This window comes from Streptomyces sp. NPDC057616, assembly GCF_042800575.1.
Lineage (GTDB): Bacteria > Actinomycetota > Actinomycetes > Streptomycetales > Streptomycetaceae > Streptomyces.
Genome location: NZ_JBHVGU010000009.1, coordinates 203,537 through 258,746 on the forward strand (window position 1 = coordinate 203,537; position 55,210 = coordinate 258,746).

The 55,210-nt window shown below is 72.3% G+C and carries 53 protein-coding genes (1 of these 53 only partly in view); 20 read left to right on the forward strand and 33 right to left on the reverse strand.

What is annotated here, in order from left to right:
- Nucleotides 1-156: 156 nt before the first annotated feature.
- The 7 genes from ACFU97_RS13865 to ACFU97_RS13895 form a co-directional block, all read right to left on the reverse strand.
- Nucleotides 157-945, reverse strand: coding sequence for an ABC transporter ATP-binding protein (locus ACFU97_RS13865; RefSeq protein ID WP_384255199.1), 789 nt, complete (start codon nucleotides 943-945; stop codon nucleotides 157-159).
- Entirely contained in the window at nucleotides 938-1,867 is a 930-nt protein-coding gene (locus ACFU97_RS13870; RefSeq protein ID WP_384255201.1) for an ABC transporter permease, read from the reverse strand. The genes ACFU97_RS13865 and ACFU97_RS13870 overlap by 8 nt, the downstream gene beginning before the upstream one ends.
- Before the next feature lie 98 nt (nucleotides 1,868-1,965).
- Entirely contained in the window at nucleotides 1,966-2,838 is an 873-nt protein-coding gene (locus ACFU97_RS13875) for a glycosyltransferase family 2 protein (protein ID WP_384255356.1), read from the reverse strand.
- Nucleotides 2,839-2,843: 5 nt separating this feature from the next.
- On the reverse strand, nucleotides 2,844-3,623 hold the full coding sequence (locus tag ACFU97_RS13880) for a CDP-alcohol phosphatidyltransferase family protein (protein ID WP_384255203.1): 780 nt from the start codon (nucleotides 3,621-3,623) through the stop codon (nucleotides 2,844-2,846).
- The gene (locus ACFU97_RS13885; RefSeq protein WP_384255205.1) at nucleotides 3,601-4,662 is read right to left on the reverse strand and encodes an iron-containing alcohol dehydrogenase family protein; all 1,062 of its coding nucleotides are present in this window, start codon (nucleotides 4,660-4,662) and stop codon (nucleotides 3,601-3,603) included. The genes ACFU97_RS13880 and ACFU97_RS13885 overlap by 23 nt, the downstream gene beginning before the upstream one ends.
- A complete protein-coding gene (locus ACFU97_RS13890; RefSeq protein ID WP_384255207.1) occupies nucleotides 4,650-5,402 on the reverse strand; it encodes a sugar phosphate nucleotidyltransferase in 753 nt (250 codons plus the stop codon). The genes ACFU97_RS13885 and ACFU97_RS13890 overlap by 13 nt, the downstream gene beginning before the upstream one ends.
- The gene (locus ACFU97_RS13895) at nucleotides 5,399-7,183 is read right to left on the reverse strand and encodes a DUF5941 domain-containing protein (protein ID WP_384255210.1); all 1,785 of its coding nucleotides are present in this window, start codon (nucleotides 7,181-7,183) and stop codon (nucleotides 5,399-5,401) included. The genes ACFU97_RS13890 and ACFU97_RS13895 overlap by 4 nt, the downstream gene beginning before the upstream one ends.
- Before the next feature lie 280 nt (nucleotides 7,184-7,463).
- Between ACFU97_RS13895 and galE the strand changes: the two genes are divergently transcribed.
- Both galE and idi read left to right on the forward strand, forming a co-directional pair.
- Entirely contained in the window at nucleotides 7,464-8,432 is a 969-nt protein-coding gene (gene galE, locus ACFU97_RS13900) for a UDP-glucose 4-epimerase GalE (protein ID WP_384255212.1), read from the forward strand.
- Between the two features lie 341 nt (nucleotides 8,433-8,773).
- A complete protein-coding gene (gene idi, locus ACFU97_RS13905) occupies nucleotides 8,774-9,367 on the forward strand; it encodes an isopentenyl-diphosphate Delta-isomerase (protein ID WP_384255214.1) in 594 nt (197 codons plus the stop codon).
- A 3-nt stretch (nucleotides 9,368-9,370) separates the two neighbouring features.
- On the opposite strand, the gene ACFU97_RS13910 is transcribed toward idi, so the two are convergent.
- Nucleotides 9,371-9,880, reverse strand: coding sequence for an ATP-binding protein (locus tag ACFU97_RS13910; RefSeq protein WP_384255358.1), 510 nt, complete (start codon nucleotides 9,878-9,880; stop codon nucleotides 9,371-9,373).
- A gap of 266 nt (nucleotides 9,881-10,146) precedes the next feature.
- Here ACFU97_RS13910 and ACFU97_RS13915 point away from each other — a divergent pair, with 266 nt between their 5' ends.
- Nucleotides 10,147-10,902, forward strand: coding sequence for an enoyl-CoA hydratase/isomerase family protein (locus tag ACFU97_RS13915; RefSeq protein ID WP_384255217.1), 756 nt, complete (start codon nucleotides 10,147-10,149; stop codon nucleotides 10,900-10,902).
- On the opposite strand, the gene ACFU97_RS13920 is transcribed toward ACFU97_RS13915, so the two are convergent.
- Complete coding sequence (locus ACFU97_RS13920; protein WP_384255219.1) at nucleotides 10,874-11,524, reverse strand: DJ-1/PfpI family protein; 651 nt, start codon at nucleotides 11,522-11,524, stop codon at nucleotides 10,874-10,876. The genes ACFU97_RS13915 and ACFU97_RS13920 overlap by 29 nt on opposite strands.
- Before the next feature lie 26 nt (nucleotides 11,525-11,550).
- Nucleotides 11,551-12,504: a GlxA family transcriptional regulator gene (locus ACFU97_RS13925; RefSeq protein ID WP_384255221.1), complete on the reverse strand. Its 954-nt coding sequence runs from the start codon at nucleotides 12,502-12,504 to the stop codon at nucleotides 11,551-11,553.
- Between the two features lie 113 nt (nucleotides 12,505-12,617).
- Here ACFU97_RS13925 and ACFU97_RS13930 point away from each other — a divergent pair, with 113 nt between their 5' ends.
- The 3 genes from ACFU97_RS13930 (at nucleotide 12,618) to ACFU97_RS13940 (ending at nucleotide 16,188) form a co-directional block, all read left to right on the forward strand.
- Nucleotides 12,618-13,487: a hypothetical protein gene (locus tag ACFU97_RS13930; protein ID WP_384255224.1), complete on the forward strand. Its 870-nt coding sequence runs from the start codon at nucleotides 12,618-12,620 to the stop codon at nucleotides 13,485-13,487.
- A gap of 61 nt (nucleotides 13,488-13,548) precedes the next feature.
- On the forward strand, nucleotides 13,549-13,680 hold the full coding sequence (locus ACFU97_RS13935) for an LPFR motif small protein (protein ID WP_384255226.1): 132 nt from the start codon (nucleotides 13,549-13,551) through the stop codon (nucleotides 13,678-13,680).
- Nucleotides 13,681-13,782: 102 nt separating this feature from the next.
- A complete protein-coding gene (locus ACFU97_RS13940; protein ID WP_384255229.1) occupies nucleotides 13,783-16,188 on the forward strand; it encodes a Tex family protein in 2,406 nt (801 codons plus the stop codon).
- A gap of 5 nt (nucleotides 16,189-16,193) precedes the next feature.
- Here ACFU97_RS13940 and ACFU97_RS13945 read toward each other — a convergent pair whose 3' ends face one another.
- The 6 genes from ACFU97_RS13945 to ACFU97_RS13970 form a co-directional block, all read right to left on the reverse strand.
- The gene (locus tag ACFU97_RS13945; protein ID WP_384255232.1) at nucleotides 16,194-16,436 is read right to left on the reverse strand and encodes a hypothetical protein; all 243 of its coding nucleotides are present in this window, start codon (nucleotides 16,434-16,436) and stop codon (nucleotides 16,194-16,196) included.
- Between the two features lie 95 nt (nucleotides 16,437-16,531).
- Nucleotides 16,532-16,975 carry a DUF3618 domain-containing protein gene (locus tag ACFU97_RS13950; protein ID WP_384255234.1) on the reverse strand — a complete coding sequence of 148 codons (444 nt, stop codon included), beginning with the start codon at nucleotides 16,973-16,975 and terminating at the stop codon, nucleotides 16,532-16,534.
- Nucleotides 16,976-17,075: 100 nt separating this feature from the next.
- A complete protein-coding gene (locus tag ACFU97_RS13955) occupies nucleotides 17,076-17,453 on the reverse strand; it encodes an ArsR/SmtB family transcription factor (RefSeq protein ID WP_384255236.1) in 378 nt (125 codons plus the stop codon).
- Between the two features lie 222 nt (nucleotides 17,454-17,675).
- Nucleotides 17,676-18,050 carry a hypothetical protein gene (locus ACFU97_RS13960; protein WP_384255239.1) on the reverse strand — a complete coding sequence of 125 codons (375 nt, stop codon included), beginning with the start codon at nucleotides 18,048-18,050 and terminating at the stop codon, nucleotides 17,676-17,678.
- A gap of 194 nt (nucleotides 18,051-18,244) precedes the next feature.
- On the reverse strand, nucleotides 18,245-19,885 hold the full coding sequence (locus tag ACFU97_RS13965) for an ABC-F family ATP-binding cassette domain-containing protein (protein ID WP_384255241.1): 1,641 nt from the start codon (nucleotides 19,883-19,885) through the stop codon (nucleotides 18,245-18,247).
- A 49-nt stretch (nucleotides 19,886-19,934) separates the two neighbouring features.
- Nucleotides 19,935-20,957 (reverse strand): oxidoreductase, encoded by a 1,023-nt coding sequence (locus ACFU97_RS13970; RefSeq protein ID WP_384255243.1) that lies wholly within the window; start codon nucleotides 20,955-20,957, stop codon nucleotides 19,935-19,937.
- 78 nt (nucleotides 20,958-21,035) lie between these two features.
- Here ACFU97_RS13970 and ACFU97_RS13975 point away from each other — a divergent pair, with 78 nt between their 5' ends.
- Nucleotides 21,036-21,980, forward strand: a complete 945-nt coding sequence (locus tag ACFU97_RS13975) for an FAD-dependent oxidoreductase (protein WP_384255246.1) — start codon at nucleotides 21,036-21,038, stop codon at nucleotides 21,978-21,980.
- Between the two features lie 126 nt (nucleotides 21,981-22,106).
- Here the strand turns inward: ACFU97_RS13975 and ACFU97_RS13980 are convergent, their stop codons facing one another.
- Entirely contained in the window at nucleotides 22,107-24,062 is a 1,956-nt protein-coding gene (locus ACFU97_RS13980; protein ID WP_384255248.1) for a Xaa-Pro dipeptidyl-peptidase, read from the reverse strand.
- 210 nt (nucleotides 24,063-24,272) lie between these two features.
- On the opposite strand from ACFU97_RS13980, the gene ACFU97_RS13985 reads away from it, so the two are divergent.
- Complete coding sequence (locus tag ACFU97_RS13985; protein ID WP_384255250.1) at nucleotides 24,273-25,754, forward strand: M1 family metallopeptidase; 1,482 nt, start codon at nucleotides 24,273-24,275, stop codon at nucleotides 25,752-25,754.
- Nucleotides 25,755-25,823: 69 nt separating this feature from the next.
- Here the strand turns inward: ACFU97_RS13985 and ACFU97_RS13990 are convergent, their stop codons facing one another.
- Complete coding sequence (locus ACFU97_RS13990) at nucleotides 25,824-26,726, reverse strand: PfkB family carbohydrate kinase (protein WP_384255253.1); 903 nt, start codon at nucleotides 26,724-26,726, stop codon at nucleotides 25,824-25,826.
- A 211-nt stretch (nucleotides 26,727-26,937) separates the two neighbouring features.
- On the reverse strand, nucleotides 26,938-28,404 hold the full coding sequence (locus ACFU97_RS13995; protein ID WP_384255255.1) for an amino acid permease: 1,467 nt from the start codon (nucleotides 28,402-28,404) through the stop codon (nucleotides 26,938-26,940).
- A gap of 243 nt (nucleotides 28,405-28,647) precedes the next feature.
- Here ACFU97_RS13995 and ACFU97_RS14000 point away from each other — a divergent pair, with 243 nt between their 5' ends.
- On the forward strand, nucleotides 28,648-29,421 hold the full coding sequence (locus ACFU97_RS14000; protein ID WP_384255257.1) for a MerR family transcriptional regulator: 774 nt from the start codon (nucleotides 28,648-28,650) through the stop codon (nucleotides 29,419-29,421).
- On the opposite strand, the gene ACFU97_RS14005 is transcribed toward ACFU97_RS14000, so the two are convergent.
- A complete protein-coding gene (locus ACFU97_RS14005; RefSeq protein WP_384255260.1) occupies nucleotides 29,398-30,123 on the reverse strand; it encodes an SDR family NAD(P)-dependent oxidoreductase in 726 nt (241 codons plus the stop codon). The two genes, ACFU97_RS14000 and ACFU97_RS14005, sit on opposite strands and share 24 nt — an antisense overlap.
- Nucleotides 30,124-30,263: 140 nt before the next feature.
- On the opposite strand from ACFU97_RS14005, the gene ACFU97_RS14010 reads away from it, so the two are divergent.
- The 3 genes from ACFU97_RS14010 to ACFU97_RS14020 are packed head-to-tail and all read left to right on the forward strand — an operon-like array spanning nucleotide 30,264 to nucleotide 33,862.
- Nucleotides 30,264-31,292, forward strand: coding sequence for an ABC transporter permease (locus ACFU97_RS14010; RefSeq protein ID WP_384255262.1), 1,029 nt, complete (start codon nucleotides 30,264-30,266; stop codon nucleotides 31,290-31,292).
- A gap of 34 nt (nucleotides 31,293-31,326) precedes the next feature.
- Nucleotides 31,327-32,391 carry a sugar ABC transporter substrate-binding protein gene (locus ACFU97_RS14015; RefSeq protein ID WP_384255265.1) on the forward strand — a complete coding sequence of 355 codons (1,065 nt, stop codon included), beginning with the start codon at nucleotides 31,327-31,329 and terminating at the stop codon, nucleotides 32,389-32,391.
- Between the two features lies 1 nt (nucleotide 32,392).
- Entirely contained in the window at nucleotides 32,393-33,862 is a 1,470-nt protein-coding gene (locus ACFU97_RS14020; RefSeq protein ID WP_384255267.1) for a sugar ABC transporter ATP-binding protein, read from the forward strand.
- Nucleotides 33,863-33,884: 22 nt separating this feature from the next.
- Here the strand turns inward: ACFU97_RS14020 and ACFU97_RS14025 are convergent, their stop codons facing one another.
- The 7 genes from ACFU97_RS14025 to ACFU97_RS14055 all read right to left on the reverse strand — a co-directional run bounded on the left by ACFU97_RS14025 (nucleotide 33,885) and on the right by ACFU97_RS14055 (nucleotide 43,712).
- The gene (locus ACFU97_RS14025) at nucleotides 33,885-34,625 is read right to left on the reverse strand and encodes an IclR family transcriptional regulator (RefSeq protein ID WP_384255270.1); all 741 of its coding nucleotides are present in this window, start codon (nucleotides 34,623-34,625) and stop codon (nucleotides 33,885-33,887) included.
- Nucleotides 34,626-34,682: 57 nt separating this feature from the next.
- Nucleotides 34,683-36,017, reverse strand: coding sequence for a glycoside hydrolase domain-containing protein (locus ACFU97_RS14030; protein WP_384255272.1), 1,335 nt, complete (start codon nucleotides 36,015-36,017; stop codon nucleotides 34,683-34,685).
- 103 nt (nucleotides 36,018-36,120) lie between these two features.
- On the reverse strand, nucleotides 36,121-37,749 hold the full coding sequence (locus tag ACFU97_RS14035; RefSeq protein WP_384255274.1) for a thiamine pyrophosphate-binding protein: 1,629 nt from the start codon (nucleotides 37,747-37,749) through the stop codon (nucleotides 36,121-36,123).
- 164 nt (nucleotides 37,750-37,913) lie between these two features.
- Complete coding sequence (locus ACFU97_RS14040) at nucleotides 37,914-40,088, reverse strand: 3-hydroxyacyl-CoA dehydrogenase NAD-binding domain-containing protein (protein WP_384255276.1); 2,175 nt, start codon at nucleotides 40,086-40,088, stop codon at nucleotides 37,914-37,916.
- Nucleotides 40,089-40,129: 41 nt separating this feature from the next.
- Nucleotides 40,130-41,344, reverse strand: coding sequence for an acetyl-CoA C-acetyltransferase (locus ACFU97_RS14045; RefSeq protein WP_384255278.1), 1,215 nt, complete (start codon nucleotides 41,342-41,344; stop codon nucleotides 40,130-40,132).
- Between the two features lie 62 nt (nucleotides 41,345-41,406).
- Nucleotides 41,407-42,558 (reverse strand): acyl-CoA dehydrogenase family protein, encoded by a 1,152-nt coding sequence (locus tag ACFU97_RS14050; RefSeq protein WP_384255281.1) that lies wholly within the window; start codon nucleotides 42,556-42,558, stop codon nucleotides 41,407-41,409.
- Nucleotides 42,555-43,712, reverse strand: a complete 1,158-nt coding sequence (locus tag ACFU97_RS14055) for a CaiB/BaiF CoA transferase family protein (RefSeq protein WP_384255283.1) — start codon at nucleotides 43,710-43,712, stop codon at nucleotides 42,555-42,557. The genes ACFU97_RS14050 and ACFU97_RS14055 overlap by 4 nt, the downstream gene beginning before the upstream one ends.
- Nucleotides 43,713-43,894: 182 nt before the next feature.
- On the opposite strand from ACFU97_RS14055, the gene ACFU97_RS14060 reads away from it, so the two are divergent.
- Nucleotides 43,895-45,073, forward strand: coding sequence for a saccharopine dehydrogenase family protein (locus ACFU97_RS14060; protein WP_384255286.1), 1,179 nt, complete (start codon nucleotides 43,895-43,897; stop codon nucleotides 45,071-45,073).
- A gap of 36 nt (nucleotides 45,074-45,109) precedes the next feature.
- Here the strand turns inward: ACFU97_RS14060 and mmpA are convergent, their stop codons facing one another.
- Nucleotides 45,110-45,256: a morphogenic membrane protein MmpA gene (gene mmpA / locus ACFU97_RS14065; RefSeq protein ID WP_330281581.1), complete on the reverse strand. Its 147-nt coding sequence runs from the start codon at nucleotides 45,254-45,256 to the stop codon at nucleotides 45,110-45,112.
- Between the two features lie 190 nt (nucleotides 45,257-45,446).
- Between mmpA and ACFU97_RS14070 the strand changes: the two genes are divergently transcribed.
- The gene (locus tag ACFU97_RS14070) at nucleotides 45,447-45,635 is read left to right on the forward strand and encodes a hypothetical protein (RefSeq protein ID WP_384255289.1); all 189 of its coding nucleotides are present in this window, start codon (nucleotides 45,447-45,449) and stop codon (nucleotides 45,633-45,635) included.
- On the opposite strand, the gene ACFU97_RS14075 is transcribed toward ACFU97_RS14070, so the two are convergent.
- Nucleotides 45,611-46,306, reverse strand: a complete 696-nt coding sequence (locus ACFU97_RS14075; protein ID WP_384255291.1) for an endonuclease V — start codon at nucleotides 46,304-46,306, stop codon at nucleotides 45,611-45,613. The two genes, ACFU97_RS14070 and ACFU97_RS14075, sit on opposite strands and share 25 nt — an antisense overlap.
- A 49-nt stretch (nucleotides 46,307-46,355) precedes the next feature.
- Between ACFU97_RS14075 and ACFU97_RS14080 the strand changes: the two genes are divergently transcribed.
- Nucleotides 46,356-46,652, forward strand: a complete 297-nt coding sequence (locus ACFU97_RS14080) for a YciI family protein (protein WP_384255294.1) — start codon at nucleotides 46,356-46,358, stop codon at nucleotides 46,650-46,652.
- A gap of 10 nt (nucleotides 46,653-46,662) precedes the next feature.
- On the opposite strand, the gene ACFU97_RS14085 is transcribed toward ACFU97_RS14080, so the two are convergent.
- Together ACFU97_RS14085 and ACFU97_RS14090 are read right to left on the reverse strand one after the other, a co-directional pair.
- Nucleotides 46,663-46,995 carry a plasmid stabilization protein gene (locus ACFU97_RS14085; RefSeq protein ID WP_384255296.1) on the reverse strand — a complete coding sequence of 111 codons (333 nt, stop codon included), beginning with the start codon at nucleotides 46,993-46,995 and terminating at the stop codon, nucleotides 46,663-46,665.
- A 111-nt stretch (nucleotides 46,996-47,106) separates the two neighbouring features.
- The gene (locus tag ACFU97_RS14090) at nucleotides 47,107-48,243 is read right to left on the reverse strand and encodes a WD40/YVTN/BNR-like repeat-containing protein (RefSeq protein ID WP_384255299.1); all 1,137 of its coding nucleotides are present in this window, start codon (nucleotides 48,241-48,243) and stop codon (nucleotides 47,107-47,109) included.
- Between the two features lie 310 nt (nucleotides 48,244-48,553).
- Here ACFU97_RS14090 and ACFU97_RS14095 point away from each other — a divergent pair, with 310 nt between their 5' ends.
- On the forward strand, nucleotides 48,554-48,970 hold the full coding sequence (locus tag ACFU97_RS14095; protein WP_384255301.1) for an SsgA family sporulation/cell division regulator: 417 nt from the start codon (nucleotides 48,554-48,556) through the stop codon (nucleotides 48,968-48,970).
- Here ACFU97_RS14095 and ACFU97_RS14100 read toward each other — a convergent pair.
- Both ACFU97_RS14100 and ACFU97_RS14105 read right to left on the reverse strand, forming a co-directional pair.
- Nucleotides 48,967-49,803: an isocitrate lyase/phosphoenolpyruvate mutase family protein gene (locus tag ACFU97_RS14100; protein WP_384255303.1), complete on the reverse strand. Its 837-nt coding sequence runs from the start codon at nucleotides 49,801-49,803 to the stop codon at nucleotides 48,967-48,969. The genes ACFU97_RS14095 and ACFU97_RS14100 overlap by 4 nt on opposite strands.
- Before the next feature lie 65 nt (nucleotides 49,804-49,868).
- Entirely contained in the window at nucleotides 49,869-50,477 is a 609-nt protein-coding gene (locus ACFU97_RS14105) for a GPP34 family phosphoprotein (RefSeq protein ID WP_384255306.1), read from the reverse strand.
- A 340-nt stretch (nucleotides 50,478-50,817) separates the two neighbouring features.
- Here ACFU97_RS14105 and ACFU97_RS14110 point away from each other — a divergent pair, with 340 nt between their 5' ends.
- From ACFU97_RS14110 to ACFU97_RS14125, 4 genes are all read left to right on the forward strand, one after another.
- A complete protein-coding gene (locus ACFU97_RS14110; protein ID WP_384255308.1) occupies nucleotides 50,818-52,431 on the forward strand; it encodes an ABC-F family ATP-binding cassette domain-containing protein in 1,614 nt (537 codons plus the stop codon).
- A gap of 139 nt (nucleotides 52,432-52,570) precedes the next feature.
- Nucleotides 52,571-53,347, forward strand: a complete 777-nt coding sequence (gene ddaH / locus ACFU97_RS14115) for a dimethylargininase (protein WP_384255310.1) — start codon at nucleotides 52,571-52,573, stop codon at nucleotides 53,345-53,347.
- 213 nt (nucleotides 53,348-53,560) lie between these two features.
- Entirely contained in the window at nucleotides 53,561-54,535 is a 975-nt protein-coding gene (locus ACFU97_RS14120; protein WP_384255312.1) for an acyl-ACP desaturase, read from the forward strand.
- Between the two features lie 55 nt (nucleotides 54,536-54,590).
- Nucleotides 54,591-55,210, forward strand: partial view of a hypothetical protein gene (locus ACFU97_RS14125; RefSeq protein WP_384255315.1) — the 5' portion only. The gene runs 226 nt beyond the window's last position; the window shows 620 of its 846 coding nt (coding positions 1-620); the start codon lies at nucleotides 54,591-54,593; its stop codon lies beyond the right edge, outside the window.

Consider the following 55,210-nt stretch of genomic DNA (forward strand, 5'->3'; position numbering starts at 1 on the left):
GGGTGCTGAAAAAACAAAAAAAAAACACCGCTTGGCGCAAAGTTCCTTGGGAGGAACCGGGTTGGCTTTTTCTTGGGAGGAGGGGGGCCCCCCCGGGGGGGGTTCTGGGGGGCCCCCGCGAAGCCTGCTGGGCCGGTCGGCCCATACGTGGGTGGACTACTTGCCCGTGAACTTCTCGTACTCCTTGAGGACCTCGTCCGTAGGCCCGTCCATCCGGAGCTCGCCGCGTTCCAGCCACAGGACGCGGTCGCAGGTGTCGCGGATCGACTTGTTGTTGTGGCTGACCAGGAAGACCGTGCCGGCCTCCTTGCGCAGCTCGCGGATGCGCTCCTCGGAACGCTTCTGGAACTTGCGGTCGCCGGTGGCCAGCGCCTCGTCGATCATCAGGACGTCGTGGTCCTTCGCCGCGGCGATGGAGAAACGCAGACGGGCCGCCATGCCGGAGGAGTAGGTGCGCATCGGCAGGGTGATGAAGTCGCCCTTCTCGTTGATGCCCGAGAAGTCGACGATGCCCTGGTAGCGCTCCCTGATCTGCTCGCGGGACATTCCCATGGCGAGCCCGCCCAATATGACGTTGCGCTCGCCGGTCAGGTCGTTCATCAGCGCCGCGTTCACGCCCAGCAGCGACGGCTGGCCGTTGGTGTAGACGCGGCCCTTCTCCGCCGGGAGCAGGCCGGCGATGGCGCGCAGCAGCGTCGACTTGCCGGAGCCGTTGGAGCCGATGAGGCCGATGGCCTCGCCGCGGTAGGCGACGAAGGAGACGCCCTTGACGGCGTGCACCTTGCGCACCCCGCGCTCCTCGCCGCGCTTGAGGATGCGGCTGAGGGCGGCGGTGGCGCTGCCCTTGCCGCTCTTCGCGCCGTGCACGCGGTAGACGATGTGCAGTTCGTCGGCGATGACGGTGGGAATCCGCTCGCCGGTCCGGTCCTCGGGCTGCTCAGCCACGGCCGTACCTCTCCTCCGCCTTCCAGAAGTACAGGAACCCGCCCAGGGCGGCCAGCAGGGCCCAGCCGGCCGCGGCCGCCCAGACGTGGTCGGGGAGGTTCTCGGCGCCGTAGCCGTCGATGAGCGAGAAGCGCATCAGGTCCATGTAGATGGAGGCCGGGTTCCACTGCAGGACGGTCGCCGTCCACTGCGGCTTGTCGGCCAGCATGATCGGGATGGAGAACATCACGCCCGACGCGTACATCCACGTCCGCATGATGAACGGCATCAGCTGCGCCAGGTCCGGGGTCTTGGCGCCCGCCCGGGCCATGATCAGCGCCAGTCCGCCGTTGAAGAGGAACTGCAGCGCGAGCACCGGGACGATCAGCAGCCAGGACAGGTCCGGCATGCTGCCGAAGCCGATGGCCACGGCGAACAGGACGACCATCGAGAACAGCAGCTGCTGGAGCTGCTGGAGCGCGAAGGAGATCGGCAGGGAGGCGCGCGGGAAGTGCAGCGCGCGGACCAGGCCGAGGTTGCCGGAGATCGCGCGCACACCCGCCATCACGGAGCTCTGCGTGAAGGTGAACACGAAGACGCCCGTCACCAGGAACGGGATGTAGACGTCCTTCGACATGCCCCGGCTGGCGTTCAGGATGACGCCGAAGATGAAGAAGTACACGGCCGCGTTCAGCAGCGGCGTCGCCACCTGCCAGATCTGGCCGAGCTTGGCCTGGCTGTACTGGGCGGTCAGCTTCGCCCGCGAGAAGGCGAGGATGAAGTGACGCCGGTCCCAGAGCTGGCGGACGTACTCGACGAGGGAGGGCCGGGCGCCGCTCACGGTCAGGCCGTACTTGGCGGCGAGCTGGCCCGCCGCGAGGCCCTCGTCGGTCGGTACGGCCGCGCTCAGGGCGACCGTGCCTTCGTGCGTTGACTCACTCACTGGTGGAAACTTTCGTCTTCGGGATGCGCGGCCACTGCGGACACGGGCAGGAGCACGGGACCCGGGCCGGGCCCGCGTCGCTCTCAGGAAAGAGCTTGTCAGATCACAGGAGGCCGGCCCAGTCGGGTCAGCCGCCACACCGTACGCCATTTCATGGGCCTGCGCGGCCCGCACGGGGTGGTCCAGCCCTCCCGGAACCCGCCGAACCAGGCCCGCAGGGCGGACCGGGAGGGGCGGCGGACGAGGGTGAGCAGCAGCCACACGCCGAGGTACACCGGGACCAGGGGCGCCGGGAGGTTGCGGCGGGCCAGCCAGACCCGGTTGCGGGCGACCATGCGGTGGTAGACCGCGTGCCGCGAGGGCGCGGTCGTGGGGTGGTACAGCACCATGTCGGACCGGTAGTCGATCATCCAGCCCGCGTCGAGGGCCCGCCACGCCAGGTCGGTCTCCTCGTGCGCGTAGAAGAAGTCGTCCGGCAGGCCGCCGACCTCGGCGAAGACCTGGGTACGGACGGCGTTGGCGCCGCCGAGGAAGGTGGTGACCCGGGAGGAGCGCATCGGGTCGGCGGCGCGCAGCCGCGGCACGTGCCGGCGCTGGGTGACACCGGTGTCGGGGTCGGCGATGCGGAAGCTGATGATGCCGAGCTTCGGGTCGGCGGTGAAGGCCTGCCGGCACAGCTCGGCGGTGTCGTGGCCGGCGAGCAGGCCGTCGTCGTCGAGGAAGAGCAGGATGTCGACGTCGCGGCCGCTGGGGCCGAAGGCCTCGATGCCGACGTTGCGGCCACCGGGAATACCGAGGTTCTCGGGCAGCTCGATGGTGCGTACGCCGCCGGGGACGTCCGGCACGGGCGAGCCGTTGCCGACCACGACGACCTCGACCGCCTCACCGTCCTGCTTGGCGACCGACTCCAGCAGGGCGCGCAGCTCCTCGGGCCGGTTGCCCATCGTGATGATGACGGCGCCGACCTTCATGGCGCTCACTTCAGCCTGCTCGAGGCCAGGATGGACACCAGGTGCAGCAGGGTCTGCAGCAGCGCGATGCCGGCCATCACCGCGACACCGAGCCGGGAGAAGAACAGGTCCCCGCGCGCCTGGTCGGCGAAGGCCAGGACCAGGATCACCAGGGACGCCTCGATGCCGAGGATCAGCCGGTGGAACTTGAACGCGGCGGCGGCCCGGCGGGCCAGCGCCATTCCGGAGGAGCGCATCTCGGCGGCCGCCTCCTTGACCGGGGGCATCCCGGCCTGGTGGCGGGCGACGCCGACCAGATCGGTCTCGGCCTTGATCAGGATCGCGCCGAGCGCGGCCAGCGTGCCGAGGAACGCCCACAGCCAGTCGATACGGCCGCTGCCGAACAGGTCGGCGGCGCGCAGCCCGAAGCCGACCAGCACGGCGGCGTCGGTGAGGTAGGCGCCGACCCGGTCCAGGTAGACGCCGTTCATCGAGTACTGCTTCTTCCAGCGCGCGATCTCGCCGTCGACGCAGTCCAGCAGCAGATACATCTGGACGCAGACCACGCCGAGCACCGCGCCCCAGATCCCCGGCACCAGCAGTGCCGGGGCGGCGAGCACGCCGAAGACGGTCATCAGGTACGTGAGCTGGTTGGGCGTGACCCTGGTGTTCACCAGGTAGCGGTCGACCCGCAGGGACACCTCTCGCATGTAGAGGCGCCCCATCCAGTGCTCACCGCTGCGCCGGTCCTTGACCCCTGCGGGGTGGACGACCGGACGGAGTTCAGCTACCGATGGCCTTGACATAGTCGGCGTATGTGTCCTTGATCTGGTCGGTTGTCAGGTCGAGGTGTTCGAGGATGGTGTAGCGGCCGGGCCGGGTCTCCGGCGCGAACTCCACGGCGCGGACGAACTCGTCCACCGTGAAGCCGATCTCCTCCGGCAGCACCGGAAGCCCGTGCCGGCGCAGCACCTCGGCCATGTACGCCGACTCCTCGTGCGCACCGCGCAGGTGCATCGCGAAGGCCGCGCCGAGGCCGCACTGCTCGCCGTGGCTGGCGGCACGCTTGGGGTAGAGCAGGTCGAAGGCGTGGTTGATCTCGTGACAGGAGCCCGAGGCGGGCCGCGAGTCGCCGGAGATCGACATGGCGACCCCGGTGAGGACCAGGGCCTCGGCGAGGACCTGAAGGAAGCCGTTGTCGCCGACGCCGCCCGGGTGCCTGAGCACCGCCTCGCCGGCCTGGCGGGCCATGGCCGCCGCAAGGCCGTCGATCTTCTCGCCCTTGACGCGGTTGGCGAGCTCCCAGTCGGCGATCGCGTTGATGTTGGAGATCGCGTCGCCGATACCCGCGCGCACGAAGCGCACCGGTGCCTCGCGGATGACGTCCAGGTCGATGACGGCCGCTATCGGGTTGGGCACCCCGTACGAGCCGCGCCCCGCGTCGTTGTCGAGCGTGGCGACGGGCGAGCACAGGCCGTCGTGCGCGAGGTTCGTCGGTACGGCGACCAGGGGCAGGCCGATGCGGGCCGCGGCGAACTTGGCGCAGTCGATGATCTTACCGCCGCCGAGGCCGACGACCGCGTCGTAGTGGCCGGCCTTCATGTCGCCGGCCAAGCGGATCGCGTCGTCCAGGGTGCCGCCGCCCACCTCGTACCAGGTGGCGCCCGGCAGCGAGGGCTCCAGCCGCTCGCGCAGCCGCGCCCCCGAGCCGCCGCTGACCGCGACGGCGAGTCTGCCGGAGTGTGAGATCCGCTCGTCGGCGAGCACGCACGCCAGGTCGTCGAGGGCACCCGCTCGGATGTCCACGACGACCGGTGAGGGAATGAGCCTCGTCAGTACAGGCACGCGATCTCCCGTCCGCGGGCGAGATCGTCGTGGTTGTCGATCTCGACCCACTTGACGTCGCCGATCGGCGCCACGTCGATCCGGAAGCCGCGGTTCACCAGCTCCTGGTACCCGTGCTCGTAGAACTGCTGCGGGTCGGTCTCCCAGACCGCCTTCAGCGCGTCGGCCAGCTCGGGGGCCGCGTCGCCCTCGATGAGCGTGACGCCGATGTACTCACCGGTGGCCTCGGCGGGGTCCATCAGCTTGGTGATCTTCGTCATGCCCTTGTCGGCGTCGACGACGACCTTCATCTCCTCGTCCGCGAGGTCCTTCACGGTGTCCAGCGCGAGGATGATCTTCTTGCCGTCGCCGCGCGCGGCGAGCAGCGTCTCCTCGACGGAGACCGGGTGGACGGTGTCGCCGTTGGCGAGGATCACGCCGTCCTTGAGGGCGTCACGGCCGCACCACAGGGAGTAGGCGTTGTTCCACTCCTCGGCCTTGTCGTTGTCGATGAGCGTGATCTTCAGGCCGTACTTCTGCTCCAGGGCGGCCTTGCGCTCGTACACGGCCTCCTTGCGGTAGCCGACGATGACCGCGACCTCGCTCAGGCCGATCTCGGCGAAGTTGCCGAGGGTCAGGTCGAGCACCGTGATCGAGTCCTCTATGCCCGCGGGCCCCACCGGCACCAGCGCCTTGGGCAGGGTGTCGGTGTAGGGGCGAAGACGCCGTCCGGCGCCGGCCGCCAGCACGAGGCCGATCATGCGGGTTCTCCTTCGTCGTGTACGGCGGGCGCCCCAGCGGACACCCAGAAGCGGATGCTCTCGACGAGCACCACCAGGGCGACGGCCACGGCGAGGACCGTGAGCGCGACCTTGAACTGCGAAGCGGTGAGCAGCGCGGCGAGGACGGTGACCAGCAGCGTCCGGCCCTCGTGCCCCCCGATGGCGCGCACCAGCCAGGCCGGGGACGCTCCGGCGTTGCCGCGGATGCGGTAGACCGTGTCGTAGTGATGGTAGGCGACGGCCGCCACCAGGCCGAAAGCCGCGGGCAGCACGCCGTTCACCCCTGATTTGGCCGCCAGCAGCAGGACGGTGCCGTACTCGGCGGCCCGGAAGAACGGCGGGACGAGCCAGTCCAGGGCGCCCTTCAGCGGCCGGGAGACGGCGGCGCCGGAGAGCAGCACGTAGGCCACGGCACCGAGCACGGTCGGCCAGCCGGCGCCCCAGACCGCGGCGGAGATCACCACGAGGAGCCCGCCGGCCGCGGCGCTCACCGGTGCCGGGACCCGGGGGGCGACGCGCGCCACCGCCTGGGCGAGCGGCCCGCTGTCGGCGAGGTCCGCCAGCGCCTGCGCGGCCCGGTCGGTGCGCGTGGCCTTGCGGGTCAGCGACCTGAGCACGCGGCCCGCGGTGGTGTACGTCGCGGCGAAGGCGCAGCCCACGAGCAGGACGTAGAAGGTGATGCGCGGGGTGGTGACGGCGGTGAGGACGGCGATCATCGCCCAGCGCTCGCCGATCGGCAGCACGATCATGCGCCGCACCCAGACCGTCCAGCCGACGCTGTCCAGCCGGCCCGAAAGGGCCGCCGTGGGGCTGGTGTTGGCGGTGGCGTCGTGGTTGGCCTCGTTGAAGGAGAAGTCCACGACGTGCCGGCAGGTCTGAAGGACCATCGCGCCGAGCGCGAGGGCCCATACGTCGTCGCCGCCGCGGGCGGCGCCGAGCGCGAGACCGGCGTAGTAGGCGTACTCCTTGGCCCGGTCGAAGGTGGCGTCCAGCCAGGCGCCGAGCGTGGAGTACTGCAGGGAGTAGCGGGCGAGCTGGCCGTCGGTGCAGTCCAGCACGAAGGAGCAGATCAGCAGGATGCCCGCGGCGACGTAGCCGGGACGGGTGCCGGTGGCCGCGCAGCCCGCCGCGATCAGCGCGGTGAGCAGCGAGGCGGTGGTGACCTGGTTCGGGGTCAGGCCGCGGCGGGCGCACCAGCGGGCGATGTAGCGCGAGTACGGGCTGATGAAGAACGTGGTGAAGAAGCCGTCGCGGGCCTTCACGGCGGACTTCAGGCGTACGGCCTCGTCGTCGACGGCGGCGACGGCCTGCCGGGCCTCGTTGCGGGCCTGCGGGTCGGCCGGTACCTCGGCGACCAGGCTGCCCAGCTCGGGGCGGTGGACGTCGGCGCCGTCGGCGTCGAGGGCGGTGACTATCCGGTCGGCGAGGTTGTCCACGGCGACGGCCGCGCCGCCTCCCGCGGAGTTCTCGCGGGCCATGGCCCGGGTCAGTGCCTGGCGGCCTGCCGCCTGCGCGGTGACGGCGCCGGAGACTGCGGCGAGCGGGAAGCGGGGGTCGGTCAGGCCCAGGCGCAGGGCGTGCAGGTGGCCGACGAAGCGGGTGTCCACCACGGCGACCCGCTGGTCACCGGGGACCTGGGCCAGGAGCGTCTCGGCGTCGGTGACGTCGCCGGCGACCCGGACGTCGAATCCGAGGGACCGCAGGTCGTCCTCGATCGACGATCCGGGGACCGGCTGACCGGTGAGGATGGCGGTCGACAACCGAACTCACTCCCTGGGTGCCGGCGCGTGGGCGCCGGTCATGTGCACAGTGGGGACGCCCCTTGGCTGCACCAGGCGGGCGGCATGTCGGCAGAGGCTATCGGATGCCCGGAGAGCACCGTTCACCGCCCGTTAACGGGCCGATCAACGCCGCCTCCACCGGCCTTTGCCGCGATCATCATCGGTGATCCGGGGTCCCGCCGACAAACCGCGCCGGCCGGAACAGGGGCATCCGGGACATTGGGGATGGCCGTCGGACGTCGGCATAGGGTGGACGACCATGACATGGCTGATCACAGGCGGAGCGGGATACATCGGGGCCCATGTGGCGCGGGCCATGAGCGGCGCCGGGGAGCGCGTCGTCGCGCTCGACGACCTCTCGGCCGGCAACCCCGCACGGCTGCCCGCAGACGTGCCGCTCCTCGAGGGTTCCTCGCTCGAGGGCGCCCTGCTGAAGCGGGTCTTCGCCGAGCACGAGGTGACCGGCGTCGTCCACCTCGCCGCGCGCAAGCAGGTCGCCGAGTCCGTGGCGCAGCCCACCCGCTACTACCGGGAGAACGTCGGCGGTCTCGCGACGCTCCTGGAGGCGGTCGCGGAGGCCGGCGTCACGCGCTTCGTGTTCTCCTCCTCGGCGGCCGTCTACGGCAACCCGGACGTGGACCTGATCACCGAGGACACCCCGTGCGCGCCGGTGAACCCCTACGGCGAGACGAAGCTCACCGGCGAGTGGCTGGTGCGGGCGGCGGGGCAGGCGCACGGCATCGCGACGGTGTGTCTGCGCTACTTCAACGTGGCGGGCGCGGCCGCGCCCGAGCTGGCCGACACCGGTGTCTTCAACATCGTGCCCATGGTCTTCGACCGGCTCACCCGTGACGACGCCCCGCGGATCTTCGGCGACGACTACCCGACGCCGGACGGCACCGCCGTGCGCGACTACATCCACGTCGCCGACCTGGCCGAGGCGCACCTGGCGGCGGCGCGCAGGCTGGACGGCGGCGCGAGCGGCGACCTGACGGTCAACATCGGCCGCGGCGAGGGCGTCTCCGTGCGCGAGATGGTCACCGTCATCGGCGAGGTCACCGGCGATCGCCGTGCGCCTCTCGTCGAGGCCCGCCGCCCCGGCGACGCGCCGCGCGCGGTCGCCTCGGCCGCCCGGGCCGCCGAGGAGCTGGGCTGGACCGCACGGCGCGGGGTCCGCGAGATGATCGAGTCCGCGTGGCAGGGCTGGCGGCTGCACCACGGCATGTGACGGGCGGCCGCACCACGGCATGTGAGGCATCCCGCTTCCGGGAACCGGGCGGGTGCGCGGCGCACGGGGCGGGAGACCGCCGGTGAGCCGGGTGGTGCGCCCCCGGGGCGGAATGCAGCCGTCCGGCGCGGGGGCGCGTCCTGAGCCTCACAGCCCCGCCCGGACGGTTCCCCGCCGATCGCACCGGGCACGATCAACTACCGGGCCCCTCTTCCGGTCTCCTACCGGTGACGGCCGTCACCCGCGCCGTGCGCGGGACATGCGGGCGCGACCGTGAAGTGCCGGGAGTGCCGGATTCGTGCGGCACACTTGGGGCGCGAAGACCGATGCGAAGGATGGGTATGCCGATCACACCTGCCACCGCGACGCACAGTCCGTCGAACGGCACCGCTGACGCGATTCTGCTGGAGCTGGTCGACGAGAACGGCGTCACGATCGGCACCGCGGAGAAGCTCTCCGCCCACCAGCCACCGGGCCGGCTGCACCGCGCCTTCTCCGTCTTCCTCTTCGACGAGCACGGCCGGCTGCTGCTGCAGCAGCGGGCGCTGGGCAAGTACCACTCCCCCGGTGTGTGGTCCAACACCTGCTGCGGCCACCCCTACCCCGGCGAGGCCCCCTTCGCGGCCGCGGCCCGGCGCACGTACGAGGAGCTGGGGGTCTCCCCCTCGCTGCTCGCCGAGGCGGGCACGGTGCGCTACAACCACCCGGACCCGGCCTCGGGCCTGGTCGAGCAGGAGTACAACCACCTGTTCGTCGGGATGGTGCAGGCCGCGCCGCGGCCCGACCCGGAGGAGGTTGGCGGGACCGCGTTCGTGAGCCCCGCCCAGCTGGCGGAGCGGCATGCCAAGGACACCTTCTCGGCCTGGTTCATGACGGTGCTGGACGCCGCGCGTCCGGCGATCAGGGAGCTGACCGGCCCGTCGGCCGGCTGGTGAGCCTCACAGCACCCGCACGGGTTTGAGCGGCAGGGCGGCCCAGATCACCTTGCCGCCGCTCGCGGTGTGCTCGACGTCGCAGACGCCGCCCGCCTCCCGGGCGACCTCGCTCACCAGCAGCAGCCCCCGGCCGCCGGTGCGGGCGTGGTCGGCCTCCAGGGCGGTCGGGCGGTAGGGGTGGTTGTCCTCGACCGACACCCGCACCCACTCGGCGCCGACGGCGACCTCCACGGCGAGCATCGGGGACAGCAGCGCCGCGTGTTTGACGGCGTTCGTGGCCAGCTCGGAGACGATGAGCAGCAGGCCGTGGACGAGGTCGTCGGAGATGGGCACCCCTTGGCGGTACAGCAGGTCGCGTACGGCGTGCCGCGCCTGCGGGACCGAGGCGTCGACGGCGGGTGCGGTGAACCGCCAGACGCCCTCGTACGGCAACGGGCCCGCCGGCTCCGGGTCGCCGGGCCCCTCGGCCCCGCCTTGTGGGCGTGGGCCGGTCCCCCGCCCGTGGTCGTCCATCGTCAGGTCGCCACCCTTGCGCTCGATTGTCACCACACGTCGAGTGTTGGTAACGACCCGCTCGGTTCCGGATGACTGAACAGAAGTCAGCGCCAATCGAGCGTTTATGACCGTTGGCGTATGACACGGTCAGTTGTGGGACTACTCCTGTCACCCCGTAGCCGACTTCGCGAACTTTTCGGGTTGTACGGGTTTGGCGGCGGACTCGCCCCCATTCGTCCGCCCTTCGTGATCACGCGTCCGGAGCGGCGGCTAGCATCCGGCCCATGGAGCCCCAGCTGCTGCACGACGTCGCCGACTCGGTCGCCACCGTCGTCATCCACCACCCGGCCAAGCGCAACGCCATGACGGCCGCGATGTGGGCCGCGCTGCCGCCGCTGCTCGACACCCTCGCCGCCGATCCGGGCGTACGGACGCTGGTGCTGACCGGCGAGGGCGGCACGTTCTGCGCGGGCGCCGACATCTCCACGCTGCGGGGCTCGCCCGAGGAGGCGCAGACGCTCGCGGTGCGCGCCGAGGAGGCCCTGGCCGCCTTTCCCAAGCCGACCCTGGCCGCGGTGCGCGGGCACTGCGTCGGCGGCGGCTCGCAGCTCGCGGCCGCCTGCGATCTGCGCTTCGCCGAGGAGGGCGCGCTGTTCGGGGTGACGCCCGCGAAGCTCGGCATCGTCTATCCGGCGTCCTCCACCCGGCGGCTGGTGTCGCTGGTGGGCCCGGCGGCGGCGAAGCACCTGCTGTTCTCCGGCGAGCTGATCGGCACGGCGCGCGCGCTGCGCACCGGCCTGGTCGACGAGGTGCTGCCCGAGGGCGAACTCGCCAAGCGGGTCGCGGAGTTCACCCGCGTCCTGGCCTCCCGCTCGCAGCTGACCCAGGCCGCGGCGAAGGAGTTCGCGGACGGGCGCACCGACCGGGACGCCCACTGGAGCGCGCAGGCGCGCGGCAGCGGCGACACCGCGGAGGGTGTCGCCGCCTTCCTGGAGCGCCGTCAGCCGCGCTTCACGTGGTCGGTTCCTTTCCCAGGATGAACCGGCTCATCGACCGGAGCAGCTCGACGACGTCCGCGGGCGCCTTGTCGGGGGACCCGGCGTCGTAGGGCGGCTGCGGGTCGTACTCGATGCCCAGCTGCACGGCCTGGGCGACGACGTCGCCCGACATCCGGCCGAGCAGCGCGAGCCCCATGTCGATGCCGGAGGAGACCCCGGCGGCGGTGACGTACTTGCCGTCGACGACCACCCGCTCCCCGGTGGGCTCGGCGCCGAACCGCTTCAGCTCCTCCAGGGCCAGCCAGTGCGAGGTGGCGCGGCGGCCGTCCAGCAGCCCGGCGGCGGCGAGCAGCAGGGAGCCGGTGCACACGGACGTCGTCCAGGTGCTCGTACGGTCGGCGCCGCGGATCCAGTCCAGCAGCGCGGCGTTCTCCATCTGCGCGCTCTGCCCCGGGCCGCCCGGCACGACGACGACATCGGGACGGGGCACCTCGTCCAGGGTCCGGTCGGCGGTGAGCGCGAGGCTCCCGCTGTCGGTGCGGACGGGGCCGGTCCGCTCGGCCACGAATACGGTCTCGGAGTCGGGCAGCCGGCCGAGCGTCTCGTACGGGCCGACCGCGTCGAGGGCGGTGAAGCGGTCGTAGAGCAGGATCGCGAACTGCATGGCTTCCCCCTGTGTGGTGTGGGTGCTCAGTGGGCCGGTGCCGGGCGGAACCGGCGCCGGTACTCGGCGGGCGCCGCGCCGAGGGTGCGCACGAAGGCGCGGCGCATCGCCTCGGGTGTGCCGTAGCCGCAGGCGCGGGAGATCTCCTCGACGCCGTCGGGGGTGTCCTCCAGCAGGCGGCGGGCGTGTTCGAGGCGGACGCGGTCGACGTAGCGGCCCGGGGTCATGCCGGTCTCGGCCTGGAAGGCGCGGGCGAAGTGGCGCGGCGAGAGCCGGACGCGGGCGGCGAGCCGGTCGACCGACAGGTCCTCGCCGGGGTGCTCGGTGATCCACTGCTGGACCTCGCGCAGCGGCTCCCGCCGCGCCGTCTGCGCGGACAGCTGGGCGCTGAACTGGGCCTGGTTGCCCGGCCGACGCAGGAAGACGACCAGGTGACGGGCGATGGACAGGGCGATATCGCGGCCGGCGTCCTCCTCGACGAGCGCGAGGGCGAGGTCGATGCCGGAGGTGACACCGGCCGAGGTGGCCAGGTCGCCGTCGCGGACGAAGATCGGATCCGGGTCGACCTCCACGGACGGGTGCTCGCGGGCGAGCTTTTCGCACACCGACCAGTGGCTGGTCACCCGGCGGCCCTCCAGCAGGCCCGCCTCGGCCAGCAGCAGCGCCCCGGTGCACACGGAGACCAGGCGCTCGGCCCGCGGGGCCCGCTCGCGCAGCCACGCGATCAGCTGCGGTTCGGGGCGGCGGGTGCCCGCCCCGCCCGGGACCAGCAGGGTGTGCGCGGCCGGGGCGTCGGCGAAGGAGTGGTCCGGGACCAGGGTCAGGCCGCTGGAGGTGCGCACGGCCCGGCCGTCCCGGGAGACGGTGCGGATCCGGTACGTCCCCGGGCAGTGCAGCTCGGCGCCGTTGAACACCTCGACCGGGCCCGACACGTCGAGGCTCTGCACGTCGTCGAAGAGGACGACCAGGACGGTTCGCATGCCGTCGATTCTTGGCGGCCCGCGCGATGGCCGCAAGGACGAGGACCCCACCTTTCCTGCCATTGCGCGACCGCCTCTGGAGTGCGTACCGACCAGTCGGTAACCTGCCGGTCATGACTACTGCCGCCCTCGACGCACGCGCCGGCCGCCGCTGCCACAACGTGCTCAACTCCCTGCACGCGACGCACTACTTCTCGCCCGACCTGGGCGAGGAACTCGACGCGCTCGGCGTCAGCCACCCCAAGGCCCGCAACTTCGCCGTGCGCGCGGCCGCCCTGGGACCGGTCGGTCCGGGCACGGTGGCGGCGGCCTTCTACAACTACAAGTACGAGCTGGTGGCGCGGCACGTGCCCGCGGTGTGGGAGGCCGCCACGCCCGCCCAGGCGCTCGCCGCACGCGCGCGTGCCGCCGACTCCACCCTGCGCCGCCTGCTGGGCGAGGACACCCTGGCGTCCGCGGAGATGGCCGAAGCCGCGCAGCTGGCGCTGCGCGCCACCGAGGCCTGTACGCGCCCGGCCCGGCCGCTGTACTCCGCCCACGCCGACCTGCCCGTCCCCGAGCAGCCGCACATGGCGCTCTTCCACGCCGCCACACTGCTGCGCGAGCACCGGGGCGACGGCCATGTCGCCGTCCTGATGTCCGCCGAGCTGGACGGCCTGGAGGCCGTGGTCACCCACACCGCGACCGGCAAGGGCATGAGGCCCAAGTGGGTGTTCGGCACGCGCGGGTGGAGCCAGGAGGAGTGGGACGCGGCCTGCGGCCGGCTGCGCGAGCGCGGACTGGTCGACGCGGCGGGCGAGTTGACCGAGCAGGGCGTCAGGCTGCGCGCCGAGATCGAGGCGGAGACGGACCGGCTGGACCGGGCCCCCTACGAGCACCTGGGCGCGGCGGGCGTCGAGCGGCTGACGGAGCTGGGCAAGGCCTTCGCCGGAGCCGCGCTGGTCGCCGGTGCCTTCCCGGCGGATCTGATCGGCAAGGGCTGACCGAAACCGGGTACCCGGTCCTCTCCCGGCCACCGTGGCCGGGAGAGAAAGGGGAGAACTCGTGTTCCGAGCCATAGCCGACGTGCTGCGACAGATCGGCGGCGCCGTCGCCACCGTCGTGACCCTGCCCTTCCGGGCCCTGGCCCGGCTGTTCGGCGGCGCATCCTCCACCGCGCGGGGCCGCGGCGCCTGATTTGCGCCGCCCCGGCCCGCCGGGGCGGCGCCCTGATCCCCGGCTGTCGGCGTCACCTGCCACAATTGCCGCGCAACCTCAGTGAGAAGGCGGTACGGGATCGTGACGACACCCGGGTCCAGCACAGTCGGGACCATCGAAGGCAGGATCGCCGAGGAACTCGGCGTACGGGAGCGGCAGGTACGGGCTGCCGTGGAACTGCTCGACGGCGGTTCGACGGTGCCCTTCATCGCCCGTTACCGCAAGGAAGCCACCGAGATGCTCGACGACGCGCAGCTGCGCACGCTCGAGGAACGGCTGCGCTATCTGCGGGAGCTGGAGGAGCGGCGGGCCGCGATCCTCGACTCGGTGCGCGAGCAGGGCAAGCTCACCGAGGAGCTGGAGGCGCAGATCCGCGCGGCCGAGACCAAGGCCCGGCTCGAGGACATCTACCTGCCCTACAAGCCCAAGCGGCGCACCAAGGCGCAGATCGCCCGCGAGGCCGGTCTGGAGCCGCTGGCCGAGGGGCTGCTGGGCGATCCGAGCGTCGAACCCCTCGCGGCCGCCGCCGCGTTCGTCGACGCCGACAAGGGCGTCGCCGACGCGCAGGCCGCGCTGGACGGGGCCCGCGCGATCCTCACCGAGCGCTTCTCGGAGGACGCCGACCTCATCGGCGAGCTGCGCGAGCGCATGTGGGTGCGCGGGCGCCTGGCAGCCAAGGTCAAGGAGGGCAAGGAGGAGGCGGGCGCCAAGTTCGCCGACTACTTCGACTTCGCCGAGCCGTTCACCGAGCTCCCCTCGCACCGCGTCCTCGCGATGCTGCGCGGCGAGAAGGAGGACGTCCTCGACCTCGTCCTGGAGCCGGAGGAGCCGACCGACGGACCGTCCTCGTACGAGGGCATCGTCGCCCACAAGTTCGAGATCGCCGAGCGCGGGCGCGCCGCCGACAAGTGGCTGCTGGACACGGTCCGCTGGGCCTGGCGCACCCGCATCCTGGTGCACCTGGGCATCGACCTGCGCCTCAGGCTGCGGACGGCCGCGGAGGACGAGGCCGTGCAGGTGTTCGCGGCCAACCTGCGCGACCTGCTGCTCGCCGCCCCGGCCGGCACCCGCGCGACGCTGGGCCTGGACCCCGGCTTCCGTACGGGCGTCAAGGTCGCCGTCATCGACGCGACCGGCAAGGTGGTGGCCACCGACGTCATCCACCCGCACGTCCCGGCCAACAAGTGGGACGAGGCGATCGCCAAGCTGGCCCGTCTGGCCAAGGAGCACGCGGTCGAGCTGATCGCGATCGGCAACGGCACGGCGTCGCGCGAGACCGACAAGCTCGCCGGTGAACTCATCACCAAGCACCCGGAGTTGAAGCTCACCAAGGTGATGGTGTCGGAGGCCGGCGCGTCGGTGTACTCGGCGTCCGCGTTCGCCTCCCAGGAACTGCCCGAGATGGACGTGTCGCTGCGCGGCGCCGTCTCCATCGCGCGCCGGCTGCAGGACCCGCTGGCCGAGCTGGTGAAGATCGACCCCAAGTCGATCGGCGTCGGCCAGTACCAGCACGACCTGTCCGAGGTGAAGCTGTCGCGCTCGCTGGACGCGGTGGTCGAGGACTGCGTCAACGGCGTGGGTGTGGACGTCAACACGGCCTCGGCCCCGCTGCTGGCCCGCGTCTCCGGCATCACCTCCGGCCTCGCGGAGAACATCGTGGCGCACCGCGACGCCAACGGCCCCTTCACCTCCCGTACGGAGCTCAAGGGCGTGGCGCGGCTCGGCCCGAAGGCGTACGAGCAGTGCGCGGGCTTCCTGCGCATCCGCGGCGGCGACCCACTGGACGCCTCCAGCGTGCACCCCGAGTCGTACCCGGTCGTGCGCCGCATGGTGAAGTCCTCGGGCCAGGAGGTCGCGGCCCTGATCGGCAACACCTCGGTGCTGCGCTCGCTCAGGCCGGACGACTTCGTGGACGAGACGTTCGGTCTGCCGACCGTCTCCGACATCCTCAAGGAGCTGGAGAAGCCGGGCCGCGACCCGCGTCCGGCGTTCAAGACGGCCACCTTCAAGGAGGGCGTCGAGAAGATCTCCGACCTGTCCTCCGGGATGGTCCTGGAGGGCGTCGTCACGAACGTCGCGGCCTTCGGCGCCTTCGTCGACGTCGGCGTCCACCAGGACGGCCTGGTGCACGTCTCCGCGATGTCCAAGACCTTCGTCAAGGACCCGCGGGACGTCGTCAAGCCCGGCGACATCGTCAAGGTGAAGGTCCTCGACGTCGACATCCCCCGCAAGCGGATCTCGCTCACGCTGCGGCTGGACGACGAGGCCGCCGCGCAGGGGCAGCAGGGCGGCGGCGGTGACCGCCGCCAGCGCGGCGGACGCCCGCCCCAGCAGCGCCAGCAGCAGCGCCAGGGCGGCGGCGCTCGGCAGGGCGGAGGGTCCCGCCAGGGCGGCGGCTCCCGGCAGGCACCCCCGCCGGCCAACAGCGCGATGGCCGACGCCCTGCGACGGGCCGGCCTGCTGGACCCGAAGAACGGCAAGCGCTGACCTCGTCAGTCAGGTGGGTCGCTGTACAAGCGCAGGCGTTGCCAGTGCTGGTGGACGTGCTGTTCGGCCTCGCGTACGGCAGTGGGCGCGGGGTCGTACTGCGGTGCGGCGGTCTCGTTCCGGCGGGGCCGGGGCGTGCGGGCGGTGCGGCCCTGGCCGTCGTGGCGCCGGGCCGCCGCCCCGGCCATGAGGATCGCGGCGATGACTGCGGCGGCCGTCAGCGTGGTGGCCGCGTGCTGGTCCGACATCTGTGCGGGCTTTCGTGACTGCAGGACGGGAGGGGCCGGTACGGCGACGTACCGGCCCCCTGTCCTTGGGGCGGGTCAGGTGGTGAGCACGGGGCTCATCCCTTCCTGCGGAACATCAGCCAGGCGGCCACCACCGCGCCCGCGGCCAGCAGCAGGCCGCGGTTGTCGCGGGCGGCGCTCGCGCCCTGGGCCGCCCTGACCCGGACGGGCTCGGGCGCCTTGTCCTGCCACACCTGGGCTGCCCGGGCCGCCCTGGCGCGGGCCTGCGAGGCGGTCCGGGCGGCCGTGTCCTTCACCGGGTCGGGCAGCTTCTCCTGCAGCCGCGACGCCGCTTCCGCGGCCTTGGCCCTGACCTCCCCGGCCTTGAGGGCGGCCTGCTCCCTCAGCTCGGCGGCCTTCTCCTGGGCGCGGGCCGGGACGCCGGCCCCGGCCGCGAGCGCCTCCGCGGTGCCGCCCAGTTCGTGACGGGTGTGCTCGACCTGCTCGCGCAGTTCCTCCGTGCTCCGGGCGGTGGGCTCGTCGTGCGGCGGCTGGGTCATCGGTGCGCACTCTCCTTCTCTCGTCCGTCAGGCCCGACGGCGCCATGGGGCGCCGGTGACCGCGCGAGTACCCCGGAAGGCACGGTTCAGGACCGCGAATTCAGCGGACGCGTGCCGCCGTCACCTCGTGCGGTGCGGGGGGAGCCGGAGCGTCGGCCTGCTGGAGCTCGGTGAGGAGCTGGTTCTGGCCGGCCAGGAGCTCGGTGAGGATCCGGCGGGCGGCGCGCAGGAGTTCGGCGACGTCTCCGCCGGCGAGCGCGTAGCGGACGGTGGAGCCCTCCCGCATGGACACGACGATGCCGGAGCGCCGCAGGACGGCCAGCTGCTGCGACAGGCTGGACGGCTCGATGTCGATGTCGGCGAGCAGATCCCGCACGGACACCGGCCCGTGCTGGAGGAGTTCCAGCACCCGGATGCGCACGGGGTGGCCGAGCATGCGGAAGAACTCTGCCTTGACCTGGTAGAGGGGGGCCTGCATGGGCTCGCTCCTGGTCGGGTGGGTGGGGACTGCGGCCGCCGCGGCGCGGCGTCGTCCCAGGACACCGACGTTCCCAGGACACCGCCGCACCGCGGACCGCCTTCGAAGCCGATCCTTCACGCCTCGGACCCGGCGGGAACGCACATTGGCACCATGCTGATGTGGTGACTTGAAGAAGTCTTCACATCATGGGCAGACGTGTCCGCCGGATGTCCGGGCGCGCTAGATCTCGATCGCCTCCTCCACGCGCTTGAGTTGATGGCGTGCCATCGCCAGGTTCGAGTTGGACTTGTCGAGGACGAGGTAGAGGAACAGCCCGTTGCCCGAACGGCCCTTCACCAGGCGGATCACGTGGTACTGGCGGTCCAGCGTGATCAGGATGTCCTCGATCAGGCCCTTGAGACCGAGCTGTTCCATGGTGCGGACCTTGGCCCGGATGACATCCGTGTTGCCGGCCGCGGCGACGGTCAGGTCCAGCTCCTTGCTTCCGCCGAGCGTGCCCAGCGCCATTCCGCTGGTGTAGTCGACGACGGCCGCTCCGAGGGCTCCCTCGATCCCGGCCATCATCTCCTTCAGCGACACTTCCACACTCGCCACAGCGCCTCCCATTGCGTGCCGTTGACTGCGCGGGCCGGTGCGCGGCCCGCCTCGGTCTCCGGACCGTACGCATGCCACCGGCATGCCACGGGCAACTCTTTGGGACTGACCTCCGACGACCGGACATGCGCGCGACCGGATCGTTCGGGGCACCGCAAGTGCCTTGTAAGGGGGCGAAGTTGACGGCGCCGCCGCTAGCGTTCCGTCACCTTCCCGTCCGCCACCTCCAGGCGGCGGGTGACGTGGATCGCGTCCAGCATGCGGCGGTCGTGGGTGACCAGCAGGAGCGTGCCCCGGTAGGCGTCGAGGGCGGACTCCAGCTGCTCGATGGCGGGCAGGTCCAGATGGTTGGTGGGCTCGTCCAGGACCAGCAGGTTGACGCCCCGGCCCTGCAGCAGCGCCAGCGCCGCGCGGGTGCGTTCGCCCGGGGACAGGGTGGCCGCCGGGCGCAGGACGTGATCGCTCTTGAGGCCGAACTTGGCCAGCAGGGTGCGGACTTCGACCGGCTCGGTGTCGGGTACGGCGGCGCCGAACGCGTCGAGCAGGGACTCGGTGCCGTGGAACAGCTTGCGGGCCTGGTCGACCTCGCCGACCAGGACGCCGGAACCGAGGGCGGCGGCACCGGAGTCGAGCGGGACGCGGCCCAGCAGGGCGGCGAGCAGGGTCGACTTGCCGGCGCCGTTCGCCCCGGTCACCGCCACCCGGTCCGCCCAGTCGATCTGCAGGGAGACCGGTCCGAAGGTGAAGTCGCCGCGCCGCACCTCGGCGTCGCGCAGGGTGGCCACGACGGCGCCCGACCGCGGGGCCGAGGCGATCTCCATGCGCAGTTCCCACTCCTTGCGGGGCTCCTCGACGACGTCCAGCCGTTCGATCATGCGCTGGGTCTGGCGGGCCTTCGCCGCCTGCTTCTCGCTGGCCTCGCTGCGGAACTTGCGGCCGATCTTGTCGTTGTCGTTGCCCGCCTTGCGCCGGGCGTTCTTCACGCCCTTGTCCATCCAGGAGCGCTGCGTCTGCGCCCTGTCCTGGAGGGCCGCCCTCTTGTCGGCGTACTCCTCGTAGTCGTCCCGGGCGTGCCGGCGGGCGACCTCGCGTTCCTCCAGGTAGGCCGCGTAGCCGCCGCCGTAGAGGTTGATCTCCCCCTGTGCGAGGTCGAGTTCGAGGACCTTGGTGACCGTGCGGGTGAGGAACTCGCGGTCGTGGCTGACGACGACGGTGCCGGCGCGCAGGCCGGAGACGAACCGTTCGAGGCGTTCCAGGCCGTCCAGGTCGAGGTCGTTGGTGGGCTCGTCGAGCAGGAAGACGTCGTAGCGGGACAGGAGGAGGGAGGCGAGTCCGGCGCGGGCCGCCTGGCCGCCGGACAGGGACGTCATCGGCTGGTCGAGGTCCACCGCGAGACCGAGGGAGTCGGCGACCTCCTCCGCCCGCTCCTCCAGGTCCGCGCCGCCGAGGTCGAGCCAGCGCTCCAGGCTCGTCGCGTAGGCGTCGTCGGCGCCCGGCGCGCCGTCGACCAGCGCCTGGGTGGCCTCGTCCATCACACGCTGGGCCTCGGCGACGCCGGTGCGGCGGGCCAGGAACTCCCGGACGGTCTCGCCGGGGCGGCGCTCCGGCTCCTGCGGGAGGTGGCCGACGGTCGCCGTCGGCGGGGAGAGCCTGAGCTCCCCCTGCTCCGGCGCGAGGAGCCCCGCGAGCATCCTGAGCAGGGTGGACTTGCCCGCGCCGTTGGCACCGACCAGCCCGATCACGTCACCGGGCGCGACGACGAGGTCGAGTCCGGCGAACAGGGAGCGGTCGCCGTGCCCGGCGGCGAGGTTCTTGGCGACGAGTGTGGCAGTCATCAGGCCGCCGATCCTAGCCGCCGGCGGGCCGGCACCGCCTCGCCGTTTCCTACCGGGCCATCGCCTCCACCAGCACACTCCCCGCTGTCCGCGCCACCACGAACGACTCGCCCCGGACCGCCCTGGCGTCCAGCGCGATGCGGTGCCGGCCCGCCTCCAGCACCCCGTCGAAGACGTCGTGCGCGTGGCTGCGGTAGAGCCGGTCCAGACGGTAGGCGGTCAGCCGGACCCGGCAGGACGAGGTGACCTCGACGCCCGCCTCGCCGTCGGCCGCCACCAGCCGGGTCAGCCGGCGCTGCTCCACCGGGCTGCGGTCCAGGGCGTGCTCGATCTGCGCGACGAGCAGCGGCACGATCGGGGCGAGGCCCTCGACGTACGCCACCTCGACGCCGGCCTGCTGGAAGGAGCGGCGCACCTCGGCCCGCCGCTCCTGGCCTACGGCTCGGCCGAAGGCGACCGCGCCGTAGGAGCGCAGTTCGTCGGCGGGGACACCGTGCGCGTCATGCGCGATGTCGGCGCCGATGCCGATGGCGCGCAGCGCGGCGGCGAGCTTGGCGAGCAGGGCGACCCGCGCGCCGATGAGCAGGACCCGGCGCCGCGCGCCCGGCGCACGGCCGTCCAGCAGCGAGGCCAGCGCCTCGCGGTACCGGCCGCCGTGGAAGCGGAACGGCCCTATCCCGTGGTAGCCGTTGCGTTCCAGATCGGCGTGTTCGTCGGTCTGCCAGGCGAAGTCCCGCCAGATGAAGTCCTCGCCGTCGCGCTCGATGACGGCGGTGACCGCACCGCAGGCAAGGTCCGCGCACTCCGGGCAGCCGTAGACGACGTAGCGGCCGTCCGGGAGCGGTGCCTCGGCCTCCAGCAGGAGGCTGCGGACCTGCTCGGTGAAGATCGCGGGCGGGACGTCGGAGGCGAGCGGGGAGACGGCGTCGAGGTCGGAGAGCTGGAACAGCAGCGGCCGCCCGTCGACGATGAAGTCCACGAAGTCCCGGTGGATCTGGTAGTCACCGTTGCTGAGGACTCCACCGGCGCGCATCGCCGGTGCCAGGCCGAAGGTCGCGTACTCGGCGGACATGCTGTGAGTATTCCCGCAGTCGGAGCTCTCCGAGCACGGCATGACACATTCCGCTACCGTCCCCTGAGGGAGGGCGCATTGAACAACGATGTCATCGTGGTGGGCAGCGGGGTCGTCGGGCTGACCACCGCCGTCGTTCTCGCCGAGCGCGGCGTACGGGTACGGGTGTGGACGCGGGATCCCGCCGAGCGGACCACCTCGGCGGTTGCCGGGGCGCTGTGGTGGCCGTACCGGATCGAGCCGGTGGCCCGGGCGCGGGAGTGGGCGCTGCAGTCCCTGGACGTGTACGAGGAGCTGGCGGGCGACCCCGAGGCGACCGGCGTACGCATGGTCGAAGGGGTACTGGGCGAGGCGGATCTCGACCGGGCCGAGTCCTGGGCGGCCGCCCGGGTGCCGGGGCTGCGCGCGTCGACGCCCGAGGAGTACGCCGGCAGCGGGCTGTGGGCGCGGCTGCCGCTCGTCGACATGCTCACGCATCTGCCGTGGCTCCGGGAGCGGCTGGTGAAGGCGGGCGGGGTGGTCGAGGAGCGTGCGGTCGCCGGTTTCGCGGAGGCGGACGCCCCGGTCGTCGTCAACTGCACGGGGCTGGGGGCGCGCGAGCTCGTTCCGGACGCGTCCGTACGGCCCGTGCGCGGGCAGCTGGTGGTCGTGGAGGACCCCGGCATCCGCACCTGGCTCACCTCCACCGGCCCGGACGGGGAGATGGCGTACTTCTTCCCGCAGCCCGGACGGCTGTTGCTGGGCGGCACGGCCGACGAGGACGCCTGGTCGCTGGAGCCGGATCCGGCGGTGGCCGAGGCGATCGTACGGCGCTGTGCGGCGCTGCGGCCCGAGATCGCGGGGGCGCGGGTGCTGGAGCACCGCGTGGGGCTGCGGCCGGCGCGGGACGCGGTGCGGCTGGAGCGTGAAGTCCTGCCCGACGGGCGGGTGTTGGTGCACAACTACGGACACGGCGGGGCGGGTGTGACCGTGGCGTGGGGGTGTGCGGGGGAGGCGGCCGGGTTGGCTTGCCCGACCGCCTAGCGCTCCGCGGGGGTGCGGTTGTGCTTCTGCGGCTCAGTCTCCGTCTTCGGCTGCGTCGTGGCCGGTCGCGCAGTTCCCCGCGCCCCTGAGAACGCTGTTACGCCGCCGGGGATCTGCGCACCCTGCTCAGCCGAGGGGGACGCGGTGGATGGTGCGCGGGGCCGTTACGCCCTGGAGGGTCCTTCCTTCGGGAGCGGACGGCTTGTCCGTCGTGGCGCGGGTGAAGGCCGGGGCGCCGCCCACCAGCGGGACGCTCGCCCGGGTGCGGGACAGGTCCAGGGTGAGGGTCGGCTTGTCGGCCGGCGGGTCGATGAGGTCCTTGTCGGTGCCCGCCACGATCAGCGCGAGGCGGTGGCCGGCCGGGACGACGTGGTCGGTGGCCGCGAGGTCGAGGGTGATGGTGTACGCCTTGCCCGGCGTGAGCGGGACGCCCTTCGCGTCGGAGGCGTAGTTGCCGAGGTCGGCCCAACCGCGGCTGACCACGGTGTAGTCGACGTTCGTCCTCTTCGCCGCGGTGTTCTTGAAGCAGGCGCTGTCGCCCGCGGTGCTCGCGCCCCAGCAGCTGCGGTCGGTGCCGGTCGTGATGCCCTCGGCCGCGTCCGCGTAGTCCCGGACGGTGTCCGGGCCGAGGTCGACCAGCACGGCGGAGAGGTGCGCCGTTCTCGTGGTCGGGGTCGCGGTGACCGTCACCTCGGACGAGCCGGACAGGCGCAGGTCATGGGTGAGGGGCCCGGTGAGGAAGCCGGCCTTCTCCGGGGTCGACGTGGCGATCCTGGCGGCCCAGTCGGTCTCGCTCAGCCGCGGGTCGTCGGTGAAGGTCTCGGTGCCGTGGCCTTTGGTGAGGCCGAGGGTGCCGACGCCCGCCTGGCTGCCCCGGCCGGGGCGCAGGGTCGTGGCGGCGGTGCCGCTCGGCGGCCAGACCTTGGAGGTGACCCACTGGTCGGGGTGGCGCTCGACGTCGGCCATCGGCTCGCGGTCGATGCCGTTGTCGTAGCCGAGGAGTTCGTGGTCGAACCAGCGGTGCAGGGTGTCGACCCAGGCGCCGCGGCGGAAGTCGAAGGGGTCGACGTGGCCGGTCTGGGAGAGCCAGATCTTGCGCTCGACGCCGTGCTTGGCGAGGGCGTCCCACCACTGGCCGAAGTGCTTGGTGCGGACGTTGAGGTCCTGCATGCCGTGGGTGAGGAAGACGCTCGCGCGCACCTTGCCCGCGTTCTTCACGTAGTCGCGCTCGGTCCAGAACGGGGTCCACTCGCCGGTGCGCGGGGAGCCGTCGACGATCGCCTTCTGCACCGCGGCGCACTTCGCCTGCGCGTCGGGGCTGTCCACGTAGTTCGACAGCCAGTCGGGGCCCGAGTCGTACAGCGGGGCGCCCTTGGCGAAGTAGTAGTCGTACCACGAGGAGATGGCGCTGATCGGGACGACGGTCTTCAGGCCCTTGACGCCGGTCGCGGCGACGCCGTTGGCGATCGTGCCGTCCCAGCTCTTGCCGATCATGCCGGTCCTGCCGTTGGTCCAGCTCGCCCTGGCCGTGGTGGTGCCGGTGCGGGTGGTGTACGCCTTCGCCCGGCCGTTGAGCCAGTCGACCACGGCCTTCGCGGACTGGATGTCGGAGCGGCCGCCGACGTCCACACAGCCGTCGGAGCGGTTGGTGCCGGCGAGGTCGACGCCGACGAAGGCGTAGCCGCGCGGGACGAAGTAGTTGTCGTAGAAGAGCGGCATCTGGACGACGTGGCCCTGCGCGTCGTACGTCTTGAGCTGGCTCTCGTTGCCGCGGCCGCAGCAGGAGTAGTACGGGCTGGCGTCCATGATGACGGGCACCTTGCGGCCCTGCTGGGCGGGTTCGCGGGGGCGCACGATGTCGACGGCGACGCGGTCGTGCTTCCCGTCGCGGTCGCCGTCGAGTCCGGTGTCCACCCAGACGGCCTCGCGGACGGCGTTCGCGTACGAGTAGACGGGCCGGCTCTCGCGTGGTGCGGAAGGGGCCGCGTGGGCCGCCGCCGGGGTGAGGAAGGCTGCCAGGAGGACGGCGATGGCCGCCGTCGCGAGCGATCTCCAGGTCGTGAAGCGCATGCGTATCGGCATGCGCGGGACGGTACATCGGTCAACTGCCGTGCAGAAGAGGGCCGTAGGCCGCCCCACGGGACGCGCGTGGCCGGATCGGGCCTTGTCACCCGGGGGTTCGTGACGGCCGAATGGCGATCGTGTGACAGGCGGGGCCATGGACATGTCCGGTGACACAGGGACTCCATAGGCTCCGGAACAGATCTCGTGACCCTACGACTTGGAGCTTTCGTGCACCGCAGAATCATCGCGCCGGGCGCACTCGCTGCGGCCTCCCTGATGCTGGCGATCCCGGCGTCCGCCGCAAGCTACTCCCCCGGCGCTCCGGGCATCGGCGACCCCTACTACCCGGCCTACGGCAACGGCGGATACGACGTCTCCCACTACGACCTGCGCCTGAAGTACCAGCCCACGACGGACGAGTTGTCCGGTACGGCGACGATCCTGGCGAAGACCACGCAGGACCTGTCCAGCTTCGACCTCGACTTCCTGCTGGACGTCGGCGAGGTGCGGGTCAACGGCGCCAAGGCCGCCTTCGCCACCTCCGGCCAGCACGAACTGGTCGTCACGCCGAAGACTCCGCTGGCCAAGGGCACGGCGATCACCGTGGTCGTGCGCTACAGCGGGGTGCCGTCGTCGAAGAGCGCCTACGGCTTCAACACCTGGCACCGCACGCCGGACGGGGCCGTCGCGGCGGACGAGCCCGAGGCGGCCTGGTGGTGGTACCCGAGCAACGACCACCCGCTCGACAAGGCCACCTACGACGTGTCCGTCGCCGTGCCGAACGGGACGCAGGCCCTGTCCAACGGCACGCTGCAGTCGACGAGTTCGCAGCTCGGCTGGACGCGCTACAACTGGCGGCAGAACAAGCCGCAGGCCACGTACCTGACCACGCTGGCCGTCGGCAAGTTCGACATCACGACCAGCACCTCCGAGGGCGGGGTGCCGGTGATCAACGCCTACAGCAAGGACCTCGGCGACAACGACGGGGCCGCGCGGGCGAGCGTGGAGCGGACCGGGGAGCTCGTCGACTGGCTCAGCGGCTACTTCGGGCCGTATCCGTTCAGCTCGGCCGGCGGCTACGTCCCCAACACGACCACCGGGTACGCGCTGGAGACGCAGACCCGGGTCTACTACAGCCCGAAGCAGTTCGCGAACGGCTCCAACGCCTCGGTCGTCGTGCACGAGCTGGCGCACCAGTGGTACGGCGACAGCGTGTCGCTGAAGGGCTGGAAGGACATCTGGATCAACGAGGGTTTCGCGCGGTACGCCCAGTGGCTGTGGTCCGAGCACGAGGGCGAGGGCACGACGCAGGAACTCGCCGACTACGTGTACGCCTCGCATCCGGCCGACGACGCGTTCTGGACGGTCAAGCCGGGTGACCCCGGTCCTGACGACCAGTTCGACATCGCTGTCTACGACCGCGGCGCGCTGGCGATCCAGGCCCTGCGCAACGCGGTCGGCGACGACGCGTTCTTCGCCATCCTGAAGGGCTGGCCCCAGGAGCACGCGTACGGGAACGCGTCCGTCGCCGACTTCGAGGCGTACGCGGAGAAGGTGTCGGGCAAGTCGCTGGGTTCGCTCTTCGACGCGTGGCTGTTCCGGCCGAGCAAGCCGGCGGCGTCGGCGTCGGCGGGGGTGGCTCTCGCCAAGTCCGCGGTGGTGCAGCCGAAGTCGTGGAAGAAGATCGCCGCGACCAACGACGTGCACTAGGGAAGTGCCGGGTCCGGTGGTGTGGGGGCTGCGGGCCGGTGGTGGCCGGTCGCGCAGTTCCCCGCGCCCCTAAAGACCCGTCACCCTCGCCAGGAGCTCGTCCCGGCCGATCGCGTCCGCCTCCGTCGACGGGACCGTGCAGGCGTGGGCGCCCGCGATCGTGCCGTAGACGGCGCTGCGGCGAGGTGTCTCGCGGTTCAGCCAGCCGTACAGGAAGGCCGCCGCGAAGGCGTCTCCCGCGCCGTTGGAGTCGAGGACCGGAGCGGGTGGGACGGCCGGGGGTATGTGGGTGAGTTCGTCGTCGGCCAGGAGGTAGGCGCCCTTCGCGCCCGCCGTGGCGACGACCACCTCGGCGCGGCCGCGGTCGGCGATGCGGCGCATGGTGCGCTCCGGGTCGGCGAGGGCGGTGGTGGAGAGGAACACGACGTCCGCGGCGTGGGCGAACGGCTCGTGGTACGGGTTCTCGCCGTCCCAGTCGTGCAGGTCGGTGGAGATCGTCGCCCCCGTCTCGCGCAGGAGCGGCAGGGTGTCGGCGCAGGGCTGGGTGATGGTCACGTGGACGTGGCGACTGGCCGCGGCAAGGGCCTGGACCGTGTCCTTCGGGAAGCCGCCCTCGACCACTGTGCGGCTCGCGTCGTACAGCGACAGGCGCCTGCCGTCGGGGCTGACGAGGTTGACCGCGCGCTTCGTCCCGGCGGGCTGCGGGACGGCCGTGAGGGCGATGCCCCGCTCCCGGTGCAGGGCGCGCACCAGGTCGCCCTCGGGGTCGTCGCCGAGCATGTCGAGATGGTGCACGCGCAGGCCGAGCGCGCCGAGGCCCAGGGCGACGAAGTCGCCGGTCTGGCCGGCCCGGGTGCGGATGCCCTGCTCGATCATGTAGCTGTCGGCGTACGGGAGCGGCAGCCGCGGCACGTACACGATCGTGTCCACGCCCGCGCCTCCCAGCACGAGAACGTCGTTGTCGCGGCTCATGTCCCGCCCTCCCCGTGGTCGTCGGCAGTGACCTTGACGGCCCCAGCCCGCACCTTACCCACGGGACGACATCGGCGAAGGGGTGAGGGCCGCGCCCCGGAAGGGGCGCGGGGAACGGCGCGACCAGCCACGTACGAGCGGCAGGCGCTCACCTCTCGGAGTACCGACGGCGAGGATGCGCGGCCTTCACCGGGCGGAGCGACGGCGCGGGCTAGCTCGTGAGCTGCGTGAGTTCCTCGTTCTCCGTGCGGGCGACCCGGCGTCGTACGCCGAACCAGCCCGCGACCAGCATCGCGGCGATGACCGGGATGAGCAGGAGGGTCTTGCGGCCGACCTCGGGGTCGTTCCACATCAGGCCGAGGACGGCGAGGAGGAAGACGATCGTGGTGATCTCGGTGACCGGGCTGCCGGGCAGCCGGAAGGACGGGCGGGACAGCAGGCCCGCCTTGGCGCGGCGGACGAAGACCAGGTGGCAGACCATGATGATCACCCAGGTCGACACGATGCCGAGCGAGGCGACGTTCAGCACGATCTCGAAGGCCTGGCTCGGCATGAGGTAGTTGAGGCCGACGCCGAGCACGCACACCGCGCAGGTGAGCAGGATGCCGCCGTAGGGGACCTGGCTGCGGTTCATGCGGGCGGTGAACCGGGGCGCCGAGCCCGCCATCGCCATCGAGCGCAGGATGCGGCCGGTGGAGTACAGGCCGGAGTTGAGGGACGACATGGCGGCGGTCAGGACCACCAGGTTCATCACGTCGCCCGCGCCGGAGACGCCGATCTTCGACAGCACGGTGACGAAGGGGCTCTCGTCGGCCGAGTAGACCGAGCCCGGGAGGAGCAGGGCGAGCAGGACGACCGAGCCCACGTAGAACAGGCCCACGCGCCACATGATCGAGTTCACCGCGCGCGGGACGACCTTCTCCGGCTCGGCGGTCTCGCCGGCCGCGACGCCGACGAGTTCGAGGGCGGCGTACGCGAAGATCACGCCCTGCATGACCAGGACGACCGGCATCATGCCGTGCGGCAGGACGCCGCCGTGGTCGGAGATCACGCTCACGCCCGGGGTGCGGCCGCCCACCTCGTGCCGGGTGGCGAGCAGCCAGATGCCGATCAGCATGAAGCCGACCAGGGTGGCCACCTTGACGATCGCGAACCAGAACTCCATCTCGCCGAAGATCTTCACCGAGATCAGGTTCACGGCCAGGACCACGGCGAGCGCGATCAGCGCCAGCACCCACTGCGGGATGCTCGTGAACATGCTCCAGTAGTGCGTGTAGAGCGCGATGGCGGTGATGTCGGCGATACCGGTCGTCGACCAGTTCAGGAAGTACATCCAGCCGGCGACATAGGCGCCCTTCTCGCCCAGGAACTCGCGCGCGTAGGACACGAAGGACCCGGAGGACGGGCGGTAGAGGACCAGCTCGCCGAGCGCCCGGACCACGAAGAAGGCGAAGACGCCGCAGACCAGGTAGGCGAACGCGAGGGCGGGCCCCGCGTTGTGCAGGCGCCCTCCCGCGCCCAGGAAGAGTCCGGTGCCGATCGCGCCGCCGATGGCGATCATGTTGACGTGGCGGTGCTTGAGGCCCTTGCTGTAGCCGGCGTCGCCCGCGTCCGCGGGCGTCGGGGCGGCGTCGCTGTGGGGTGCGACCTGTGCCGTGGTCACGGCGTCCTTGCTCACGGGGGTACCACTCTCTGGTGCGCCCGAGCGGATCGCGCTCGGGTTTCTCCGGACGTACAGGGCCCGCGTATTCGGTGGGGGAACGCAGACCAACGCGCCACCTTCCCCCGGTCCCCCGGGCGCATGCGATGGCATAGATCACACAGCGGTGCTTCTCACACACGCCTCACAAGCGCCTCACATGTCACGACGGCCACGCCGTACGGGTTTCACAGTTCTGGTGAGACAGCGATACTGCTGCACATGACGACCGACACCGACAGCGACACCGGGGAGCCGACGCTCACGGTCGACGAGCTGGCCGCGCGGGCCGGCATCACCGTCCGCACGGTCCGCTTCTACAGCACCAAGGGGCTGCTCCCCCCGCCGGTGATCGGTCCGCGCCGGGTCGGCCGCTACGGGCAGCAGCACCTGGCCCGGCTGGCGCTCATCGAGGAGCTGCAGCACCAGGGCATGACCCTGGCGGCGATCGAGCGGTACATGGAGCAGCTGCCGCCCGGTCTCAGCCACCACGACCTGGCGATCCACCGGGCGGTCGTGGCGTCCTGGGCCCCGGACACCGTGGAGACGCTCACGGCCGAGGAGCTGCACCGGCGGGCCGGGCGCCCGCTGAGCGCGGACGACACCGAGCGGCTCGCCGCCATGGGCGTCGTCCGGGCCGACGGGGAAGCCTTCCGGGTCGACGCGGGGCTGCTGCGGCTCGGGGTGCAGCTCCTGGACGTCCCCCTGTCGGAGGCCGCCATCCTCGCCTCCCGCACGGTGCTGATCGAGCACTCGCGCGCGGCGGCGCACGAGCTGTCGCAGCTGTTCCGCGGCGAGGTGGCGGAGCGGGACGAGCAGGACGTGAAGCTGCTGTCGGCGCACATGCAGCCCCTCGTGGTGCAGGCCCTGCTGACGACGTTCCAGCGCTCGCTCAAGGAGGAGGTGCACCAGTGGCTCGCGGACACGCAGCCGGAGCCGCAGGAACCACGGGAGTCGCAGAAGTCGCGGGAGTCACAGGAAGGCCGATCCGCCTGACACGTTGAGCGTCTGCCCGGTCAGGAAGCCGCTGCCCTCGTCCACCACGTACAGCAGCGTCGAGACCAGGTCGGACGGCTCCTGGGTGCGCGGCACGACCTGCCCGGCGCGGACCGCCTCGAAGCCCCCGTCCGCCCCGACCGTCCGCTCGGCGGTGGCGGTGCGCACCATGCTGGGCGCGATCGCGTTGACGGTGATGCCGTACGGGCCGAGCGCCGAGGCCAGCGCGCGGGTGAAGCCGATCAGGCCCGTCTTCGAGGTGACGTAGGGGACCATGTCGGGCGGTGCGGTGAGCACCGCGGCGGAGACGATGTTGACGACGCGGCCCCACCCGGCGGCCTTCAGATACGGCAGCGCGGCTCGCGTCACCACGAACGGCGCCTCCAGGTTCACGCGCATGATCCGGCGCCAGTCCTCGACGGTGGTCTCCTCGAAGGGCCCGGCGGGGTAGACGCCGGCGTTGTTGACCACCACGTGCAGCGTGCCGAACCGGTCGATCACGCGCTCCATCCCGGCCCGTACCTGCTCCTCGTCGGCGGCGTCGCCCTCCAGCTCCAGGTAGTCCAGGATCTTCCCGGCGGTCCGCGCCTGCGGGGCGATGTCGAGCCCCGCGACCCGGTAGCCGCGGCCGGCGAGCGCGACGGCGAACTCCTGCCCGAGGCCCTGTGCCGCACCGGTCACCAGGGCGGTCCGCGTGTCCATGGCCCGAGTGTGATGATCCGTCAGGCACTCGGCAAGGGTGCATTCCACTCGCTGAAACGGCTCTGTTGCCGCCCGCAGCCCGGGGGCCGACGCTGCGGCCAGGTCCTGCCGCAGTACCAGCCGTACGGGAGCCGTGCCCGATGACCGAGACCGAGCGTGCCGTGGACGACGCCGAGCGCGCCCGCGATCAGGGTGGCGGGCGGCGCCGGCTCGTCCCGCTGCCCGGGCGGCTGCTCCGGGACGAGCTGGGCGTACTGCTCGTGCTCGCGCTGCTGATCGCCGGGATCGGCATCCCGTACCCGGACTTCCTCGACACCTCCAACCTGCTCTCCACGGCCCACAACTCCGTCTACATCTCGCTGATGGCGTGCGGCATGGTCTTCGTGCTCGCCATGCGCGAGGTGGACCTGTCGGTGGGCGGCAGCTACGCGATGTGCCTGGTCGTCGGGGCGCTGCTGGTGCGCGACGGGCTCGGCCCCTGGCTCGCGGTACCGGTGATGCTGCTGACCGGGGTCGCCCTCGGCGTGTTCAACGGGCTGGTGACGACCCTGCTCGCGCTGCCGTCGTTCATCGTCACCCTGGGCACCCTGATGCTCTACCGGGGCGTCGGGCTCGCGCTCGCCGACGGCAAGCAGATCACCGATCTCCCGCTGGACAACTCGTTCTTCACCGTCGTGGGCGGCGATCCCGGCGGGGTGCCGTTCGCGCTGTGGGTGCTGCTGGCCGTGCTCGCGGTGCTGGCCGTGGTGCTCGCCCGCACCCGCTTCGGGGCCCGGGTGCGGGCGATCGGGTCCAACCCCGACGCCGCCGCGTTCAGCGGCATCCCGGTGGTCCGCACCCGGATCGAGGCGCTGGCCCTGTCGGGGCTCACCACGGCGTGCGCCGCCGTGCTCGCCCTCGCCTTCTACGGCGCCGGCGACCCGACCCTGGGCCAGGGCTACGAGCTGCAGGCCATCGCCGCCTGCATCATCGGCGGCACCCCGCTGGCCGGCGGCCGCGGCTCGGTGATCGGCGCGGTGGCCGGGGCGATGATCCTGGCGGTCGTCGCCTCGGGCCTCGTGTTCTTCGAAGTACCCATCAACTGGACGTCGTTCGCGACCGGCGCGGTCATCCTCGTCGCCGTCGCGGCCGACAGCGCGCTGCGGCGCACCGGACGCCGACGCAAGTGAACACCCAGCCTGCGCAAGGCTCTTGGAGGCCGTGATGCATCCCCGACTCCGTACGACCGCCGCCGCGCTCGGCGCTCTGATGCTGCTCGGCGCCGCCGGCTGCGGCGACAGCAGCCCCGGCGGCGGGAGCGGCGAACTCGACATGGGCATCGCGGTCGCCAACATCTCGCTCAACTTCGCGCACGAGATGGTGCTCGGCGCCGAGAGCGCCGCCCACCACGCCGGGAAGGTCAACTTCAAGGCGGTGGGCCCGCCGAACACCGACGGCCCGGCCGAGGCGCAGCTCTTCCAGAACCTCACCGCCACCGCCAGGGACGGCATCGTCCTGGAGAACCTGGACCCGCCGATCTTCACCCGGCCCGCGGCGCAGGCCGTGGACAAGGGCATCCCCCTCGTCGCCCTGGACACCGCCCCCACCGACGGCAGCAAGATCACCTTCTACGTCGGCAACGACAACTACGCGCTCGGCGAGCTGATGGCCAAGGAGGCGCTGAAGCGGCTCGGCGCGAACCCCAAGGGCGAGATCGTCATCGGCGTGCCCAACCCGGGAACCCCCGTGCTGGACAACCGCGCGAAGGGCATATCCGACACGTTCAGGAAACAGGCGCCGGGCGTGAAGGTGCTCGGCCCCTTCCAGACGTACAGCGATCCCGGGCAGAACTACAGCTCCTGGTCGTCGCAGGTGAACGCGCACCCCAAGGCGCTGGCGTTCCTGGGCGTCGGGGACGCCGACAGCTACAACCTCGCCAAGATCAAGAAGGCGCAGCACGGCAAATGGCTGAGCGCCGGCTTCGACGTCGACCCCAAGACGCTCGAGGCGGTCAAGGACGGCTCGAACTTCGTCACCATCGACCCGCAGCACTTCCTCAAGGGCTACCTCTCCACGGCTATCCTCATCGACTCGGTGCGCCACCAGGACGGGAAGCTGCCGGAGGGCTGGTTCCTCTCCCCCGGCGGGGTCGTCGACTCCTCCAACATCGACGACATCATCGCCCGCCAGAAGTCCGCGACGGCCGCCTACGACTGGTACAGGCCGACGATCGACAAGCTCCTGGCCGACCAGCAGGCCCACATCAAGCCCCTGAAGGACGCCCGCTGAGATGACGAACGGGGACATCCTGGTGGCGCAGGGCCTGGTCAAGTCCTACGGCGGCGTACGGGCCCTGGACGGGTCCGGCATCCGGCTGCGGGGCGGCGAGGTGCACGCGCTGGTCGGGGAGAACGGGGCGGGCAAGTCGACATTGGTGCGCATCCTGTCGGGGGTGCTGGCCGCGGACGAGGGGGTGGTGCGGACCGCCCCGGACAGCCGGCTCGCGGTCGTCTCCCAGGAGCTGAGCCTGTTCCCGGACCTGACCGTGCGCGAGAACCTCTTCCCCACAGGGCCGCCGCGGCGCTTCGGCCTGCTCGACCGCGGCGCGATGGACCGGGCGGCCCGCCCCGTCCTGGCGGACCTGGGACTCGACCTCGACCTCGGTCAGGAGCTGGGCGACCTCTCCCTCGCCGACCAGCAGTTGACGGAGATCGCACGGGCGCTGCTGCGCGGTCCGCGGCTGCTGATCCTCGACGAGCCGACCTCGGCCCTGCCCATCGCCGCCGTCAACCGGCTCGCGGGCGTCCTGCGCACCCTCACCGGGCGGGGCATCGCCGTCCTGTACGTCACGCACTTCCTGGACGAGGTCATGCGCTTCGCGCACCGCGTGACGGTGCTGCGGGACGGGCGGGTCGCGCTGGCGGGGGTGCCCCGGGCGGAGGTCGGCGTGCCGCAGCTGGTCACGGCGATGCTGGGCGGCCGGCCGCCGGTGCCGCTGCGCCGGGCGCGGGCCGTGGTGGACCGGCCGCCGGTGGTGGTGCTGTCCGGGGTGAGCGTGCCGGGACGGCTGACGGACGTGACCTTCACCGTGCGGGCGGGCGAGGTGGTCGGGGTCGCCGGGCTGCAGGGGGCGGGGCACCTCGACGCGCTGGAGGTGGTGTGCGGGCGTACGGCGATCTCCGCGGGACGGCTGGACGTCGCGGGACGCGGGGCGCCGCGCTCGCTGCGGGACGCGGTCCGCGCGGGCGTCGCCTTCGTGCCGAGCGACCGCAAGCGCAACGGCCTGATGGCGGACCGGCCGGTGTGGGAGAACACCACGACGGTGAGCTGGCTGGCGCTCGGCCGCGGCGGCGTCATGCCCTCCCGATCCGAACTGGTGCGCCGCACCACGGACTTGACGCGGCGGCTGCGGCTGCGCGGCGGGCCTTACGACGTCGTGGCCCGTCTGTCCGGCGGCAACCAGCAGAAGGTCGTCTTCGCCAAGTGGCTGGCGACCGACCCGAAGATCGTCGTCCTCGACGATCCCACGCGCGGGGTCGACGTCGGCGTACGGGCCGAGATGCACCGCATCGTCGGCGAACTGGCCGCGGGTGGTGCGGCGGTGCTGCTCGCCTCGACCGACCTCGCCGAACTGACCGAGGTGTGCGACCGGGTGCTGGTGTTCGTGCGGGGGCGGGTGACGGGTGAGGTGCACGGGGAGCGGCTGACGGAGCACGCACTGGCGGTGGCGATGCAGCAGGCGGTGCCGGAGTCGGGCTGAACCGGTGCCGCGGGGAAGGGAGTCAGGCCGACAGGGCGCGGGTCAGGGCCCGCGCCGCCGCGCACACCCGGGCGCACATCCGGTCGACGTCCAGGCGGCGGGTGCCACCCGTGACGGAGATCGCGGCGATCGGGCGGGGGCCGTGGTCGCGGACGTAGACCGGGGCGGCGACGGCGGAGATGCCGACCTCGGCCTCCTCCAGGTTGACGCCGTAGCCGCGGGCCCGGGTCAGGGCGAGGTCGCGGGCGAGCTGGCCGGGCAGGACCAGGGTGCGCGGGGTCAGGCGGGTCAGGGTGCGGTGTGGCGGGCGCGGGTCCTGGGCGAGGAAGACCTTGCCGGTGGCGGTGCAGTGCGCGGGCAGCCGGCCGCCGGTGCGGGAGACGATCGGCGTCGCGCGGCGGCCGGTGACCTTCTCCAGGAACAGCGTGTCGGTGCCGTCGGGGACGGCCAGATGCACGTTCTCCAGCGTCGCCTCGTGCAGATCGCCGAGATACGGCAGCGCGGCGTCCCGCAGCTCGCGCACCGTCGGCGCCGACTGGCCGAGCACGAACAGCCCGAGCCCGATGCGGTAGCTGCCCGCCTCGGTGCGCTCGACCAGGCCGAGCCGGACCAGCTCGCCGACCAGCCGGTGCGCGGTCGGCTTCGGCAGTCCCGTGCACAGGGCCAGCTCGGCGAGCGTGAGTGCGGTCTCGGAGCCGCCGCAGGCGCGCAGCACCATGACCCCCCGGGCGAGCACCGACTTCGGCAGCTGACCGTCCGTCATGGACCGATGGTGGTGGCTCGCCGGGCGAGTGACAAGGTGCGGGGCGCTGTGAGTGGCTCAGCAGCGCGGCAGCGGCTTGCTGTACGTGGTGCTGCTGGGCGTCGCCACGTAGCGGTCGGAGACGTAGTGGCCGTTCTCCAGCCGGTCCCAGACCTTCGTGGTGCCGCTCGTGGAGCCGGAGCGCTGGCAGGTGACCCAGGCGAGCGCGCCGTTCGGTGAGGTGCCGACAGCGCTGTAGGAGGAGCCCGGTCCGCTGCGTTCGGTCACGCCGCCGGTGGCCGTCACCTGGTACGGGTAGGTGCAGCGCGGCAGGGGCGCGGTGTAGCCGGTGGCGGAGGCCGTGCTGACGTAGTGGTCCGAGACGTAGGCGCCGTTGGTCAGCCTGTCCCAGACGGCCGTGGTGCCGACCTTGGTGCCGGGAGCCTGGCAGACGACGTTCACGGTCGCGCCGGGCGCGTACGAGGTGACGACGGGGTACGACGTCGCCGGCCCGCTGCGTGCGTTGAGCGCGGTCGTGCTGGTCACCTTGTAGGGGAGGGCCACCGTGGCCACGGGAGCGTCGACGCGGTCGGTGTCGATGTTGATGGTGACGCCGCCGTACGTCTCGTCGTGGCCGCCGCGGAACTGCTTGGCGCGCTGGTGGACGGCCCACTTGGAGTCGGCGACGGCGGTCCAGCCCTTGAGGGAGTCGACGCCGTCGTAGCGGGCGATCCACAGGGCGTCCGGTCGGGCGTAGGCCGTGGAGGTGTAGACGTCGGCGAGCTGCTTGGCGCCCAGGTTGAGGTTCATGTAGACGCCGGAGACCCAGCCGAGGCGGTGCAGTTCCCTGGTCCACGCCGAGACGTAGGTCAGGACGGCGGTGCGGCACGCGGTGTCCGTCTGGGTGTAGTGCTCGATGTCGTTGTAGAGGGCGCTGCCGGGCAGCATGCCGAGCGCCTTGGCGGCGCTGATCGCCTGCGAGGCGGCCGCGGTGCCCTGGGAGCGTGCCGTGGCCGGCGTCAGGCTGATCTTGGCGTCGGCGGGACGGGCCCCGCAGGGCGGTTGCAGGCCCTTGTGGATGGGCAGCAGACGCCACTTCAGGCGGGCCACGGAGGCGACCCACGAGGCGGTCAACTGCGGTTGCGCACAGGTGCGGTTGACGCCCGAGACGTAGACGCCGAGGGCACGGTACGGCGAGGCGTTCCAGGCCTGCACGGAGGTGAGTGGAGGGGCCGTGCAGGCGTCGAAGGCGAGACCCGAGTAGCGGGTCGCGCTCGCGCCGGAGGGGTAGCCGACGGTGGTGGCCGGGTCGGCGGCGGCGGCCGGCGCGAGGACCAGGGCGGTCGTCACGCCCAGGGCGCCGGCGGAGCAGACGGCGAGGAGTCTTCGCAGGACGGAGTGCAGGTGCGGCATGACGGCCCCCGGCGGTGAGCAGTTGAGGTGCCGTCAGGGTGGGCGCAGGTCCGGACCGCGGCCATGGGCCGAACGGCCCCCCGCCGGACCCGCTGGGCCCGGCTCAGGACCGCAGCGGTACGTCGATCAGCAGCGGCCTTGTCAACTCCCCTGCCCCCTGGACCAGTTCGCGCACGTGGTCCGCGCTCGCCGCGCGGACGGCGTCGACGCCGAAGAACCGGGCCGCCTGGGTGAAGTCCAGCTGTCCCAGGTCGGTGCCGGGGCAGGGGCCCGGGTGGCCCATGGCCGTGTAGGTGTCCTGGAGGGTCCGGTACACGCCGTTGTTCATCACGACGAACAGGACGGGGGCGTTCTGGCGGGCGGCGCTCCACAGGCCCTGGAGGCCGAAGAGGGTGCAGCCGTCGCCGAGGACGGCGACCACCGGGCGGCCGGGTTCGGCCAGGGCGCGGCCGACGGCGGCGCCGATGCCCCAGCCCAGTCCGCCGCCGACGGTGTGCGTGTAGCTGCCGGGACGTTCGAGGCGCACGAGGCGGCGCAGCAACAGGCCGACGGTGATGGCCTCTTCGACGACGATCGCGTCCGGCGGCAGTCCGCGCGCCACGGCGTGGGCGGCGGCCCAGGGGGCGAGCGGTGCCGGGGAGTAGGCGGCGCGGGCGGCGGACTCGGCGCGGTCGCGGTCGGCGGTGTGCCGCTCACCCGCGCGCAGGATGCGGGCCTTGGCCGTATGGGCGGGCACGCGGTCGTGGAGGAGCTCCGACAGGCGGTGCAGCGAGGGAGCGAGAGCACCCACCAGCCCGGCCGCGGCGGCGAAGTTGCGGCCGATCTCGTGCGGGTCGGAGTCGAGCTGGACGACGGTGAGACCGGGCGGCAGCGCGGGCCCGGGGCTGTAGTGGTGCGGGGTGAAGGCGTGCGCCCCGGCGATCAGCACGGTGTCGTAGGGGGCGAGGGCCTTGCGGATGGCGTCGTGCCGGGGCGGCAGCATCCCGGCGTGAAGAGGGTGCGTGGTGGGGAAGTCGAGGCAGTCCGCCATCGGCTGGTGGTGGACGACGGCGCCGCACGCCTCCGCGGTGCGCACGAGGGCGGCGACGGCGTCCTCGCGGCCCACGCCGTCCCCGGCGACGATCGCGGGGCGGGCCGCCGCGCCGAGCAGCAGCGCGGCGCGCTCCAGTCCGGCGGCCGGGCCGAGCGGGGGCGCGGGGGTGCGGGCCGGCACCTCGACCTCCGTGCCCTCGCCGAGCACGTCCATGGGCAGGGCCAGGAACACCGGTCCCGCGGGCGGCCGTACGGCCAGCGCGAAGGCGCGGCGCAGGGCCAGCGGCAGGTCGCGGGCGTGCTGGATGTCGTACGCCGCCTTCACCGCCGGGGTGGCCAGGCCGATCAGGTCGCCGGAGAGCATCGGGTCCTGCTGGAGGTGGCGGCGGTCCTGCTGACCGGCCGTCACGACGAGCGGGGTGCGCGAGCGGCGGGCGTTGAGCAGGCCGATCAGGCCGTTGGCGAGCCCGGCGGCGATGTGCAGGCTGACGAAGGCCGGGCGGCCGGTGCCGCGGGCGTAGCCGTCGGCCATGGCCACGACGGAGCCCTCGTGGACGCCGAGCACGTACTCGGGTTCACCGTGGGCGCCCGCGAGCGCCGCCAGGAAGGGGAGTTCGGTGGTGCCGGGGTTGCCGAAGACGCGGTCCACGCCCTCGCCGCGCAGGATGTCCAGGACGGCGAGGGCGGGACGCTGACCCATGGGGGGCTCCTGAAGGGGACGGTGGCCGTGCGGAGCGTTCGCGGGTCAGCGTCGAGGCCCCGGGGGCGGGGTGCAAGACCTGCGTACCGCTCAGCGATACGTGAGGCCTGCGCCGCCCCCGCCCGTCCAGTCACGCGTCGCAGCGTGTCGGGTCACGCGTCCGGTCACGCGTCCGAGAAGCGCTCCCCCTTCTCCGCCTTCTCCACCAGCAGCGCCGGCGGGGTGAACCGGTCGCCGTAGCGCTCGGCCAGCTCGCGCGCGCGGGCCACGAAAGCGGGCAGGCCGCCCTCGTAGCCGTTGATGTACTGGAGGATGCCGCCGGTCCAGCCGGGGAAGCCGATGCCGAAGATGGAGCCGATGTTGGCGTCGGCGACCGACGTGAGGACGCCCTCCTCGAGGAGCTTGACCGTGTCGAGGGCCTCGGAGAAGAGCATGCGCTCCTGCATGTCCTCGAACGGGATCTCGTGGCCCGGCTTGGTGAAGTGCTCGCGCAGACCCGGCCACAGGCCCGCCCGCTTGCCGTTCTCGTCGTAGTCGTAGAAGCCCGCTCCCCCGCTGCGGCCGGGGCGGTCGAACTCGTCGACCATGCGGTCGACGACGGCCTCGGCGGGGTGCGCCGGCCAGGTGCCGCCGGCCTCCTCGACGGCCCGCTTGGACTCGTTGCGGATCTTGCGCGGGAGGGTGAGGGTCAGCTCGTCCATCAGGGACAGGACCTTGGCCGGGTAGCCGGCCTGCGCCGCCGCCTGCTCGACCGACGCGGGCTCGATGCCCTCGCCGACCATGGCGACACCCTCGTTGATGAAGTGGCCGATCACGCGGGAGGTGAAGAAGCCGCGGGAGTCGTTGACCACGATCGGCGTCTTGCTGATCTGGCGGACCAGGTCGAAGGCGCGTGCCAGGGCCTCGTCGCCGGTGCGCTCGCCCTTGATGATCTCGACGAGCGGCATCTTGTCGACCGGCGAGAAGAAGTGCAGGCCGATGAAGTCGGCCTGGCGCTCGACGCCTTCGGCGAGGACCGTGATCGGCAGGGTGGAGGTGTTGGAGCACAGCAGCGCGTCCGGCTCGACGACGTGCTGGATCTCCTGGAAGACCTTGTGCTTGAGCTCGGGGTTCTCGAAGACGGCCTCGATCACGGCGTCGCAGCCGGCCACGTCCTGCGGGTCCGCCGCGGGCGTGATGCGGGCGAGCAGCGCGTCCGCCTTCTCCTGTGTGGTACGGCCGCGGGAGACGGCCTTGGCGCACAGCTTCTCGGAGTAGCCCTTGCCCTTGACGGCCGCCTCCAGGGAGACGTCCTTCAGGACGACCTCGATGCCGGCGCGGGCGCAGGAGTAGGCGATGCCCGCGCCCATCATCCCGGCGCCGAGGACCGCGACCTTGCGGACCTTGCGGGGCTCGATGCCCTTGGGGCGGTTCGCGCCGGAGTTGACGGCCTGGAGGTCGAAGAAGAACGCCTGGATCATGTTCTTCGAGGTCTGGCCCGCGGCCAGTTCGACGAAGTAGCGGGCCTCGATGACCTGCGCGGTCTCGAAGTCGACCTGCGAGCCCTCGACGGCCGCGGCGAGGATGTTGCGCGGCGCCGGGTAGGGCGCGCCGTTGGTCTGCTTGCGCAGGTTGGCCGGGAAGGCGGGCAGGTTGGCCGCGAACCTGGGGTTGGCGGGGGTGCCGCCCGGGATGCGGTAGCCGGGCTTGTCCCAGGGCTGCTGCGACTCGGGGTTGGCGTCGATGAAGGCGCGTGCCTTGGCGAGCAACTCGTCCTGGGTGGCGGCCACTTCATGGATCAGGCCGTTGTCGAGGGCGCGCTGCGGGTTGTACTGGGTGCCCTGGAGCAGCACCTTCAGCAGGGCGTCGGCGATGCCGAGCAGCCGGACGGTGCGCACGACTCCGCCGCCGCCGGGCAGCAGGCCCAGCGTGACCTCGGGGCAGCCGATCTTGGAGCCGGGCGCGTCGAGGGCGACGCGGTGGTGGCAGGCGAGGGCGAGCTCGAAACCGCCGCCCAGGGCCGCGCCGTTGATGGCGGCGACCACCGGCTTGCCCAGGGTCTCGATGCGGCGCAGGTTGCGCTTGATCGCCATGCCGCCGTCGAAGAGGTCCTGCGCGGTCTCGGGGGTGACCCGGATCAGGTCGCGCAGGTCGCCGCCGGCGAAGAAGGTCTTCTTGGCGGAGGTGAAGACGATGCCGCGGATGGAGTCCTGCTCGGCCTCCAGGCGGTCGGTGACGGCGGCGAGGGAGTCGCGGAACGCCTGGTTCATGGTGTTCGCGGACTGGTTCGGGTCGTCGAGGACGAGGGTGACGACGCCGGTCTCGTCCTGTTCCCAGCGGATGGTGGTGCTCTCGGTCATGAGGGGGTCTCCGTTGAAGTCTCGTGTGGCCGCTGGGGTCTTCAGACGCGCTCGACGATCGTGGCGATGCCCATGCCGCCGCCGACGCACAGGGTCGCGAGGCCGTAGCGCTTGTCCTGGCGCTCCAGTTCGTCGACGAGCGTGCCGAGGATCATCGCGCCGGTCGCGCCGAGCGGGTGGCCCAGCGCGATCGCGCCGCCGTTGACGTTGACCTTGTCCAGCGACAGGCCCATGTCCTTCACGAAGCGCAGGACGACCGCGGCGAACGCCTCGTTGATCTCGACGAGGTCGATGTCGTCGATGGTCAGGCCGGCCTTGGCGAGGGCCTTGCGGGTGGCGGGCGCGGGGCCGGTGAGCATGATCGTGGGCTCCGAGCCGGAGACCGCCGCGGAGACGATCCGCGCGCGGGGGGTGAGGCCGCCTCGCTCGCCGGCCTCCTTGGTGCCGATCGCGACCAGCGAGGCGCCGTCCACGATGCCGGAGGAGTTGCCCGCGTGGTGGACGTGGTCGATCTTCTCGACCCAGTGGTACTTCTGCAGCGCCACGGCGTCGAAGCCGCCGAGGTCGCCGATGTCCGCGAAGGACGGCTTCAGCTTGGCGAGCGAGTCGGCGGTGGTGCCCGGGCGCAGGTGCTCGTCGTGGTCGAGGACGACCAGGCCGCTGCGGTCCTTGACCGGGACGACCGAGCGCTGGAAGCGGTTCTCCTTGACGGCCGTGGCCGCCCGCTCCTGGGAGAGGGCCGCGTACTCGTCGACGTCCCGGCGGGAGAAGCCCTCGATGGTGGCGATGAGGTCGGCGCCGATGCCCTGCGGCACGAAGTTGGTGGCGAGGTTGGTCATCGGGTCGTTGAACCAGGCGCCGCCGTCGGAGGCCATCGGCACCCGCGACATGGACTCGACGCCGCCCGCGAGGACGAGGTCCTCGAAGCCCGAACGGACCTTGGCGGCGGCCATGTTGACCGCTTCCAGGCCGGAGGCACAGAAGCGGTTCTCCTGCACGCCCGCGACCGTGTCCGGCAGTCCCGCGGCGATCGCGGCGATCCGGGCGATGTCGGAGCCCTGGTCGCCGACCGGGCCGACGACGCCGAGCACGATGTCGTCGATCGTGGCCGGGTCCAGGCCCGGGAAGCGGTCCCGCAGTTCGTGGATGAGCCCGACGACCAGGTCGATGGGCTTGGTGCCGTGCAGGGCGCCGTTCGCCTTGCCGCGGCCGCGCGGGGTGCGGATCGCGTCGTACACGTACGCTTCGGTGCTCACAAGCAAGCCTTTCGGGGGTGAGGGTGGGCCGGCCGGGGATGAGGTGGGCCGGCCGGGAAGCTTCAGCCGAGCAGCGAACGGCCGATGATCTCCTTCATGATCTCGGTCGTGCCGCCGTAGATGGTCTGGATGCGGCCGTCGGTGAAGGCCCGGGCGACCGGGTACTCGGTCATGTAGCCGTAGCCGCCGTGCAGTTGGAGGCAGCGGTCGGCGACGCGCTTCTGCAGCTCGGTCGCCCACCACTTCGCCATGGAGGCGTCGACGGCGTCGAGCGTGCCGGCCCCACCGTCTGCGTGGGCCTCGATGCAGCGGTCGATGAAGGTGCGGGTGACGGCGCACTCGGTGGCCATCTCGGCCACCTCGAAGCGGATGTGCTGCTTGGTCGCGAGCGGCCGGCCGAAGGCCTCGCGCTCCTTGACGTAGTCGGTGGTGATCTCCAGCAGGTGCTCGGCGGCGGCGATCGCCGAGACGGCGATGCTCAGGCGCTCCTGGGCGAGGTTCGTCATCAGGTGCACGAACGCGCCGTCGAGCGTGCCGAGGAGGTTCTCCTTCGGCACGCGCACGTCGTGGAAGAACAACTCGGCCGTGTCCTGGGCCTTCTGGCCGATCTTGTCGAGGTTGCGGCCGCGTTCGAAGCCCTCCATGCCGCGCTCGACGACCAGCAGCGACAGCCCGTGCGCGCCGCCTTCCGGGGTCGTCTTGGCGACCACCACGACCAGGTCGGCGAGGATGCCGTTGGAGATGAAGGTCTTGGCGCCGTTGAGCACCCAGTGGTCGCCCTGGTCCTCGGCGTGCGTGCGGATGCCCTGGAGGTCGGAGCCGGCGCCCGGCTCGGTCATGGCGATGGCGGTGATGATCGAGCCGTCGCAGAACCCGGGCAGCCAGCGCCGCCGCTGCTCGTCGGTGGCGAGCGAGGTCAGGTACGGCCCGATGATGTCGTTGTGCAGGCCCAGGGCGAGGCCGGCGGCGCCCGCGCGGGTGAACTCCTCGGCGAGGACCGCGCTGTATCGGAAGTCGGCGGTGCCGCCGCCCCCGTACTCCTCGGGCACGGCGAGTCCGAGCAGGCCCTGCTTGCCGGCCGCCCGCCACGCCTCGCGGGAGACGATGCCGTCCTTCTCCCACTGCTCGTAGTACGGCAGCACCTCCCTGGCCAGGAAGGCGCGCACCGTCTCGCGGAACGCGTCGTGCTCGGGGGCGAAGATCTGCCGCTTCATTCGGGGCCCTTCATGGATTCCTGGTCCTTCATGAGGTCGGGTACGTCCCAGTCGCGCGCGACGCCGGCGGTGTCCGCGCCGGGCTGCGCGGGGCCGCTCCGTACGGCCGTCGGGGTCGCCGAGAAGCGCGGCGCCGGCGCCGGCTGGGTGATGCCGCCGTGGCCGGTGAAGGTGGCGCGGGCGGCGAGATGGGGGTGGTGCGGGGCCTCGCGCAGCGACAGCACGGGCGCCACGCACGCGTCGGAGCCCTCGAAGACGGCCGTCCACTCCTGCTGGGTGCGGGACTTGAAGCGGGCGGCGACCGAGGTGCGCAGCTCGCCCCAGCGGGCCCAGTCCCTGCGCGCCTCGGCGTGCTCGGGGACGCCGAGCAGGGTGACGAACTCCTCGTAGAACTGCGGCTCGAGGGAGCCGACCGCCATGTACCGGCCGTCGGCCGTCTCGTACGTGCCGTAGTACGGGCAGCCGCCGTCCAGGAGGTTGGCGCCGCGCCGGTCCTGCCAGCCGCCGGCCGCGAGCATGCCGTGGATCATCGCGGAGAGGTGGGCGGTGCCGTCGACGATGGCGGCGTCCACGACCTGTCCGGTGCCGCCCGCGCGCGCGTGGTGCAGGGCGGCGAGGACGCCGACGACCAGGTACAGGGAGCCGCCCGCGTAGTCGCCGAGGAGGTTGGCGGGGACGGCCGGCGGACGGTCCGGGTCGCCGATCATGCCGAGGGTGCCGGTGAGCGCGATGTAGGCGACGTCGTGGCCGGCGCGCTGGGCGAGGGGGCCGTCCTGGCCCCAGCCGGTCATCCGGCCGTAGACGAGCGTCGGGTTGCGGGCGTGGCAGGTCTCGGGGCCGACGCCGAGGCGCTCGGCCACGCCGGGGCGGTAGCCCTCGATGAGGACGTCGGCGCGTTCGGCGAGGTCCAGGACGCGCGCGGCGCCCTCGGCGGACTTCAGGTCGACGATCACGGAGCGCTTGTTGCGGTTGGTGACGTCGTAGGCGGGGTCGATCGCGAGCCCGGCACCGCCCGGGCGGTCCACCCGGACCACGTCGGCGCCCAGGTCGGCGAGGAGCATGGCGGCGAACGGGCCCGGCCCGATCCCGGCCAGCTCGACCACGCGCACGCCGGTGAGCGGGCCCTGCCCGGCCGGCGTCTCTGCCGTTGTCATCCAGCCCCCAGCACTGTGACACAACTGATGTAACACCAGTGATGCTAAGAACACGTTCCACCGAACACAAGACCTGGGCGAGCAAGCGCTTAGCCAATTATCGGGGTCCGCGGTCATGCGGCCGCCTCCTCACGCTAACCTCGGCCACCGGCAACGGCGCGAGCAGCGGACCGAGAGGTGTCATGAGCAGGCTGAACAGGGCGGACCGCCCGTACGACATCGTGCTCTTCGGGGCCACCGGCTTCGTCGGGGTGCTCACCGCGGAGTACCTGGCCGCGCACGCGCCCGACGGGCTGCGCTGGGCCGTCGCGGGCCGCAGCGCGAGCAAGCTGGAGCAGCTGCGCGAACGGCTGCCCGGCGGCGAGAAGATCGGCGTGCTGCGCGCCGACGTGTCCGACCCGGACGCCCTGCGCGAGCTCGCCGGGCAGGCGCGCGTGGTGGCCACCACCGTGGGCCCGTACATCACCTACGGCGAGGAGCTCGTGGCCGCCTGCGCCGACAGCGGCACCGACTACCTCGACCTGTGCGGCGAGCCCGAGTTCGTGGACCTGACCTACGTGCGCCACGACGCACGCGCGCGTGAGACCGGCGCCCGGCTGGTGCACGCCTGCGGCTACGACTCGATCCCGCACGACCTGGGCGCGTACTTCACCGTCCGGCAGCTGCCCGAGGGCGTGCCGCTGACCGTGGACGCCTACGTGACGGCGGACGCCACCTTCTCCGGCGGCACGTTCGCCTCGGCGCTCAACCAGTTCGCGCGGGTGCGCCCGATGCTGGCCGCCGAACGCGACCGCAGGCGGCACGAGCCGCGCCTGGTGGGGCGGCGGGCCGCCGTGCCCACCGGGGCGCCGAGGTTCGCCAAGGAGGTCGGCGCGTGGGCCCTGCCGCTGCCGACCATCGACCCGCAGATCGTGCACCGCTCCGCGAAGGCCCTGGAGCGCTACGGCCCCGACTTCCGCTACCGGCACTACGCGGCGGTGCGCCACCTGCCCGTCGCGCTGGGCGGGGTCGCGGCCGTCGCCGGCCTGTTCACGGCGGCCCAGCTGCCGCCCGCGCGGCGCTGGCTGTCGGACCGGCTCAAGCCCGGCGAGGGACCGGACGCCGACAAGCGCGCGAAGAGCTGGTTCAAGGTCCGCTTCGTGGGCGAGGGCGGCGGCCGCCGGGTGTTCACGGAGGTCGCGGGCGGCGACCCCGGCTACGGCGAGACCGCCAAGATGTTCGCCGAGTCGGCGCTGTCGCTGGCCTTCGACGACCTGCCGCCGACGGCGGGCCAGGTGACCACGGCGGTGGCGATGGGCGATGCGCTGATCGAGCGGCTGCGCGCGGCCGGCATCACCTTCCGGGTCGCCGCCGACCGCTGAGGCGGCGGACGGGTCCGGACCGGCCCCGAGCCGCCGCTACAGCGACCAGCCGGCCACGGTGTAGATCATCCCGGCGATCCAGCCGACCCCGGCCAGCACGGCGAGGATCAGCACGGCCGTCACGGCCCGCTCGACGGGACGGTTGGGGTCGGCGAGGGGCTTCGGGGCCCGGTGCGTCGTCATGCGGCACAGCCTGTCCGCCGGCGCACCGCGGCCACATCCGTACGGCTACTCAGTACACGTACTCAGATCACCGGGCGCCCATGCCTACGACCGCAAGCGCGGTTTGAGACTTTCCGCCGCCGCAGCCCTTGATCCGGCGGCAGTTGGCGGAAAAAGTGCCAACAAGCAGTTCAATGAAACACTTGAAGGCATGACATTCCTTCTCGAAGTCACCATGGACGGCGACGCGTTGACCAAGGACCCGGCCGGCGAACTGGGCCGGATCCTGCGGTACTGGGGCGGCAACCTGCGCCACCACCCACTGGAGCCCGGGGACGAGGCGGCCGTGTACGACTCGGACCACCGCGAGGTCGGTCAGTGGCGGATCGTCGCCTCCTGAAGCGCCCGGCGGCACAGCGCGTCCGCCCTGCGCGTCGTCTCCGGGAGCCGGTAGGCGGGAGTCAACGCCAGGGTGTGCGCGCAGGCGTTGTCCAGGCCGGCGCGGTGGCCGACGGAGACGAAGACCGGCTTGACGGCGTCCCGTGTGCGCAGGGCCCGGCCGACCTCCTCGGTGCCCGCCAGCAGGGGTGAGACGCTGCCGCGCGCGGCACCCGGTTCGTCGTGGGCGAAGGTGAAGGGGTTCTTGGCGACACCGATCGTGGGCAGGTCCGTCAGGACGCCGAGATGGCTGGCGAGGCCGAAGCGGCGCGGGTGGGCGAGGCCGTAGCCGTCGCACACCACCAGGCCGGGCGGGCATGTCAGCGCGCCGAGGGCGGCGAGGACCGTGGGGATCTCCCGGAAGGCGAGCAGCCCGGGCACGTACGGGAAGGAGATCCGGCCGACGGCCGTGGCCTCCTCGACGACCTCCAGGGTCCCCGCGTCGAGCACCACCGCCGCGGCCGCGACCACGTCCCGCTCGTCGTCGTAGGCCACGTCGACACCGGTCACGTGCCCCGCGCCGGGCGGCGGTCCCGCCTCGCCGAGCAGCACGCGCTCGCGCAGCTCGTCCTGGACGGCACGGGCCTCTTCCTCGGTCGCGGGCCAGCCCGCGGGGATGCTCACGGTCGTCATGATGGGGACGAGCGTACGGGCCCGGACGGCGCGGCGTAGGCTCGCGATCATGTTCGTACTGGAACTGACCTACACCGCCCCGCTCGACGCCGTGGACACCCTGCTGCCGGACCATGTGGCGTGGCTGGACGAGCAGTACGGCAAGGGGATCTTCCTGGCGTCGGGGCGCAAGGAGCCCCGCGACGGCGGGGGGGTCCTCGCCGTCGCGGAGGACCGGGCGCGCATCGAGGAGGTCGTCGCGGGCGACCCGTTCACCGTCGCAGGTGTGTGCGCCTACCGGATCACGGAGTTCCGCGCCACGAAGACGGCTCCGGAGCTGGACCGGCACCGGCAGACGCTCGGCTGAGCCGCGCGGCTCAGCCCTTCTTCGCGTTCAGGGCGCGCTGCAGCTGCCCCTTGTTCATGGTCGAACGGCCTTCGATGCCACGCTGCCTGGCCTCGTTGTAGAGCTGGTCGCGGGTGGGTCCCTGGGTGCCACCGCCCGACCGCCGGCCGCCCCGCTCGCCGGACGACATGTCCTGCGTGGAGGTGCGGCTGGCGGTCCGGGACTCCCCGGAGCGGGCGCGTTCCTTGTTGACGGTGCGCGCGGCGATCTCCTCGGCGCGCCCCGCGCTCTCGCCACGGTCCTGCGCGCTCTGCTTGATGTGCTCGTACTGGCGCTCGCGCTTGGGGCTGGAACCGGCCGGCATGATCGCTCCCTTCGTCTGCGGCGGGCCTGCGGCAGGCCCTTCCTGCCACACGCCTTTGCTGCGACAGGCCTTTGCGGCAGGGAACGAGTACCCGGCTCGCGGCGTCCTACGTCAGCGTTCCAGCCGCGCCACCCGCCCCTGTTCGCCGGCCGCCCAGCAGGTGGGACCGGGCACGCAGTCGACGGTGTCGTACGAGCCGGTGTCGACCGTCCGCCAGGTGCGGCCGCCGTCGGTGGTCACATCGGTGCCGGTGGGTCCGACCGCGAGCGCGGTGGTGCGGCTGTGCGGGAGCCACGCGGCGCCGGAGCGGTAGGCGGGCGGCGGCTCGGCGGCCGGCTGCCAGGTGCGGCCCCCGTCGGTGGTGCGCGCGGCGGCCCGCGGCGAGGTCTGGTCGGGGCGGTAGTCGCCGCCGGCGGCGAGGCCGTGGGTGCGGTCGCGGAAGGCGAGCGCGAAGACGCCCTTGGCCGGGTCGCCCGCCGGGATCGGCGTGTCGGTAGCCGTCCAGGTGCGCCCGCGGTCGCGTGAGTGCAGCACACGCGCGCGTGCACCGCCTCCGGTCGCCAGCCACGCGTCCGACGGGCCGGAGGCGACCAGGCACTGGCCGCTCGCGGCGAAGCCCGCCTCGCCGTCCAGAGCGGCCGGCATGCCGTCACCGGGCAGCACCTTCCAGGAACGCCCGCCGTCGGAGGTCGACAGGATGCGGAACCTGCCGTCCACCGGGTCGCTCATGGCCAGGCCGTGGCGGTGGTCGAAGAAGGTCAGGCAGTCGTAGAAGGCCTTGGCGTCGGTGTTGCGGAAGGACTCGGTCCAGGTCGCACCGCCGTCGTCGGTGCGGTAGACGCGGGACGCCTCGCCCTCGCCGATGGCCAGCACGACGGCGCGGCGCGCGTCGAACGCCTCGACGTCCCGGAACTCCAGCTCGCCGGCGCCCGGCGGCGAGACGTTGCGCCAGCTGGTCCCGCCGTCGGTGGTGCGCAGCACGGTCCCCTTGGTGCCGGCCAGCCAGGCGGTGTCCCGGCTCACGGCCGACAGCCCCCGGAAGCGCACGCCGCTCGCGCCGGTGTCCTTGAGCTGCCAGTGGCGCGCCCGGTGCCCCTGGGGCTGTGCGGATGCCCGAGCCTGTGCGGATGCCTGGGGCTGTGCGGATGCCTGCGTCTGTGCCGATGCCTGGGCGGGTACGGCGGTCGGCGCGGTCAGCGCCGCCGAACACACCGCCCCCACGGCCACCGTGCGGAACGTACGTCTCATGCGTCGCGAGCTCCCCATGCGCCTCATGGCGGGCGAAGGTAGTCCACCATGCGGACACCGTCCAGAGGGCCCACCCGAACCACAAATGCCCCGGAGTGCACGGAAAGTGGACCCCGTCACTCCTGTGAATGAACGCGGTGACGGAGGTCACTCGAAATTGGGGTGCACGGATTGGCTGATTCCGGCGTCTCTAGCAGTGCGCGGCCCGATCGGCACCGGAGCCCGGTCCGATACACCCCACCGTCCAGCCGTCCAGCAGTCCCACCGTCCAGTAGTCCCGCAGTCCGGCCGTCAGCAAGGGAGCAAGGCGTTGTCCACCCTCATCGAGCAGCCCGTGGAGGCCCGCCTCGTGGCCGCCGCGCCACGAATGCCCAGCATCCCGGCGACGCTGCACTACGACCGCCGCGATCCGTTCGCGGTCCGCATGACCTTCCCCGCCCCGGCCACCCTGGAGGGCGTCGACGTCTGCTGGACCTTCTCGCGCGAACTGCTCACGGACGGCCTGGAGGAGCCCACGGGCGACGGTGACGTCCGCGTGCGCCCCTACGGCTACGAGCGCACCGTCCTGGAGTTCCACGCCCCCGAGGGCACCGCCGTCGTGCACGTCCACTCGGACGCGATACACCGGTTCCTCTCGGCCACCAACGCCCTGGTGCCCGTCGGCATGGAGCACCTGCAGCTGGACCTCGACCACGACCTCGCGGAACTGATGCGCGACGCGGCCTAACGGCCCCCGTCCATCAGCGTGTTGAGCTCGCCGTAGTCCAGGCCGCCCGCCAGCGAGTCGTACGTGCCCGCGCCCAGCAGCTCCCCTGCGGCGCGCCGGACCAGTGCGTGGGCGGCCTGCGCGATGGCCGAGCCGACGCTCACCCGGGCGACGCCGAGGGCGGCCAGCTCGGCGACCGGCGGTGCGCCCGGGCCGGCCATCACGTTCAGCGGTCCCTCGATCCCGTCGACGAGCAGCTTGACCGTCCCCGGGGCGACGGCCCCGGGCACGAAGATCCCGTCGGCGCCCGCCGCGAGGAAGGCGGCGGCCCGCTCCAGGGTCTCGTCCACTCCCCCGGCGCCCCTGAGGAACGTGTCGATGCGGACGTTGACGAACAGCGGCACCCCGGTCGCGTCGGCCGCCTCGCGGGCGGCGGCGGTCCGCTCGGCCTGCTCCGCGACGGAACGCAACGGCCCCGTCCCGGCCTCGTGAAGGGCGTCCTCGAGGTTCACGCCGACCGCGCCCGCCTCGATCACGGCGCGGATCGTGCCGGCCACGCCCGCCGCGTCCCGCGCGTAGCCGGACTCGACGTCCGCGCTGACGGGCACGTCCACGGCGGCGGCGATCCGGGCCACGGCGCCGAGGGCCGCGTCGCGCTCCAGCCGGTCGCCGTCCGCCGCGCCGAGCGCCCACGCCAGACCCGCGCTCGTGGTCGCGACGGCCGCCGCGCCGGCGTCCTCGACGAGGCGGGCACTGGGGACGTCCCAGGCGTTCGGCAGGACGAGCGGAGTACCGGGGACGTGCAGGGAGCGGAAGGCGAGGGCACGCGCGCGAAGGATCTCGGTCGTCGTCATGCCGCCCACTCAACCAGCGGGGGCGGGGCGGAGGCTGGCAGAAATCCGACACCTACGTCCGGGACTCAGGGCGCCGACGCCAGGGCCGAGCACAGCTCGCCGAGGACCCCGCCCACCCCGCTGCGCCCGACGAGTTCCTCGACCCGCCCCTTGAGCTGCTCGCGGCCGCCGTCCGGGACCAGACCGCGCACCCCCGCGGCGGCCGCCAGAGCCACGGCGGCGGCCTCCTGCTCGGAGACCTCGCCACGCCCCCGCCACACGTCCCGTGCCTCCTGCCGCAGCACGGCCACGGCGTCCTCACGCTCCAGCACGTGCTCCACGCTGGGAAAGACGCCGAGCACCCGCTTCTTCTCCGCCCTGAGCCACCCGTCGGCGGTCAGCTGCTCCCGTACGGCGTCCGCCGTCACGCGCGCGTGCAGGCCCACCCACGCCCGCCACCGGTGCGGCATGGACTCGCGGACCAGTTCCAGCAGCCCGTCGAGGACGGCGTCCCCGGTGAGACTGTCCAGGTCGGCCGGGGTGGGGATGCCGTCCTCGTCGGTGAGCAGACCGCGCCGGACCAGCTCGGTGAGGGCGCCGGCCCGCAACAGGTGCGCGGCCCCGGCCTCGGCGCCGGTGGGGTCCCAGGCGAGGAGGCACAGCCGGGCCGGGAGCGAGAGCGAACCGTGGGGCACGAGGTCTCCTTGGTGCGGCGTCGTCAAGATCACGGTAGTTCGTTAATGCGTTGACAGCCGCCAGAGCCGCTCGTACGGTGTAAAGCGCTTCTGTTGCCGTCGATCGGAGAAGGACGTTGCTCCTCTGAGGTCCTGAGACACCGTGCGACACACCTCAGGTGTGTGCGCCGCGTGCGACCTCGGCAGTCGAGCCGTCCCGACGGAACAGGGCATTTTTTCATGCCCCGGGCCTCGTTTCCCGAGGCCTTCTACCGCTGTGGAACTCCGCTCTCCGGCCGTGGATCCCCGGTGTCTCGATACGCGTTTGCCCCTGACCGCATCAAGCAACCGCGAGGCCCGCATGTCCCCCTCCATCACCTGTACGTCCCTCTCCTTCACCTGGCCCGACGGCACGTCCGTCTTCGAGGGCCTCGACGTCTCCTTCGGCCCCGGCAGGACCGGGCTCGTCGGCGTCAACGGGTCGGGCAAGTCGACCCTGTTGAAGCTGATCGCCGGTGAACTCGCCCCGGCCGACGGCGTCGTGCGCACGGCGGGCGAGGTCGGGTACCTCCCGCAGAACGTCACGCTCGACACCCACCTGCGGGTGGACGAGACCCTGGGCATCGCCGCCCAGCGGGCCGCGCTGCACGCCATCGAGACGGGCGACGTGTCCGAGGAGCACTTCGAGACGGTCGGCGACGACTGGGACGTGGAGGAGCGAGCCCTCGCCACCCTCGGCGAACTCGGGCTCGGCCACATCGAGTTGGACCGCACCATCGGCGAGGTGTCGGGCGGTGAGTCGGTACTGCTGCGGCTGGCCGCCCTGCTGCTCCGCCGCCCGGACGTCCTGCTCCTGGACGAGCCGACCAACAACCTCGACCTGTACGCGCGCAGACGGCTGTACGCGGCCGTGTCCGCCTGGCCGGGCGTCATGGTCGTGGTCAGCCACGACCGCGAACTGCTGGAACTCGTCGACCAGATCGCCGATCTGCGCTCCGGGGAGGTCACCTGGTACGGCGGCAACTTCTCCGCCTACGAGGAGGCCCTCGCCACCGAGCAGGAGGCCGCGGAGCGCATGGTGCGCGTCGCCGAGGCCGACTACCGCAAGCAGAAACGCGAACTGGCCGACGCCCAGGTGAAACTGGCCCGCCGCAAGCGCTACGGGCAGAAGATGTGGGACCAGAAGCGCGAACCGAAGATCGTCATGGGGGCGCGCAAGCGCGCGGCGCAGGAGTCCGCGGGCAAGCACCGCATCATGCACGAGGAGAAGCTGACCGAGGCGAAGGAGCGCCTCGACGAGGCGGCGGACGCCGTACGGGACGACGACGAGATCCGCGTCGACCTGCCGTTCACGGCGGTGCCACCGGGGCGGGACGTGCTCACCCTGCGGGAGCTGGAGCTGGCCTACGGGGCGCGCGTGGCCGGCGGGCTGGACCTGCGAGGTCCGGAGCGGATCGCGCTGATCGGGCGCAACGGCGCGGGCAAGACCACGCTGCTGCGGACGATCGCCGGTGAGCTGGCGCCGGTCTCCGGCGAGGTGCACGCGCACGTGCCGCTGCGTTTCCTGCCCCAGCGGCTCGACGTCCTCGACGACGGGCTGTCCGTCGCCGAGAACGTGGCCCGGTTCGCGCCGGGCGCCACCAACAACCGGATCCGGGCGCGCCTCGCCCGCTTCCTGTTCCGCGGCGCCCGCGCCGACCAGCAGGCGGCCACGCTGTCCGGCGGCGAGCGCTTCCGGGCGGCCCTGGCGGCGCTGATGCTGGCCGAGCCGGCCCCGCAGCTGCTGATGCTCGACGAGCCGACGAACAACCTCGACATGGCGAGCGTGCGGCAGCTGACGTCGGCCCTGGAGTCGTACGAAGGAGCACTGATCGTGGCCAGCCACGACCTGCCGTTCCTGGAGTCGATCGGGATCACCCGATGGCTGCTGCTGGACGGCGAGCTGCAGGAGACCGCACCGGAGGAGGTCGGATGACGCGTCCCGGACACGCATCTCAGGAGGGGCACATCCTGGCACCGGGGGTTTTGCCCGCGCGCATCCGCGCTGCATGATGGCGGTCCGGGCCCCTCACCAAGGGGCCCGGTCCACCGTCCCGCCGTTACGGAGTCCCGTCGTGCCCAGCAAGAAGGCCCTCGTCCGCCGCCCCGGCCCGCGTCTGGCCGACGGGCTGGTCACGCACATCGAGCGGGAGAAGGTCGACGTCGATCTCGCGGTGGAGCAGTGGGAGGCCTATGTCGAGGCCCTGGGCACGCACGGCTGGCAGACCATCGAGGTCGACCCCGAGGACGACTGCCCCGACGCGGTGTTCGTCGAGGACACCGTCGTCATGTACCGCAACGTCGCGCTGATCACCCGGCCCGGCGCCGACTCCCGACGGGAGGAGACGGCCGGGGTCGAGGAGGCCGTGGCGCGCCTGGGCTGCTCGGTGAACTGGATCTGGGAGCCGGGCACCCTGGACGGCGGCGACGTCCTGAAGATCGACGACACGATCTACGTCGGCCGGGGCGGGCGCACCAACGCCGCCGGCGTCCAGCAGCTGCGGGCCGCCTTCGAGCCGCTGGGGGCGCGGATCGTCGCCGTACCCGTCAGCAAGGTGCTGCATCTGAAGTCGGCGGTCACGGCGCTGCCCGACGGGACGGTCATCGGGCACATCCCGAAGGTGGACCGGCCCTCGCTCTTCCCGCGCTTCCTGTCGGTGCCCGAGGAGAGCGGCGCCCATGTGGTGCAGCTCGGCGGCGAGAAGCTGCTGATGGCGGCGAGCGCCCCGAAGTCCGCGGAGCTGCTCGCCGACCTCGGCTTCGAGCCGGTCGTGGTGGACATCAGCGAGTTCGAGAAGCTCGAAGGCTGTGTGACATGTCTCTCGGTCCGGCTGCGGGACCTGTACGCCTGACGAGTGCCGCACTCACCCTTACGGCCCTGGGACCTGCGGGTCCCGGGTGGTTTTGACATGGCCCCGGACGCCTTGGGCAGCCCACCTGATCAGGGATCTTTACGCCGCCCTTAACCTACGGCTTCGTAACCTACGGTTTCGTAGCCTACGATCCCGTAGGTTCCGGCACCGCTCGCCGGCCCGTCCCCGTTGTCGCGTCCCCCTGGAGTCCCCGTGACGATCACTTCCCCGCACCTCGGCAGCCCCGCCGTCTGGACCGACGCCCGGCTGTTGTACGCCTTGGAGGAAGTGGTCGAGAAGGAACTCGACCGGCACCTGAAGGTCGCCAAGGACTGGATGCCGCACGAGTACGTGCCGTGGTCGGACGGCCGCAACTTCCCCGGCCTGTTCGAGGACGGCGAGGCCTGGGACAAGGAGCAGTCCAAGGTCACCGAGATCGGCCGCACCGCGCTCGTGGTGAACCTCCTGACGGAGGACAACCTCCCCAGCTACCACCACGAGATCGCCTCGCTGTTCGGCCGCGACGGCGCCTGGGGCACGTGGGTGCACCGCTGGACCGCCGAGGAGGGCCGGCACGGCATCGTCATGCGCGACTACCTGCTCGCCTCGCGCGCGGTCGACCCGGACAAGCTGGAGCAGTTCCGGATGTCCCACATGAGCGAGGGCTTCGAGTCGGACAACCGCCACTCGATGCTGCACTCGATCGCCTACGTCGCCTTCCAGGAACTGGCGACCCGCATCTCGCACCGCAACACCGGCCACCAGTCGGGCGACCCGGTCTGCGACCGCATGCTGGCGCGCATCGCGACCGACGAGAACCTGCACATGGTCTTCTACCGCAACCTCCTGAAGTCCGCCTTCGAGCTCGCCCCGGACCTCACCATGCAGGCCGTGCGCGACGTCGTCGTCAACTTCCGCATGCCCGGCCACGGCATCCCCGGCTTCGAGCGCGCGGCGGCCCAGATGGCCATCGGCGAGGTCTACAACCTCCGCATCCACCACGACGACGTCCTCCAGCCCGTCCTGCGCTTCCTGAAGGTCCTGGAGATCGACGGCCTCGGCCCCGAGGGCGTCCAGGCGCAGGAGGAACTCGGCCTGTACATGGGCGGCCTCGACGCGGAGGCGCTGAAGTTCGACGAGAAGCTCGCCGCCCGCAAGGCGCGGATGGCGGCCCGCGCGAGCGCCTGACGGCGCACCGAATTCCCGGTGCGGACCACCGCCCGCCCGCGCCATCATGCGGGCCATGGGTGACAACGGCACGTCCCGGCGCGCGGCCGGCTTTCTGCTGGACCTGATCGACGCCGGGGAGGCGGAACGGGTGCGGCGCCGGATCGGCATGCCCGTGCACGCGCGCGTGGCCGGCGCCGACGAGCGGGCACGGCTGATCTCCTCGTGGACGGGGCGGGCGGTGCCCGCCTCCGTGCTGCTGTGGGTGCTGGAGGAGGACGACCCGGACCTCAACGCCGTGGTGTGGCGCCACCCCCGCGCGGACGACTCCATGCGGCGCGCCATCCTGCGCGGTGTGCCGTTCGGCCCAGGCCGGACGGCACGCGTCCCGGTCGACCCCGTCCTGCGCCGCAGCGAGGAGCCCCCGGTGCCCGGCGGCTACGCCCGCCAGGGACTGGTCGGCGCCCTGCGGCACGCCACCGCCATGGCGCCCGCACGTCAGGCGGCCTCGATGGTGCTGGAGCGCGCCGACTGGCGGACGGTCGCCGAGGCGGACCTGGAGCACCCGCTGCCCGGTTACGCGCGCTGGGCCCTCGCGGTGCGACCGGACTGCCCGCCGCGGCTGCGCACGCAGTTCGGAGCGCACCGCAAGTTCACCAACCGGGTGCGCCGCGCGGGTGTGCTGGACGGCCCGGC

Bases quoted from the DNA above. Each gene is read 5' to 3' on its own strand.
- ACFU97_RS14080 (WP_384255294.1), top strand. From the start codon at position 46,356: ATGTTCGTACTGGAACTGACCTACACCGCCCCGCTCGACGCCGTGGAC.
- ACFU97_RS14100 (WP_384255303.1), bottom strand. From the start codon at position 49,803: ATGACGACGACCGAGATCCTTCGCGCGCGTGCCCTCGCCTTCCGCTCC.
- ACFU97_RS13980 (WP_384255248.1), bottom strand. From the start codon at position 24,062: ATGCCGATACGCATGCGCTTCACGACCTGGAGATCGCTCGCGACGGCG.
- ACFU97_RS14060 (WP_384255286.1), top strand. From the start codon at position 43,895: ATGAGCAGGCTGAACAGGGCGGACCGCCCGTACGACATCGTGCTCTTC.
- ACFU97_RS13965 (WP_384255241.1), bottom strand. From the start codon at position 19,885: ATGACTGCCACACTCGTCGCCAAGAACCTCGCCGCCGGGCACGGCGAC.
- ACFU97_RS14030 (WP_384255272.1), bottom strand. From the start codon at position 36,017: ATGCCGCACCTGCACTCCGTCCTGCGAAGACTCCTCGCCGTCTGCTCC.
- ACFU97_RS14005 (WP_384255260.1), bottom strand. From the start codon at position 30,123: ATGGACACGCGGACCGCCCTGGTGACCGGTGCGGCACAGGGCCTCGGG.
- ACFU97_RS14110 (WP_384255308.1), top strand. From the start codon at position 50,818: ATGTCCCCCTCCATCACCTGTACGTCCCTCTCCTTCACCTGGCCCGAC.
- ACFU97_RS14090 (WP_384255299.1), bottom strand. From the start codon at position 48,243: ATGAGACGTACGTTCCGCACGGTGGCCGTGGGGGCGGTGTGTTCGGCG.
- ACFU97_RS13990 (WP_384255253.1), bottom strand. From the start codon at position 26,726: ATGAGCCGCGACAACGACGTTCTCGTGCTGGGAGGCGCGGGCGTGGAC.
- ACFU97_RS14075 (WP_384255291.1), bottom strand. From the start codon at position 46,306: ATGACGACCGTGAGCATCCCCGCGGGCTGGCCCGCGACCGAGGAAGAG.
- ACFU97_RS14035 (WP_384255274.1), bottom strand. From the start codon at position 37,749: ATGGGTCAGCGTCCCGCCCTCGCCGTCCTGGACATCCTGCGCGGCGAG.
- ACFU97_RS13910 (WP_384255358.1), bottom strand. From the start codon at position 9,880: ATGGACGACCACGGGCGGGGGACCGGCCCACGCCCACAAGGCGGGGCC.
- ACFU97_RS13930 (WP_384255224.1), top strand. From the start codon at position 12,618: ATGACTACTGCCGCCCTCGACGCACGCGCCGGCCGCCGCTGCCACAAC.
- ACFU97_RS13890 (WP_384255207.1), bottom strand. From the start codon at position 5,402: ATGATCGGCCTCGTGCTGGCGGCCGGCGCCGGACGGCGTCTTCGCCCC.
- ACFU97_RS14000 (WP_384255257.1), top strand. From the start codon at position 28,648: ATGACGACCGACACCGACAGCGACACCGGGGAGCCGACGCTCACGGTC.
- galE (WP_384255212.1), top strand. From the start codon at position 7,464: ATGACATGGCTGATCACAGGCGGAGCGGGATACATCGGGGCCCATGTG.
- ACFU97_RS14085 (WP_384255296.1), bottom strand. From the start codon at position 46,995: ATGCCGGCCGGTTCCAGCCCCAAGCGCGAGCGCCAGTACGAGCACATC.
- ACFU97_RS14015 (WP_384255265.1), top strand. From the start codon at position 31,327: ATGCATCCCCGACTCCGTACGACCGCCGCCGCGCTCGGCGCTCTGATG.
- ACFU97_RS14040 (WP_384255276.1), bottom strand. From the start codon at position 40,088: ATGACCGAGAGCACCACCATCCGCTGGGAACAGGACGAGACCGGCGTC.
- ACFU97_RS14010 (WP_384255262.1), top strand. From the start codon at position 30,264: ATGACCGAGACCGAGCGTGCCGTGGACGACGCCGAGCGCGCCCGCGAT.
- ACFU97_RS14050 (WP_384255281.1), bottom strand. From the start codon at position 42,558: ATGAAGCGGCAGATCTTCGCCCCCGAGCACGACGCGTTCCGCGAGACG.
- ACFU97_RS13945 (WP_384255232.1), bottom strand. From the start codon at position 16,436: ATGTCGGACCAGCACGCGGCCACCACGCTGACGGCCGCCGCAGTCATC.
- ACFU97_RS14070 (WP_384255289.1), top strand. From the start codon at position 45,447: ATGACATTCCTTCTCGAAGTCACCATGGACGGCGACGCGTTGACCAAG.
- ACFU97_RS13875 (WP_384255356.1), bottom strand. From the start codon at position 2,838: ATGAAGGTCGGCGCCGTCATCATCACGATGGGCAACCGGCCCGAGGAG.
- ACFU97_RS13880 (WP_384255203.1), bottom strand. From the start codon at position 3,623: ATGTCAAGGCCATCGGTAGCTGAACTCCGTCCGGTCGTCCACCCCGCA.
- ACFU97_RS13950 (WP_384255234.1), bottom strand. From the start codon at position 16,975: ATGACCCAGCCGCCGCACGACGAGCCCACCGCCCGGAGCACGGAGGAA.
- idi (WP_384255214.1), top strand. From the start codon at position 8,774: ATGCCGATCACACCTGCCACCGCGACGCACAGTCCGTCGAACGGCACC.
- ACFU97_RS13920 (WP_384255219.1), bottom strand. From the start codon at position 11,524: ATGCAGTTCGCGATCCTGCTCTACGACCGCTTCACCGCCCTCGACGCG.
- ACFU97_RS14020 (WP_384255267.1), top strand. From the start codon at position 32,393: ATGACGAACGGGGACATCCTGGTGGCGCAGGGCCTGGTCAAGTCCTAC.
- ACFU97_RS13970 (WP_384255243.1), bottom strand. From the start codon at position 20,957: ATGTCCGCCGAGTACGCGACCTTCGGCCTGGCACCGGCGATGCGCGCC.
- ACFU97_RS13955 (WP_384255236.1), bottom strand. From the start codon at position 17,453: ATGCAGGCCCCCCTCTACCAGGTCAAGGCAGAGTTCTTCCGCATGCTC.
- ACFU97_RS14025 (WP_384255270.1), bottom strand. From the start codon at position 34,625: ATGACGGACGGTCAGCTGCCGAAGTCGGTGCTCGCCCGGGGGGTCATG.
- ACFU97_RS13925 (WP_384255221.1), bottom strand. From the start codon at position 12,504: ATGCGAACCGTCCTGGTCGTCCTCTTCGACGACGTGCAGAGCCTCGAC.
- ACFU97_RS13915 (WP_384255217.1), top strand. From the start codon at position 10,147: ATGGAGCCCCAGCTGCTGCACGACGTCGCCGACTCGGTCGCCACCGTC.
- ACFU97_RS14055 (WP_384255283.1), bottom strand. From the start codon at position 43,712: ATGACAACGGCAGAGACGCCGGCCGGGCAGGGCCCGCTCACCGGCGTG.
- mmpA (WP_330281581.1), bottom strand. From the start codon at position 45,256: ATGACGACGCACCGGGCCCCGAAGCCCCTCGCCGACCCCAACCGTCCC.